The organism is Arthrobacter sp. ISL-28 (assembly GCF_018613875.1).
GTDB lineage: Bacteria > Actinomycetota > Actinomycetes > Actinomycetales > Micrococcaceae > Arthrobacter.
In genome coordinates this window covers 56,943-100,795 of sequence record NZ_JAGGPJ010000024.1, presented here as the reverse complement: position 1 = coordinate 100,795, position 43,853 = coordinate 56,943, and the positions used below count along the sequence as shown (strand labels likewise).

Genomic DNA, 43,853 nt, shown 5'->3' with positions numbered 1-43,853 from the left:
GCTACGACATCGTAGTCGAGAAAGGTGCGGGGGAGTCATCGTCCTTCCCCGACGACGCCTACGCCGCGGCCGGCGCAATGATTGCGGGCGCCGACGAGGCGTGGGGTTGAAGTGGTGCTGAAGATCAACGCTCCCACTGCCGACGAGATCAGTCGCCTCACCCACGGCGCCACGCTGATCGGAACACTCAGCCCGGGGCTGCGCCCAGAGCTTGTTGAAGCGCTGGCGGCGCGGCCGATCACCGCGCTGGCACTGGATGCCGTGCCGCGGATCTGGCCTGACCGCGTTAGCCGGCGTGCTGCTGATAATCGTCGGGATCATGACCCAGCTGATCATCCTCGGTGTCTTCGGCTTCATAATCATGGGCGCAGCAGCTTATTGGTTCCTCAGTAAACGCCTCCCGCGAGGCCGGGCGCGATAGTCCACGACTTCAAAAAACGACGTAGCCTACGGGCGAACCCAACCTGACATTCAGGCGTTAGCGCTCAATTTCACGCCCGGTCCGAGAGCCCATTTCATGTTAGATGCCGGGAGCCAAAGTCGAGTGCCGGCAGGCTCGAAGAACATCAGAAAGTCCCCAGCCTGCTGAGGGCATGACGAGACCTGCGAGGCGATTTCCCTTCGCCGGTATTGTCCGGATCAGGTGATTGGGGTCGCCAGTCAATCTCTCGACCTTCTGACCTCTCAGCCTTTCGGCTCCCTCGCCCGTCTCGCAGGCCTGTAATGAGCATACGCGCCTGGATCATCTCGAAACAAGGGAAAGGGACCCTGATTCGGCTTCCAAAAAGGCTAGACGTTGGTAAGGTCCATGCTCATTCCGCAAAGGCGACTGCTCCCGGCCGTGAGACGTCTCGTATCCCATGCCATACAAGACAGCTCGCGGCCCAGCGGTGCGACATGAAGCGATCACAGAATGCCGCCATTTAGCGGCAAACTCCACAACCGATCCCGGCAAGTCGAAAAGACTAGTCAGAAATGGTCGTTATTGACGGTGCCTCGAGAGCCTCAATGAACCGCCGGGATGAGCTGCGGCTGGCGTGCTGCGGTGTCTCACTTTGCCGCCCAGAGGCCACGTCCGCCGGGAATGCCCTCCGGCGTCCCGTTCGAAACAGGCCGACGGCGGAAGCTCCACTGGCTTCCCCCATCTCAGTGGACACCCAGCCCGCCTGTCTCAAACTCCCTCAACTGGGCTGGCTCTTGCGCCGGCACGCGGGGAACCGTAGTTTTGGGACGAGCGGGAGAGCACTTCCGTGCCGCCGGTGCCGTAAAGCCCGCGGGCGAGATGAAAAGTTCCAAGGGGCAGCGGGCATGGCAACAGGCACAGTGAAATGGTTCAACTCCGAAAAGGGCTTCGGTTTCATAGCCCCTGACGACGGGTCCGCAGATGTCTTTGCCCATTACTCCGCGATCGCTTCCAGCGGTTACCGCTCCCTCGAAGAGAACCAAAAAGTTCAGTTCGAGGTAGCCCAGGGTCCGAAGGGTCCCCAGGCGGAGAACATCCGCCCAATGTAGGGGTGTAATTTCCGTTGGCTTTGGGTACGTACTGTCATGAACGGATCGGGACGTAACCGATGACCAGCGTGCCCAGGTGCGCGGCTGCGCTCACGTCGAGCATGGTGTCGGTGATGACCAGGTTGTCACCGGCAATAATCAGGGCGGAGCCATTTGCTGCCGCCTCCAGCCACCGGGCATCGTCGGGATTTCTCGGGTTGAGCTGTTCGGAGTAGATGGGTTCCCCGCCGATGATCAGGGTGAGGACGGCACCGGTCACTGCCAACCAGCAGCTGCCCTCCACCTCCGCGGCCCGTTGCAGGATGTCGGTGTACTCCGGGCTCATAGCCAGCTCGAAGCCGTGCGAAAGCAGGATCGACACCAACGCCGACGTCAGTTAGCCGCCGGGTTCACGGAAGGAGACGACCGGGGTCAACGTGTACGCCAGCGCGGCAACAACCGTCCAGGGGCTGCCGGGGACGGCTTCCTGGGTCAGGACGATCCGGGCCGCGCGGGGCATCAGCTCGGACGGCTTCCAGGGGGCCTGCCGACGGTGAGGCCGGGTTCGCTGCATTGCCGGTGGAACACATAGTCGGTGAACGTGACGTATTCCGTTCCGTCCGGCGCGGTGCTTTCGACGATGTCCACGCTCAAGGACAGTGGTTCGTCGGGCTGCAGCGGCCGACGGCAGGCAGCGCATGTCGTGGCGATGGCTGCCGCCGTGGTCACGTAGTGCGTTGTGTCCCGGCCCTTAAAGGATTCCAGCCCCTCGTCCCAGGCGACATTGCGTGTGACGGGCATCCAGCGATTCTACCCATCGGCAACCCCCTGAGGCAGCAGCCGAAAGGGCTGAAATTGCCAGGGATAGGCCCTCAAAGGCCTCGTCAGGGACGCCCAGCACCGGGCGCAGCGGGTCGTCAACACGGCGATGATCGAGCTCTACTGGAACATCGGCCGGACAATCCACGACACTCCCACCACGGCAATAGTCCAGATGGTGTCTGGACTATTGCCGTGGTGGGAACCCGGCTGCGGGAAACGGCGACCGAACTCTCAAGATGCCACCCTTGACATAGGCCGCTTTGTCTAGTGGCGGTTATACAGTAAATGCCGTTCGTTCGAATCGCAGGGCCTGCCTGCCTCCGATTCCTCACCCATTGCCCGTGCTCGTTTTTCCTCCCGAGCCGTGACCCGAACCAGCTACCGGCCAAGGCGAAACCGCCTGTCACGATTGGCACAACTATGAGAAGCACTTGGTCCAAAGTCATGCTCACAAGATAGATAGAAGGAGATCTACTGGCTCCTGCGAGCCGCGCAAAACAAGCGGTGTCTACAGGGGCGAAAGTGAATTCTGGACCCGGCACTGGCCGCCGAGTTGGCCAGTCGCGCCGCGGCCGGCACATCGAAATCCCAGCTCGCCCGCGAGAATGGCCCCAGCGGGGAAACGGTGTACCAATACCTTCGACGCAACCCCGTGGTACAGGCTGAACTGCCATTCCCAACGAAGAGCCACATCGGATCGCCGGCTCGTGCGGTACTCGTTCGGCCCAGCTGATGAAATGCGCGGGGCGAAAACATCTCCGGAGGGCAGCTTTTTGGACCACAGCAGCTCATGGTCCAACCGGAGCATCTGACCGTCCTTATCGCCTTCGGGATTAGTCCTCGAAGGCTTATCGGTCTTGTAGCCGAATGAAGTATCGAAGACGCGCGGCTGTTCCTGCTGCGGGTATTCCGGATTGCTCAAAGTTCCCACAAAGACCAGAGTGATCAGACGCTGTTCATCGTACGGGAGACAGGATCTCATCGCTCTGGTTTGTCGTTGGCCGGAGGCTGCGGAACCAGGAGCAGGCGAGATGCTAGGGCAATTGCGCTATGGCGCACAAGCATCTCACGCAGGTAGATCAATTGCCGGTCCCTGCGCGATGGAGTGCTGGCATCGGGCTCATGAGCCCTCTGAGACTACTACTAATGGGTGGGGACATGGCTGGGGTAAATCCGGATTTTGATATCAAGTTGCGAAACGAACTGGTTCCACAGATAGCGGCCGCACTACGCGAAGCCGTTCCCGGCGCCATACATGCCCACATAAACGTCAATGACGCAGAGACCGAGGCCCCGTATCTTTATGCGGGGGTCATCCTGAATGCGGAAGGCAAGCGCATTGAGATGGAAGACCCGGGGCGTTCGAAAATCAGGTCATAAATTCCTTGGTGGATGCGAAGACCAAGAACTCATGGGACGGGTACCCGCTTGAGCTGGACTTGATCCGGGGTGTCGAGCTGGACGACGTTTTCGACCTTATAACCGATTGTCCTGCGAGGATACTGCGGGGTTATCAGGTTCCGTCTACGACGTCGCGAATGCCGTCGGCCCCTACCGGTACAGCGATCCAGGCCTCCGTCCGAAAGCGTGCGGAAGGTCGAGACACCGTGCTGGCTCCTGCTGTCTAGGCACTGAACTTCAACCTGGGCACCAGCGGTGCTGATGTGGTTCCGAGCCTGGAACCGGTCAGAGGCATTCCGCACGGTTCAGCGGGATTGCCCGCAAAGCCGGCGTAGAAGGACATCAGCCCGCACTGTCTGCGGCGCATTGTCTGCGCTTAGTTCCCCTGTTGCGATAAGCCTTTGAGGTGGGCGGCCTCTCGGTGTTTGGGCTTTGCGTGACAGTAGCGTGGTGTTTCTATTGTCAGAGCTCGTGATTATGAGTTTCTTCTCGTCGCAAGGCTGGCAGTCCGGGGATCTCGAGTACAGGCCGGTGATCCCGGAAGGGGGTGCCGGTGCTGGTCGATGACGACTTGCTGTTCGAGGACGGTCCGGCTGCACCGCGGTCCGCGACGGTGGTGAATAGATGGAAGGCCGGGTTGAGCCGGTATGCCGAGCATGGGGCGGCCGGACCGGTGAAGGGCAGGTTCGCGGCGACGACGTGGGGCCAGCACATGAGCATCCTGTCGCTGTTCTACCGGTGCGCGATCGATGAGGAGTATGCGTCCGCCGAGCCGTTCACCTACCGGTCGGCGCGGGCGCTGTTCGCCAGCACCGGACGGAGGTGAAGGTGAACCTGGCGGTGGCGTGTATGCCGCGCTAAAAAGGACGGTGCTGGGACGGACATCTGTACAAGGTTCCTGTTCCACTCCACAACCCGGTGTGGTACGAATGAGACGAGCGCAAGGAACCGGCTTGCAACTTAGGGTTGGTCCGAATATTTGGAAAGGTAAGGACTAAAGTGCTCTCACTCGGTGTTGTTCTACTAATCCTTGGTTATATTTTCAACATTGGAATCCTGATAACTATTGGGTGGATTCTGGCTGTTATCGGCCTCGTGCTTTTCGCGCTCGGTGCAATCGGACGCCCTCTTGCCGGAAGGCGGTACTGGTACTAATCGCGCGCCCCGCGCCGCTACAGGGACCGCGCCAGTCCTCCCCGGTATACATACTGGAATGTAACGGGCTGGGGACGTCCCTGGGGGTTCACCAGCCGCTGTCTAGCGCGACGTGGCGATCTCGCCGCAGTCTGGGCACTCGTAAATAAGCCACGCAACACCGACCGGTTGTGGGTCCATCAGTACGGGATCCACGGTGCGGGTGTGGTGCAGTTCGAGGACCGACTCAAGCGACTTCAGAACACCGGGACCACCCCCGACAAGAAGATCGCGCAGGTCGATCGACTCAAGACTGAGAACGCCAAGCTCAGGGACCGTCTGACACAGGCGGAACAGGCCATCGCAGAACTCGGCGACTTCCGTGGCCAGGCCCTGGCCCGTCTGGCCGCGCAGCACGGGGAGATCATCCGGCTCCGCGCCACCGCCGACACATTGAGCCGCGTCGCCCGTCTCCCGGCACGCGGCGCGCAGACCCCCACCGATCGGACCATGCTGAGCCGCCCAGCCAACCCGGCAGCATCTACGCGACAGCGACTCCGCGCCACACGCGGGTACTCACAACGCGTCCGCAATGTGATCTCTCTCATGGCGTCAGTGGTCGAATGCAACACGCTGGACGATCCACGTCGCCAACACATCGTCTTAACGAACCCGGATCAATGACCACGCAAACCCGACCGCACACGGCGTCTGCGGACACGAGTCACAGACCCGTGAATAACCTTTCGGGCCGTGGGTGATCGTCCGGAGGTCTTAGCAGCCCCATGCTGGTTGTAGGGAGCAGGTCATGGCTCGAATGGCAGGAACAGGACGGTGTAGATTCCGAGGATGACGACGCTGGCCGCGACCGCCGCCGTCGAGGTGAGGTCCGGGGCATGCTTTCCTGGTAGATACCCCTCCCGGCGCGCCGGACGCGGCGCTTGCGCGTGACGTTGATGGCTAGGGCGGTGACCCCTGCAGCGAGAGTTCCGACGAACCAGGCGTGATAGGGCATCCAGCGCAGGAAGATCGCGGCAGCGATAACCATCGCCATGGTCGTGCGTCCCTGGCGAGGTCGGTGCGTCGGCAAGGCCGGGGAGGCGGCGGTGCGAGGATCCACTCCAGGTCGGCCAGATTCAGTGCGACATTGCGGAGCCGGCGACTCCATCGCGGTGCCGGAGATCGCCAACACACTCCTCCGGGAGCCGGGAAGACAATGCTGGCCCAAGAGGTCCCAGTACAGCCCTCCGCGTAGGCACCGGCTAGCAAGGGGCCTTTTGACGTCCCTCGATACGATGAATACTGGAGCAGAACGGAGCTAACTCCCTTCTGTCCAAAAGTCCTCAAGCCCCGACACGCGGCGGTTCAGCAGCAGTCCAATTCTGCCTAGGCAGTCCTCGGGGGTCTGCTTAGTGTGTGGCACCCACCTCTGTTCTAAACATTCACTGGGGCCAACTGCAGCCTTGTCCTCAGTGGGCTGCTGCTGGTGTGCCGGCGGTTCCGTCTGCTTCGGGTTGTGGTAGCCGTATCGAGCCTCGGGCGCGAAGTAGCCCTCTGGCTTCCTGCAGGGTTTCTTGTCACCACTCCGAACCGAAAAGGGTCTGGGGCACGGTCCGGGAGGCAGCAGTGAGATAGATTTAGGACGAATGTAGACAAAAAGTAAGTGTTGACAATGTCAACACTTACTGCTGCGGATTGGGTGGTAAAGCCTGCGGATTGCCTCGGATTCCGCATGTTTTCGCCGCTTCCCGGTGCGTGCAAGGCCTAGAATGCAGTTCGAGTCCCATCTCGGGCACGTGTTTTCCCTGTTCAGGGGCTTTTTTGCCTCTGAGTGTGCACATGTTGTGTTGTGAAGGGCCCCTTCGGGGGCCCTTTTTCATTGGTGGCCAGGTTCCTCCTGCTCGGCTTTTGGTGGTTGTTCTGCTTCTTCATGGTGGGTTCGGGGGAGTGCAACATGATTTTTTGCCCCACACGAAGGAATGCGGCGCTGCTTGACGCCCACGGGCGGTCTTCCTCGGATTACTGTGGCCGGCGGGGACATAACGCAGCCGTGCATGTAGCCCATGACGTTCACCGCCCTTCTTTCCTGGGTCGAGGGTTTTTCCTTCGGTACCGTTCATGATTGTCTGCGGGGTCGACTGCATGACGTTGGGGATTTTTACTGTGATGTCCGGAAGTGCGGTACCTGCTGCCTTGCCGTTCTTTCATATCTATTCATTGCCAGCCTGTTGGGCGACCGCATGACGGAATGGCGAGACGTCGCAGAGCAGCCGCATGCCGATAAGCACCCTTACGTCTCGTTGCCCTGGTTGCCGCTGCTATAGGAGGGACGGACTGCCAATTTGTGCCACAGCTTGTGGTGCATTTGCTGATCGGTCGGGTTGAAGGCGTGACGTCTTCAGGTATCGACCTGCCGGCAGACTACGGGAACCTGCCGTAGGCCCTGAAAACTTGCGTACGGGTGCCGGGATCCAAGCGCAACGAACCGGAAATGCGCTGCTGCGCATCGACCTTTATTGGTCACTCGGGGAGGACATTCTTGCCCGCGGGACCGTCAAGGGGACTTCGATCATGGGGGCACGCCCTCGGTTCCGATAGTGGGTCCTCAGCGCTTCGGCAGAACTGCGATGGGGTACCAGTGCTCATGGTCCGGTTAAAGTGTGGCGTTGTTGAGGGCGTGCGGCGGGCGCAGGAGCCCTGGTGTGAGGCGTTCGGCGGGGCCGTTGCCCAGCTGGGTCACTTTGTTGGCTTGGTCTACGGGGACCACTCGGGGCTCGTAGGCTTTGGCTTCCCCGGTAGTTATTTGGGCATGGGTGATCAGGATGACAATGTCGTTTTCCTGGATCAGGTGGGCGGGCCGTTGATGCCGATTACGCCCTAGCCGCGTTCACCGGCGATGGTGTGCGTCTCGTGACAGGGGTGCCCGCAAAGGTGTGCGGCGAACCCAGACCGCGACGAGGAACGCGCCACCATCCGGGCGCGCGGGGAGTTCTATCGCGCTCAGACCGCGCGTCGCACGGTTGATGCCGCCTCTCATGAGTGAGAGAGCGACCGGATCATAGGCGAAACAGTGGATCCACTGACGCTAGTCCGCGCCTCGTTGCGACAGAACAAGCCCGATCCGCACCGGGGCTGACGTGCTCGCGGGCGGCAATATCGGCGCGAACGGCGACCTGCGGACCTTGGGTGTAAACGACTTCGGCCACAGGATCCTTCCCGGCAGAAGACGACATTAGGCGCTGTCATCGCGGCCGTTCTGTGGGCCCGATCAATGGCGCACGGATGGGCTTACGGAACGGGGGAGTGGGCAAAGAGTGTGAGATATATTTGGTGCTTTGTATGCATCCTTTTCATGGGACTTTATAGTTGTTTGCGGTCTGCGCAGCAAAGCGGCTCACCGTCGCCAGGGCCGGCTCCAGAATCGGTGTACACATGTTAAGTCCAGGCTTCGTCGCCCCCAAGACTGATTATCCGCTCAGCGTTCTGCTGGGCGTCGCTGGGTTGAGGTTTTCACCGGATTACGGACGACAGCAGTGGTGAACGGCGCACGCACCAGGGTCCAGCTCAGCCAATTTCAAGTCGGTGGCAGCGCCTTCCGGGCGGATCTCCACAGTTCTCCGGAGCGGCTGTTCTTTGATCAGGAGCACGGCGATGAGGGCAACGACCGCGATTCCGCCGGCGATCAGGAAGATCTCCGCGGTAGCGTCGCCGTAGGCCGCCCGCATAATCTCCCGAATTGGGGCAGGCATGTCAGCCAGATCGAGGCTGGCAGCAGACGTCCCGGAGCCTGAGTGGATTCCCGCATCGGACAAGCGCTGCGCAGCCAGTTCTTTGACCCGGTTGCTCATGATCGCGCCCAGTACGGACACGCCGATTGCACCGCCTACGGAGCGGAAGAACGCCACGGACGCGCTTGCGCTGCCGATGTCACGGGCGCTGACGGTGTTCTGCACGGCCAGGACGAGGTTCTGCAGGAGCATTCCGAGCCCAAGCCCCAGGATCGCGGTAAACACTCCGGCCTGCCACAGCTCGGTGGTGTGGTCTATCGTTCCAGCGAGGCCCAGCCCGCCGATCAGCAGGACTGAACCTGCGGTCAGGTAACGCTTCCATTTGCCTGTGCGGCTGATTAGCAGACCTGATACCACGGAACCTGTCAGGTTGCCTGCGATCATGGGCAGGGTCAGCAGGCCGGCCTCGGTGGGGCTCGCGCCCCGCGCCACCTGGAAATACTGGCCCAGGAAGGTCGACGATCCGAACATCGCCACGCCCACAGCCACGGAAGCCCAGATGGCCAGGGCGGTGGTCCGCTCCGAGATGATCTTCAGCGGAATGATGGGGTCCGTAACCTTGGCTGCGACCACCAGCAGCAGCGCCAGCAGCACGACGCCGCCGCCCACCATCAGTGCCGAATGCCAGGACCACCAATCGTAGTAGTCGGGGTTGCCAGCGAACGACACCCAGATCAGGAGCAGGCTGACGCCCGAGGTGAGGAGGATAGATCCCAGCCAGTCGATTTTGGCAGGCCGCTTGACGTGCTGGACCTTGAGTGTAATCTGCAGCAGGACCAGTGCGACGACGGCAAGCGGGACGCAGACGAAGAACGTCCAGCGCCAGCCGAGTGGGCTATCAACAATAAAGCCACCCAGCAGCGGTCCGCCAGCTGTGCCCACGGCCATGACTGCACCCATGTAGCCGGAGTACTTTCCGCGGTTCCGGGGTGGGATCATGGAGCCGATGATCGCCTGTGCCAGCGCGGTCAAGCCGCCCATGGCGATGCCCTGGACAACGCGGGCGGTCAGCAGCAGCGGGATTGTCTCGGATAGGCCGGCCATCACCGATCCCGCCACGAAGATCACGATGCTGAGCTGGACCAGCACCTTCTTGTCGAACAGGTCAGCCAGCTTGCCCCAAATGGGCGTCGTGACTGCGTTGGCAAGCAGCGCGGCGGTGATGACCCAGGCGAAGTCCGTCTGGGTGCCCTTGAGTTCGGACATGATGGTGGGAAGCGCGTTGGCCACGATGGTACTGCTGAGGATCGCGGTGAAGAAAGCGGCAAGAAGGCCGGTCAGAGCCTCCATTATCTGCCGGTGGGTCATGGCGGCTTGCGGCGGATGAGCCGAAGGGCCTGACGTGGCCCTCCCGAGTGCGGGGGCGTGGCTGGCCATGAATGTGCTCCTAGCGTTTGGTGGGTGCGCTGGCTCCGGCCAGCGTCTTTGCCCGGGCGGATTCCGTCAGGGAGTCCGCAAGTTTGTGGAGTATTTTCGCCGTCTCCTCGACGTCGCACTGGCTCCACTCCTGCAGGTACCCCTGCAGGGTGGCGACGCGGCGGTCTTCGATTTCGATGAGCTTGGCCCGGCCGGCGTTCGTGAGAGCCACCAGCTGAGCCCGGCCGTCGTCGGGGTCAGGCCGGCGGTGAACCAGCCCGAGTTCCTCGAGTTCTGCAATATGCCGGCTAAGGACGGGCGCGCTAACACCCAGCCGCTCGGCGAGATTCGTGGCACGGGATTCCTTTTCCCCCACAAAACGCAGGACACCCTGTAGGGCAACGCCCGCTTCGATTCCGCGTGTATCTGAAACGGTGAGGCACCGGACTGCGCGCTGCAGGTCGAAAATCCGGCGGACGAGTTCAGCTGCCGTGTTCGGCTCAACTGTCATGGAGCCCTCCTAGTTGCTTGCCGTAAGCAACCATAACAGGGTATGGTTGCTTACAGCAACTAAATACTGAAGACCCGCGCCGGGGGCAGGATCTGGAAAGCCTTAGTGATTTGAAGCCCCATGAGGCCGCGTGGCTGGAAAAACAAGAGCAATCGTTCCGATCTTGTGCGCGTGACAGATATCCGTCCCGTGATGCCCAGCGAAACGCAGCTCTGCCGTACTCAGGTCGAGCTAACGGTCGTGGACGGCGACACGGAGGTTCGCCAGACTATTACCGGTCCGGGCGGGAAGAAGATTCCCCTTTGCCCTACGAAGAGGCAGAACCTCATTGCCGGAGGCAAAAAACATGGTGGGGGAGAGGGAAGCCGGTCAGCCAGGCACAAGCACTGCCCGAGGGAACGGAGCACCAGCTCATGAGCTACACGACTACTACCCGTCGCGCCTGTGAGCAGACGCGTGACCTAAAACCGGTCCCGCAGCGGATGCGCCGCACGCCAGATTACACGCGTGATTCGTGCTGTGTGCGAGCCGCAGAACGAGCTTTGGAGCGACTGGTGATGAGATGAAACTGAGTGGGCAAACTGGACTTGGAGGAATATATTTGCTCCCTGACCATCGAGAGGCGACGGTATGGAAGGCAAAACCGACCTTGGTCCCGGGGTCCTCGCAGCAATTGGCTCTACGCCCCTGGTTGAGCTGCAAAGCATCGTCCCTACGGGATCGGCGCGAATACTGGCCAAGCTGGAATGGGCGAATCCAACCGGAAGCATGAAGGACCGGATGGCGCTGGCAGCCATTAATGGTGCTGCAGAACGTGGCGAGATAAGACCGGGGGACACCGTCGTCGAATACACGGCAGGCACAACCGGCATCTCCCTGGCCCTCGTCTGCGCGGCAAAAGGGTACAAGCTTCACGTCGTCTTCTCTGACGCCTTCAGCAACGAGAAACGACGCACCATGGAGGCGTTCGGGGCAATAGTGGAGGATGTGCCCAGCGACCAGGGACGGATCACCGAGAAGCTGATCAAAGCGATGATTGCCAGGGCGGGCGAAGTGAGCACGCAGCCGGGCCACTGGCCCTGCGACCAACTCAACAACCATGACGCCATCAATGGGTACCTGCCCTTGGGGGAGGAAATCTGGCAGCAGTCAGGCGGGCGGGTAGATGCCCTTGTCCAGTCCGTCGGTACCGCCCACTCCATCCACGGCGCGGCCCGCGCCCTTCGCAGCCATCAGCCACGGCTGCACGTCATTGCTGTGGAGCCAGCCGAGTCGGCGGTACTGTCGGGAGGGCCGACAGGATCGCATCGCATAGAAGGGATCGGCATCGGCTTTATCCCGCCGCTGTGGGAACCGCAGGAGGTCGATGTGGTCGACCAAGTGTCCTCCGAGGAAGCGATTGATATGGCCCGTCGGCTCGCTCGGGAGGAAGGTATTTTCGCCGGTACCTCGTCCGGGGGAAACGTTGTTGCGGCTCTTCGAGCGGCTAAGCGGCTTGGTCCGGAAGCAACCGTGGCCACGGTTATTGTCGACTCCGGCCTCCGCTATTTGAGCACGGGCCTATATGGCTAGCCGGTCTCCAACACCCGCAACACAAAGCTTCACAGCCTCGGGCAGAGATCGTCTCCCGCGTTTCCGGAGATGAAGGAGCGCCCACCTACTTCGAGGACTGAGCGCCTGCATCACGCATGCAGCCTTCCTTCGGGCCAACCCAACAAATTGGACATCCCGGCGGCACCGGACTCGGAGAAACGATGTGACCGCAGGTCTTTTCACGCCTGAAAAGACCTCGCTGCGCTCGGGCAGCACAAGCATTTCTTTCCTTTTGCTGCTGTCCTTCGGATTATCGTGCCCGCTCCGGCCCCTCCTTCGTCGCGGCCTGCAGGCGCGCACAATCAGCCTCCGGCGCTCCTGAAGTTGCCTATTCCCTCCCGCAGATTGCACGTCCCTTGCCCTTCGGGTCTTCACGGCCTCCGTCGGGCACAAGCTTCGCCAGCAGGCAAAAAACAACGGCGTGCCCCTAAGATTTCGATGGGAAGCGTATACTCTGGATTGCTTAATTGGTGCGTCGAAATGGCCTGATGTGAACGCTTCTGCCGATGATTATCGTTTGAGCCGGAAGCGGCCTCTTGGACGTACCGGATGGGTGGCCTTAGTGCCGACAGCCGCCACGGCGCTGGTGTTCATCCCGGCATTGCTGAGCGACCCCTCCACGACGGAAGCTGTCCCGGGCGGATGGCTGGCCACCCTGCTTCTGGCCGGCCCCCTCACTGCTTACTTCGCCAGCCGTCTTTCCGGGAAACCCCTGGACGCTACCGCTTCGCTCTTGGTCGGGCTGCCCCAGTTGCCTCTGATCCTGCTGCTGTCGACGGCCAGAATTTGGATTGATGTGCAGCGTGGTCACTTGCTGGCCGGCTCCGGTGAGGACGCCATGGCGTACGTGATAGGGACACCCCTTGCCTTCGTGGCCGGTACCATCCTGATGACGTTGGTGGCCGCGGCCGCCCGGCTGGGCGCACGATCATCTAAATGACCCATTCCCCCAATGGTTGTGAACCGGGCCGCGGTGAGGATCTGGTCCGATTCCGCACACCGTCCGGGACTTGTGCAGAAGGCGTGCAGTTTCTCCCCTGCGCCGCACACACGGGTTCAGGAGAAGGTGAACTACGAGGGAAGACAGCAACAGCAGAATGAGTGAAGCCGCAATCGAGTTGCTTGCTCAACGAGTACTCAGCCAGGAGGTCAAGGCCATTGCGAAGGCAGCAGCCGTGGCTGGACGCCTGTACACAAAACCGACACCTGGATCGGCGGTATTCGCAGATAGAGACTGGGCGTCCAAGAGACCCAAGGCTCACCGTGTCCAAGGGCTTTTCGACATTACAGTCGGAGGGATCGGCCTGCTTCTTAGGGCGATGGAGGAATACGCCACGTTCATTGATGCGCTACTGGCGTCGGAACGCACTTTGCCACTACCGATCATGAGCTGCGCGCGGACTTAACACGAAGAAGGCCGACGGCGGGCTGAATGGGCTGGGAGGCGCAGAACCGCAGGCCCTCCGCCGCCGGCCTGCTCGCAGCAGGCGGCACGCCATGCGGGAAGCCTATGGCACCACCTAATCCAAGCGCGCTTGAGCCCTCATTCTTGAGGGGCCAGGCGGGCTGTGGTCAATAAACTAGGCCCACCCGGCGTCCTGAAGAATCAGTTCCGACGTCGTGGGCAGCCCTGCGAAAACTGCCGCGGCATCGGGAAGCGCCCCGTCCGCCAGGGCGTCCTCCAGCTGACGCCCTCGCCAGGCCACCGGGTTGGCACCGGAGGACGTACAGGTCATCAGGCACACGCTCAAACCCGATGGGTTGAAAACCCGGGCGGATGCGATCGGGCCCAACCTCCTGCCGTATGTGCGTGAGCAAGGCATCCGCAACAGCAAGCCGCCAGCGGCTCCTCCCCGGATCTGGCTGAACTTCCTCGCAACCACCGGCCGGCGCGCCCGGTTTATCACCGCGCACGAGAACCATGGCGAAGTCCTTGCAGAGCGCACTGATGACCGCCGCTTCTTCGACCTGCGGCCCACCCCGGAGTTCGCTGCCCTGGCGGACCGCCTGGTCATTGAGTGGACAAAGGACACGGTGAACTGAGCAAAGACAGGAGACCAGGCGGTCGGCATGAATGTTGTCGAGATCGCCGACCCCTCCAGCGTGCCGTTCCCCGGATTCGACTCGCTCCTGGTCAGCTACGACGAACTCCAGGCCGCCATCACTGACGACCGCTACGGGCAATGGCGGACGGCCCTCAGCTCCGTCCAAGGCATCTACCTCATCGCCGACACGACAACGGGCAAGCAGTACGTGGGGAAAGCCGACGGCGCCGAACGCTTCGTGGGCCGCTGGAGCGAGTATGCCAAGAATGGTCACGGCGGCAACGTCGCCCTTCGGGAGCTGGCCGCCGCCGCCAGGCACCGGCAGCACTTCCAGTTCAGCATCCTGCAGGTCTTCTCGCCGAGCGCGCCGGCCGCCCAGGTTGACGCTGCCGAAGCCCATTTCAAGAGGGCTCTTCTCACTCGGCAGTTCGGCATGAACCTGAACTAAGACCGCCGCTGTGGCGTTCCAAGCCTGGTGAGACATGCAACAGTCGTTGTGCTCGTGACCCCAAAAGAATCCTCAATGCGATGCGAGTCGGTACACCGACACGTGAGTGCGAGATTCCGCGGAGAATTCGTTCCGGTCCCAGTCTGCCCATCTGGATTCCAGCACGAATCCGGCCAGCCGGGCCATGAGATCGAGCTCGCTGGGCCAGATGTACCGGTGTGGTGTCCGAGCGATCCGGGCATCCCGGCCACCCGACAGTTCCGGGCCGAACCGCACATGGTGGGAGATGACGTGCTGGTGGAGCACGTCGTAGGTATCGACCAGGAGATACCCGGGCTCGCTCACCTCGACGGTTCCGCCATGTCCGGGTGGTAGCGAACGCAATTGTGGCACCCAGAGTTCAACGACGAAGCACCCGACAGGTGCAAGGTGGCGGGCAGCGTTTTGGAAGCAGCGGATCTGTTCTTCCTGGGTAAGAAGGTTGGAGATGGTGTTGAACACAAGGAATGCAAGGGAGAAGTTGTCACCCGCACGGGCCTCGGTCATGTCACCGTGGACCACGGGAATGCGGGCTTCTCCGACCTTCTGGCGGAGACGGGCGATCATCGCGTGAGACAGTTCGATACCGCTGACAGGGACCCCCGCTTCCGAGAGGGGAATGGCGACACGACCCGTTCCAATGGCAAACTCAACGGCCGGACCGTCGCCCGCGAGCTTTGACAGGACCTCTACCGTCGGGCCTAGTACCTCCGCGGAGAACATTCCCTCACCTGGCGTGTCGTACCGTTTCGCGGCGTCATCGTCCCAGAGCTGTTGCTGGTTGATCATCCCGTCACTATTGCACTCCGCTTCGTGCATATCTACCGGCCAACGTCATCCATCTGGCGTCACTGCTCTGGATCAGGGCAGTCCCGGAGGAACATTAGCGACCAACCGGCGGTTAATCCTGATAGACACCGCGGTACCGCCGGGGAGCGCTGCGACCCCGGCCGGATCAGCGGGATTGGCGCGGGCTGCCGGTGAACTTGGGCGGTGAATGGAGACTCTTCAGGAGGTTCCGATGGGCATTCTGGTCATAATCGGGCGGCTGCTTTTTGCGGCGCTGTTTCTGGTGTCAGCCTACGGGCACCTCACCAGGCGGAAGATGATGGCCGGTTACGCCGCGAGCCGCGGGGTGCCAGCAGCGGAGTTTCTCGTGGTCGCTACCGGCGTCCAGATGGCTGTGGGTTCGCTGATGGTAGCGCTTGGGGTTTGGCCGGACCTCGGGGCGTTGATACTGTTCCTGTTTCTCATTGTTACTGCCTTTTGGATGCATCCCTTCTGGAAGGAAAGCGAACCCCAGAACCGCGCCATGGAACGGGTGCATTTCTACAAGGATCTGGCATTGGCCGGCGCCGCACTCGTGATGTTTGCAGCGTTCGCCGCGTTGGGCCCTGACATTAATCCCGGCATCACGGGCCCACTGCTCACCATCCGCTAATTCCGCGAATGCTCCGGTCATATATCCGGATCACTGATCCGGCCCTATGCCTCCCGGGACATTCTTCAGGCTGGGGAGATCTTCTTCCTGGCATACCTGGAAGCCCCGGACCGCTTCGACGCGATGACCTCCGTGGGGCCATCACCCCGACGAAGACCTGTAAGCCCTTCCCGCTACCCGCCGACCGTGTCGGCATGCCGGTGGGCAACCTTCCATGCGCCATCCTCGCGCCGGTATATCTGGGTGGCGCGCAGGATGTAGGTGCGCGGTTCACCGTCCACTGAGGCCGAGGTGCGTTCCAGGCCGGCCGTATAGGCCATGTCTCCGACGACGTCGTAGGAGAGCAGCTCGAAGCGGTAGGACGTGCAGTTGGAGAACTGCCTGGCCAGGCCGGTGAACAGCTCATCCAGCTCCTGCTGCCCGAGCGCGGTGCGCCAGGCACCCAGAACGCTCACCGGCTCCTGCCGGGACCAGAGTGCTCGGCGCGGGCCGGCGTCTCCGTTGTGGAGTGCCAGTTCAGCCTGGTAGAGAGAGGACTTTACCCACGCGAGGAAATCATCGGTGTCAGCCATGCGCCCAGTATGCTCCCGGCACAGCAGCTGCGGGCGAGAGAGCCAAGCGGTGCACCGGATTTCAGCACGGCAGGCTTCTGGGTGACTCCGCCATCATCAGACCGCGCTCGTGTTCTTTCGGCCGGATCGAGGGATATTCGTGAAGGGTAGGGTCATGGACCAAGCCATCCCCAGGACTCCAGCCGCCAAAACAGGACAGCGCCGAGTACCGAAGTTCGACGAAGACTCCGGCCGGCCGATGATGAACCGTCTGCAGAAGTCGTTCTACCGCCGCCTATTCCTGCCGTCTTTGGAGGCCGGCGATCCGGTGGACGTGCAGGCCGGATACGCTGCGACGCTCGTGCACGAGCTGCTGGATGAGCGCCGCATGAACCCGATCGAAGCCAGGATCAAGCTCGAGACCTTGGTGAAGGCATACGGTGCCCGCGACCTGCCATACAACGCGACGGACGCGCTGGCTGACTTCTATTTCCTAGAGGGTGACTTCGCCGCAGGCTACGCCGCGCTCGACGCGCAGGCAGCATTCCCGGAAGAGCGGGTCGTTCATCAGTTCAGCCCGGTTTGGCTCGGGCCAGAGAGCCTGGACATCTATCTCCCCGACTTCAACATCGGCATAGAGTACCAGGGGGCACAGCATTCCAAGCCGGTGGAGTACTTCGGAGGAGCCAAAGCGTTTGCGCTCCAGCAGGAACGGGACGCCCGGAAGCAGGCCCTCTGCGAACAGCACGGCTGCGTGCCTATCGAGGTTCACCCGGGCTATCACCGTCAATTGCTACTTGCCCGGGTTATGGAAGCCATTCAGAAGGCCCGCGGTAAACCGGCCAGAGCTGTAACAGGATGGATTGTGGACGCCTTAGCATTCGCGAGCCAGCCAGTAGAGCGCCACGTCGACCTCCCTGACATACCAGCTATGCCCGTTCTGCTCAGCGGCCCTTTTTCAGCGCTTGATGGTCTTCATTGTGAAACGCGAACTGACTTTCTGGATGCCGGGTATTACGAGAACCTGATTGGAAAGAAAATCCTCGTAGGCTTCGAGGTTGGCCACGGCGATTCGGACGAAGTAATCGGGAGACCCGAAGAGCCGGTGCATCTCGACCACTTCGTCGTAGGCCGCCAGAGCTTCCTCGAATCCGTGGACGCTGTCCCGATCGAACTGGATCAGGTCAACGTCGAGAATAACCTCGAAGCCACGCCCTATAGCCGCCGGAGTTACCCTGGCGCCGTAGCCCTGGATGACGCCGGCAGCTTCAAGTCGCTGGACCCGGCGCATGCACGGACCCGGTGTGAGGTTGACCCGCTCGGCCAGGTCAACGTTCGAAATCCGCCCATCCTGCTGGAGCACGTCGATTATTGCTTGATCAGTCGAATCCATGCAGATATATTGCCCTTTGGTCAGGCGCAAGTGCAATATTTGCAATCGAGCATCACGCCTTCGATGAAAAAATCGAGGGGTGATCGAAAAAACTGTTCTTAGCCCAAAGCGCGAGCTGCGCACCGGCCGCCATGAGGTCGTGCTCGGCATCAAGGATTCGTTGGCTGCAGGACTGGGGATGTTCCCGTTGGGTATCGCCTTCGGCCTGATGGTTGTCCAGTCGGGATTGCCGTGGTGGGTCGCGCCGGCCCTCTCCGTCGCCGCTTTCGCGGGCTCCCTGGAACTGCTGCTCATCGGCATGATGCTGGCAGCAACACCTCTGGCTGCGATCGCCCTGACGACGTTCCTGGTGAACTTCCGCCACGTTTTCTACGCCTTCTCCTTTCCTCTGCACATCGTCCGGAATCCCCTCGCCAGGTTCTATTCGGTCTACGCCCTGATCGATGAAGCCTACGCCGTCACCGCCGCGTCGCATGACACGTGGACGTCACGGCGGCTCCTCAGCATGCAGCTGGCCTTCCAGAGCTTTTGGGTGGGCGGCGGGCTCGCCGGCATCCTCGTAGCTTCACTGATTCCCGGCCACATCGAGGGACTGGAGTTTGCTCTTTGTGCGCTGTTCGTCACGTTGACACTGGACGCGGCGAGGTCGCGAAAGCATATTCCGTCCGTACTTTTGGCCGGGCTCAGTTTCGCCCTGGCTGTGCTGGCCGTTCCCGGTCAGTCGCTCTTCGCCGCGCTGTTGTTGTTCCTCACGTCCCTGCTGGTTCGCTACGCAATTGGGCGCCACCGCACGAGCCTTGGAGCCGGACATGCCTGAAACTAGTTACATCATCGCGGTTCTGGCGACCGTCTTCATCATCACCTTTGGCCTTCGGGCGCTTCCCTTCGCCGCGCTCAAGACGCTGCGCGAGTCGAAGATCGTCAAGGTCTTGTCCTGGTGGATGCCAGTCGGCATCCTCGGCATCCTCGCGGCTTCGACCCTCGGATCCACCATCGCCGCAGACCCTGCGCATGCGGGCCTGGCTTTGGTCGCCGTAACTACGACGGCGGTCACGCACCTTCTCTTCGGACGCCGCACCCTGGTGAGTGTCGGCGTCGGGACGGTGACCTACGTCGTGATGGTGAATCTCCTGTGACAGCAGAACCGCTGCTGGTTAATGCCGCGCAGTTCCAATGCCAGGCTTGACGCTCCGGTCGGGTCCAAGGTGACGGGGATACCCCAGTCCTGCTGGTAGAGGTGGCACGCTGCATGGTCCGGAATCTCCTTACCCAGCCCCCATCACAGGCGGCGGCACGCGCGGAAACGTGCAGAACACCGTCGGGTGTATGGGGTTTCAGTTCCAGAGCCCGGGTGAGTCCCTGATACGTTCCGGCGCCACTGATCAGGAAATTCTCCGGTGTGGAAGAGACCTTGAGCTGGGTGGGATCGCCCAACGGTCGTCCAGTTTCTGCCAGGCGGGCGCCGTGAACCGCACGCTCACCTCGTGCCGGCCAGCCGCGATCGCAGTGGCCACGCGGCGGCTCTGTCCGGCGCCTTCGTCCACCTTCAGCGCTGCTGCCGGCACGGAAAGCCTGACCAGGCGGTGGCTGTTGGTTTCGGCAACGACCAGGACCGGCGTCCCATCCGCCGATGGATCCAGAATCACAGCTGATGGCTCGGCCAGGCCCCGCCAGGGTGGATACCGTGCTGAGGGTCGGGTCGAAACGCCGCCCGGCGCCGTTGTAGGTATCGGCGATAGCGATTGATCCGTCCGGCAACGCTGCAACCCGAGCGGATGCTGGAGCTGCGCTACTTTGGTGATGTGTAGGTCACCGTAGGATTTCCGGTAAGACTAGGTCCATCCATATCTTGCCGAGGGAGACATCAAGGGTCATAACGCATCAGAGTCGAGACATCAAGAAGAACAACGAGCTGGGAGTTCACCGGACCTCAGGAACGTCGGCCGGGGTCGACGCTGAGGACACCAATCCCGGGGAGAACCCTGCGCCTATCTAGGCACACTTTGGAACGCCGATAGTGGAGATTCCGTCAACTGTGGCGTGGACGATTTGGCCCCGCCAGGACGCACGGTCACGATGTACAACTCCGGCTTCAATGGAACTGCCGCTCGTTCTGGTCAGGCCCCGGTTGGCCCGGTCCGGTGGGTCGGGAGGCCATGGGTCAGGATGATGTTGTGATGTCGATGAGCACCTTCCCGATGGTGCCCTGCTCCACGGCGTCGTGTGCCGCGGCGGTATCTTCGAGCGGGAAGCGGGTCAGCGGCAGGCCGTGTTCGTCGCCAACGCGCATCGCACCGGCTTTCAGCGCCTCAGAGACAGCGGCCACGGCGTGCTGTTTCCGCTCCTCAGCGACCGTGTAGGTGAGGATGAACTGGTACCGGATGTTCTTCGTCATGCTTTCACGGATGGGAACCGTCACTGATTCTCCGGGATTCGCCGCGTAGATGGCTATGGTTCCGCTTGGCTTGAGCACCTGCACGTCTGAGTCGATGTTGGCTGGAGCGTTTACGTCAACGATGGTGTCGACTCCCCCGGGGGCTGCCTCGCGGACGGCAGTCACGACGTCGTCGGTGCGGTAGTTGATGACTATATCGGCTCCGGCGAGGCGTGCGAGTTCAGCTTTCCGGTCTCCACTGACGGTCGTGATGACGGTTGCTCCGGCCCAGTCTGCTAGCTGAATGGCAGCGTGTCCCACTGCGCCTGCGCCGCCGGTGATCAGTACCGTTCGTCCCGCCAGGGCTCCGGGGGAGAGCCTGGCAGGTCCGTCCTCGTTCGAGGTCAGTGCTCGGTGCGCTGTCAAAGCGGGGATGCCCATGGACGCGCCTGTGTCGAAGGATTCAGCATCCGGAAGCGGGACTGCTTTGGCCGCCGGTACAACCGCATACTCCTGTGCCGTGCCCTCATTGCTGCCCCAGGCGACGTCCCAGAGCCAGACGCGGTCTCCGACGCTGAGTCCTGTCACTCCGGAACCGACCTCATCGATCAGGCCGGCGCCGTCCTGGTTAGGAACCTTTGGTGCTGCCAGCAGGGTGCTTCCTCCTCCGCCTGCCCGGGACTTCCAGTCGGTGGGGTTCACGCCGGAGACGACCACGCGGACCCGGACCTCACCAGGGCCGGGATCAGCCAGCTGCTTGTCCTGAAGCTTCAGCACCGAGGACGAACCTGTCTCTTCGTACACAATTGCTTTCACGTCTTCTCCAAATGAGTCGGTTTACCCGTGGCCGGCCTTACCGAACCAACTTATCGAAGGACTGCGGCCAGCTTCCTGTGCCGATGGGCTGTTCAAGAGCTCGTCGAGATTGCGGTCCGCACTGCGATGTCCCTCGGGAAGCTGCTCACCTGTGACGTTCCCTGGAAACGGGAGCGCCGACGGAACGTGCCCATGATCCTCTCGCCGTCTGGCACACGGTTGAGGAGGGAATCGGGCGGGAACGTGTTGACCGGACAGTGCTCAGCCTTCAATCCGGACGGCCTGTACGACATCGTCGGAATGCAGTGCATGTACGGTTGCCTGCCAGGATTCGTAGCGTCCGTAGTTCGTCGGATCCAGTATGAAGGCCCAGCTGTCCTCGAGTTCTGTCCGCACGTCCGCGGGCCAATGCCGGTATTCTGCATTCAGCGCCACCCCGGCTGCACGGACGCGGCTGTCGACGTCCTCAAAGATACGGTCCAGCCGGGCACCGTATGCTTCGTCGCTCTCGTCGGGGTGCTCAATAATCAGTGGATGCCGGTTCAGGACGGCATGCCAGTCACCAAAATGGGACAGCAGTACCCGCTCCCGTGGCACCCTGCAGGTCAGCAGAACCTGCCCGGGAGCGAGCCCGCACAGTTCCACGAGCGTTTGGCGCCGTATCCGGGCCCAGAGCCAGATCGCTCCGTCACCGGTCGTGGGCAGCCGTGCAGCCATCTGCCGGTACATCCAGTCGTAGCCGTCCGCGTGCAGCGGCGGTTCAGCCATGGCCGGGTTGGGCTTGAGCACTTCGTTGGTAAGGAGCGCGCCGAACGCCTCCGCCGTCTGGATCGTGTGCAGGAGGATCCGGTCCTCCGAGATGTCGTGGCGCATGCGCCCCGGCGGGATGGCCACTGCGGGGCGGGCGCTTCGAATGGGAAATGCAGGCACCGGACAATCATCGCCGAGAGCACCGACATAAGAGCGCATGGGGTGAAGCTTTCTGGCGTTTACCACGAGTCTCACGTCGGCCCCCTCGTACCGTGACCGGGCCGCTATCGGTGCCGTATTTTCCCGCCTCCCGAACGCATGGTGGGGAAGCGGCTGGCCACACCCCACGGCCTCCCGCGGGGAAGTGCCCATGCCAGACGACGCCATGCTCGACATGTTCGCATGCTGGGTCCCGAACCAGCGGGACCCAAACGTATTCTGGCGGATAACGCAGAGAAACTTTCTAGAGCGCTGAAGCAGACTCGGCGTAAAAACACCGGCATAGCTATCGCGCCCTCCAGTAGTTTCGAGAACGCGACGGACCAGCTGGGGCCGTCAGCACCTTACGTCCCGGCCTTCATTCGCTGACGTTCGGAACTGCCCTTTTTTAGGCCTTCAGAAGCGCCGATAATGGCGGAGTTTCCATCAACTCGGGGATGGGCGCGCAGTGTCGGGGGAGTGCCTTTTTCTCCCCCGAAAGGCGCCCAGGATTGACGTGCTGTCGTGGTGGAGTTCTTCAGAGCGGTGTGGCGAAGCCTTGTGCTGAGATGCCCGCCTCCTGAGCGTTCGAGGATGGCCAGCGCCGTCGATTGCTTCATGGCCGTGTTTCTCGGCGTCGATCGTGAATTCGACAGAACTTGAAGTTGGCGGGGCTGACTACTCGATGTGGACGGGTTCGCTCTTAGCCGTGACGCTCTTCGCGCGGAAGAACCAGGCCAACATGATCGTGGCCAGTACGACGATGGCGGTGGACACCATCGCGAGCGACGGTGCCAGCGGAAGGATTACGAATACGACGACGGCTGACACCACCAGCGCAATGACAGTCGTGCGGGGCTGCTTCATGGACACGACGGCTTGCACCAAAACGGCAGCGAGGACTGTGGGCAGCACGTACAGTCGGGTGACAAGCAGTACCGACGGCGGAATGACGCTGATAAGCCAGCTCCCGAGGAGCCCCACGAAGATCGCCAGGGATACAAGGTGGACCGCCGCGGCTCCGCAGATAGCGACGACGGCGGCCAGCTCCGCGCGTTTGCTGCCCGGCTTGGCACCGATGTTGGTTTGTGCGATGAGCGCTGCAGGTAGGAGCTTATTGGAGATGTTGCCGATCATGAATGCCTGGTACATGGCTGCCGGTCCCAGGGCAGGGAAGTAGGTCAGCGGCTCAACGATCCAGATGATGCCGAAGGTGGCAGCGACGGCTGCGAACGCGATCCAGAGCTGTTCGGGAGCAATGTCCAGGCCGCTGGCAAAGACCAGGTCCAACGGGCCGGCCAGTGAGATTAGCAAGCCGATGATCATCGTGATCTGTCCCCAGCGGGAGGTGGTGCGGCTGAAGTCAGTCATGGCGGTGTTGCTGGTGGCGGGGACAATGGTGGTGGAAGTCACGGGGTGTTCCTTTCCGACGGTGGTCAGGCTTGGCTCTCAGGGCTAGGGTCGGTGCTCAGGCGCCGATGGCCGGGCTGGCTGCAAGGTATGCGGCAATGAGGCCGATGACGATGGAGAAGCCGAGGCCCCACTCGCGCAGCCAGCTCTTGCTGAATTTCCTGGCCAGCAGCAGGCAAAGGCCCATCACCGCGGCGGAGACGAGGAAGGCCAGGACATGGATGCCTGACTTTGGCAGTTCGCTGAGCCCCAGGCAGGAGAAGGCGCCGATCAGGGCGGCCGCAGGCACGATGGCCATGGCGGCGGGATTCACGGAGCGAACCTTGGCATCACCTTTTCGGAGCAGCGGCGTCAGGATCAGCGTTGCCAGCATCCACATGGCGCCACCCATGCTCATGACGAAGAACGCCACCGCGAACACGCTTTGGGTGTAGCTGGCATCGTCGAGCTTGGCGCCCATGGAACCTGCGGCGATGCTGGCCGCGGAGACTTCGTAGGCGGCCGAACCGATCAAGCCGATCCTGGTCAGCACAGCCGGAGCGCCGAACAGGCCCAACAGCGCGATAGCCACGAGGGAAACGGCCAATGAGGGCCCTATGGCAGAGACCGCACCGGAACGGAATGACGTCTTGATGTCCTGTGTGCTCATGTCCACCGACGGCGCTGCACGGCGCGCTGCCTTCATGAAGATCACAGACTGAATGATGATGACGCCGAAGACACCTGCGACGCAGACCCACAAGATGGGGCTGTTGGCAATGGCCAGGACGTCCGTCGAGTTGCTTGTTACTTGGGGTTGTACTGCCAGGGGTTGGTGCATGAGAAACCTCCGGTTGAATGCCCGGGTGCGGGCGGCGCGCGACGACGTTGTGCGGTACGTGCTGCATCAGGGCGAATCCTTGCCCCTCGACCGGATTGGCCAAGGCGTATGCAACAGAATCCACTCTTCGCCGGAGGAGGAACAAGACCTGACTGAATCAGCCAGATTGTTGGCGCATTCAGTCAAAGCATGCCCAGCTGGATGAAAGGCTTCCTGGGTGCCGGAGTGACGCGGCACACTTTCAGGCAGTGAACACCGAGTAAAGGAGCAATCATGCCTGGCACCATTGGCGAGCTATCCGCCGTCGAACTCACCGCAGCCATCCGCACGAAGACGATCTCGGCGCGCGAAGCCCTTGCCGACCATCTGGACCGGATCGCCGAGGTGAATCCCGTGATCAACGCCGTGGTCACGCTCGACGTCGAAGGGGCGCAGGCACTCGCCGCGAGGGCGGATCAGGTGACCGCTTCGGGCACGGAGTTGCCGCCGCTCCACGGCCTGCCCATGACGCACAAGGACACCAACAACACTGCCGGGATGCTCACTACCCAGGGCTCGCTCGCCCTGCGGGACTTCGTTCCCGAGGCCGATGACCTGATCGTCGCGCGGTTGAAGGCAGCCGGGGTCATCACCACTGGCAAGTCCAATGTTCCCGAATTCGGGGCCGGATCACACACGTTTAACGAACTCTTCGGAACCACAACCAACCCCTACGCACCCACCTTGAGCGCTGGTGGCAGCAGCGGCGGCGTGGCCGCCGTCGTCGCTTCACGGATCCAAAGCATCGGTGACGGCAGTGACATGGGCGGCTCGCTCCGCATCCCGGCCTCGTTCTGCAACGTGGCCGGCTTCCGGCCCTCGACGGGGGTCATCCCCATGCCCTCGGCCGTGAACGCGTACGCGTGGCTGGGAAGGACCGGGCCGATGGCCCGCAGCGTGGAGGACCTCGCGCTGTTCATGTCGGTCACTGCCGGCAGAGATCCCCGCGTACCGTACCCTCAGGGCCTTGAGCCGGAGGCTTTCAGGGCCAGCCTGGACACGGATATGAGGGGAGTGCGGATCGGCTGGTCCCGGGACTTTGGCATCGGTGTGCCGGTGGAACCTGGGATCCTCGACCACCTTGAACGGCAGCTTGCCGTGTTCGAGGGACTGGGCGCGGTCGTGGAGGAAGCCACGCCGGACTTCAGCGAAGCCGATCTGGTCTTCGGCAACACGCGCGCCATGGACTTCGCTGCCGGCATTGGACCGATTGTTGAACGTTTCGGAGACCTCATTAAGCCGGAAGTCCGCTGGAATGTGGCCATGGGGCAGGCGCTGACGGCCCAGGACCTCATTGAGACCACTGCTGCCCGCACGCGCCTTGAGCTCAGCGTGCAGGAATTCTTCGGCCGCTATGACCTCTTCGCCAGCCCCTGCGCCCAGGTCCTGCCGTTCGATGCGACGCTGCGGTACCCCTCGGAGGTTGCCGGTGTGGCGTCGGAGACGTATTTGGACTGGATGCGTTCAGCGTGCGTGCTGTCCGCCACCGGGCTGCCCGTGCTCAGCGTGCCGGCGGGCTTCAACTCTGCCGGACTGCCCATCGGCCTCCAGCTCGCCGGTAACCACTACACGGATATGCAGCTGCTGCGTTGGGGCCATGCCTTCGAGAAGCAGACGGGGTACGCCGCCGTCGCGCCTGTCCTTGCCGGGGCGGGAGCGGGGCTTACGACGATGACCGCATGAGGCGGCCGCCGCGCTTGCGGGCGTCCAACAGCACGGAGACATCCACGCCGGAAGCGTATTGGGCCCAGTCCGACCCCGTGATGAAGCGGTACAGGGAGGACATGTCCTCCACAGTGACATCGGCGACGATCTGGAAATCGCCGGCAAGGGCCGCGGCGTATCGCACCGTCGGAAGTTCGGACAGGCTCTTGCCCAACTGTTCGACATGCCGCGGCGCAGCCCGGACCCAGAGCAACGCTTCAACAGCAAGCCCGAACGCCGCAGGTTCGACGACGGCCCTCAGCTGAACCTGGTTGTTGGCCAACAGCCATTCGGTGCGGCGCCTAGCCGTGGCTTCCGACACGCCAACCCTCCGCGCCAGCGCCTCGAAGCTCATCCGGCCGTCGGCACACAGCGCTTCAACCAGTTCGGTGTCCTGACGGTTCAGTTCGTGCCGGGCTTCCAGGATTCCGGAGTCCGTCGACAGGCCGGAGCGAAAGGCTTCGGCGCGGTCGGCGCTCAGGATTTCCGGCCGCCAGCCACGAATGGTCCTGAAGTAACGGAGTACCGGGTAGCTGGTGGAGTCCCTCAGGCCGATTGTTGAAGGCAGTTCATCGGACAACACATCGCCCATACGCCCCGGCTCGGTCAGTATTTCCGCGACGCAGTCGCCGGTGCCGGTAGTGGTGTAAACGAACGTCGTGTCGCTTCGCTGGGCGAGGGCCTGCGCCGCTGCGCGAACAGTCCCGGGGGTGCAGCGCATTTCGACCAGTACCGCCGCCGGCCGGGGCCGCACACCTACAACGGCCACCGCCCCGGATTCCAGCAGCTGGGAGCCCCGGCGTGCCACAGTGCGCTCGGCTTCTCCCAGCACAGCCGCCATCTTGCGCCAGGGACAGCGCGGGTCCAGCTGAAGGGCGGCCACGATCTGCCGCTCCAATGCGTCCAAAACCACCATGAAAACTCCGTCCGTTTCGTCGGTCAATTTCACTATGGATTGTGCGCCGACCGCTCGCTGACCGTGCAAAGCACGCTCTTAATTTGCTCATGAACCGGTCTGAGACAGTTCAAGAACGACTAGACACGATTACCAGTAAGTTGCCTTTAGGCAACCGTAGGCCGTGAATCCGCCATCGGGCGTACTCGGACCGAAGTAATGCTTCGGTTTTGGCCGGTGTCTACGCAGAACTAACGGACGGCCAGATGCTAGACAATGTGGATGCGCGTCGGCTGTATTAGCAAGCCTGGACGGCTGCCACAAAGGGCACTCTCCAACCTGTTGCTCCCGCCGCCGATAACCGGCCTTTCGTCATTCTGGCGGATTTCCGGCCGCACATGGTTCGTGGGGAAATCAATATCGATACTGGGCCGGCAGTGGTGCTGGACGAACGCCGAAGTGGTTCGAGCACTGGCAATACAGTGCCCTACGGTGCCACTCTTCTGCAGGATAGGCGCCGCGTGTCCGGCCATGGGGGTACCCGTTGCGGTCTGCTTTTGAGTCTTCGGCTACACCTTCATTGCACGTGCGCACCCGGGCTACACGACCTCTCGGCTAGTTAGAGTGGCGCGTGCTGCTGTCGCCTTCGCACTGATGTATGTTGAGGGCCATCAGTTGCATGGGGTGGTGGGGGAAGGTGCCTACATGCTAGTGAGCTGCTGCGCTTCGGTCTGAGAAGACACCACCCCCGACAAGTGCATTCCGCGCAGCCAAGCTGAGGATCGCATCGTCGATGCTGCTGCTCGCTGTTCCAGCGGTTCCTTGCGAAGAGCCCGTTCATGACATGAAGGGCAACAAGATTTATGCCGTCTGTGCCTCCAATATCGTTCGGTTGTCGTCCCGGTGTGGCCGGCGAGGTGCAGCAAGCCCTTGACTTGGCTAATGAGCTCCGAGGAAAGGCTCTCCGAGGGACACAGGACGGCGCGGATCTGGGCACCTAAAAGCACATTCAAAATAAGCTCGGCAAGGACCTCGTCAGCAGAAGAGGAATGAGACCCACTTTTTCCTGCGTGCATCGCCTAGATATTTGAGGACCATATCTGTCCACTTCCGGATCGAATCTTCGTGCATCCCGGCACGGTCAGGATCGCTAGCTATCCGCATATTGGTAGCGTCATAAACGTGAGCGAATGCGAAGGTGAGTGTCTCTTCTTTGGTTGCAAAGTAAGGTTTCACCGCACCATTTGCGAAACCGGCTTCAGCTGCGATCCCACGCATGGTGGCACTTTCGATACCGTCACGGGCGATGATTCTCCAGGTCCCCTCGACGAGCTCCGCCCGCCGCTGGTCGTGGTCGACAATTTTCGGCACTCTTGCCCTCCTTGGACTGCATTTGCAGCCCATCCTAGCGACGCTTGCGGGGCTGAAATTTCAAGGGCGTGAGCCCCTGCACAATCTGACAGTGTACGCAGTCAAAAAGCGGCCGTTCTGATTGCTAGCAGGTGAACGGCCGCATTCTGTGGTGATTAGGGTTTGGAAGCTGAGGGCTGCGCTGTACGAGTCGAACCTGTTTGCTCCTCGTCGTCTGCCCCGTGGCCAATCCCCTTGTAAACTTCGGGGGCTGACCGCTTCAGGTACCGGCCAAAGACGATGCCGACGACGCCGGGGACCAGGGCGATGGCTGGGAGGAGCCAAGGGAGCACGGAGTAACCTGCTGTTCCGATGAGCACATCAAAGTTGAGCAGGACAAGCACGAAGATCGTTCCCAAGGCAAAGGCGCTTAATCCAGGTGCGATGCGCCTGGTCCACAGAGTGTGCCCGTGGTGGTTCTGTCTGAAGTATCCGATTACGGAGAGGGAGACCAAGGCCATCAAAAGCACCAAGCCCAGCGCCGCGACGTTGGAGAGCCATGTGAAAAGGGTAAGCACTGGGAACAGCTGACCCATGTCGGACGTGAGACCGCCGATAGCAAAGGCGGTCACAACCGTCAGGGCAACGGCGGACTGAACCACAGAACCGGCGACTGGCGCGTGGGTGCGGGGATTTACGTACGCGAGGCGTCCCGGGAGGACGTTTTCCCGCGCGAGCGCGAAGATGTAGCGGGCGACGGCATTGTGAAAGGAAAGAAGGGCCGCGAAGAGACTGGTGATGAACAAGAGCTGTGCAATGTCTGCCATCAGAACGCCTACGTTCCGTGCCAGGAAGCTGAAGAGGACGCCGGGGCCGAGTTCCTGGGACTGGTTGACGATTTGGCTTGGTCCTACGCCCATCACCATGGCCCAGGCGGAAATGGCATAGAAGATGGTGATCACGGCGACCGAAATGTACGTTGCGCGCGCGATGGATCGTTTCGGGTCTTTCGCCTCTTCGCTGTAAATCGCGGCGGACTCGAAACCCATGAAGCTGGCGATGCTGAATGCCAAGACGATTCCTACGCCACCGGTGAAGAGGTCCCCAGGGAGGAGTCCCGCGGCGGTGATGCCCTCGGGCTGGACGGAGAATGAGGCGATGTCGAAGATGAGGACCGCCAGGAATTCCAAGGCCACCATGACTGCGACAACCCGAACCGAGAAATCGACCTTGTTGACGCCCAGCCAGGCAACGACCACGAACGCCCCCGCCGCGGTGACCCACCATGGTACGTCCGCGCCAGTCTTTTCGTTGATGAATGAGGCAGATGCAAAACCGAACAGGCCGTAGATTGCGACCTGGACAGCGTTGTAGGCGGTCAGTGCCAGGAACGATGCCCCGACACCGGCTGTCCTTCCGAGGCCTTGGGCTATGTAGGCGTAGAAAGCGCCGGCGTTCCGAATCCGGGCACTCATCGCAGCGTAACCAACCGTGAACAGGAGAAGGCACGCACCAAGAACGACGAATGACAGGGGCACGCCGAGCAGCCCGGTTACAGCGAAGTTGCTGGGGTATCCGCCGGCGACGACTGTAAGCGGGGCGGATGCGGCGATCGTCATGAAGACCAGGGCGGGGACGCCGAGGGTCCGGCGATTCAGTGAGGGATGGGTTGGGGATGGGTGGGACATGGAGGGTCCTCCGGAGGGTTTGTTTCGAAGTAACGTTTTGGATCCCATCCGGCTCCTGTCCCGGAACTGGCGGGGTCGCGAAGGGGAATAGACCGGGGGCCGGGGCACGAAGGTGCCCCCGGCCCCCAAGCGTGGTCTGTTAGCCGTTTATTATCTGGGGTACGCCGAGTGCTTTGAGTCCCTCGACACCAAATTCCAGGCCATATCCGGACTGCTTAGAGCCACCAAAGGGAATGAGCGGGTTGACCATGCCGTGGGAGTTGATCCAAACGGTTCCTGCTTCAAGGCGTGCGGCGACTTCGCGTGCTGCGGCAGGATTGGAGGACCAAACAGATGCGCCGAGCCCGACGTCCAGTCCGTTAGCTTTTGCGATGGCCTCATCGAGGGCGCTGTAGCGGATGATCGGCAGTGCGGGACCGAACTGTTCTTCGGCAACGAGGGGGTTGTCGTTGTCGATGTCGGCTACGAGCGTTGTTGGGTAGAAGTTGCCCGGCTGGTTGGTGTCGGGGTTGCCGCCGAGCAGGACACGGGCACCGGATTCTTTTGCGGCGTCGACGAGGCGGGACACGATGTCGAACTGCTGTCGGTTTTGCAATGGACCGAGCACGTTGTTCTCATCCAGACCATCGCCCATGGGCATGGCGGATGCGACGGCGGTGAGAGCCTCACAGACGGCGTCGTAAATGTCGTCGTGGACGTAAAGGCGCTTCAGGGCGGCGCAGGTCTGTCCGGTGTTGATGAACGCACCCCAGAACAAGCCTTCCGCTATGGCCTGCGGATCGGCGTCGGGCAGCACAATGCCTGCGTCGTTGCCTCCCAACTCCAGTGTGAGCCGCTTAACCGTGCCCGCGGAAGATCTGATGATTGCCTTGCCGGTCGCCGTGGAGCCGGTGAACATGACCTTGCCGATCGCAGGGTGCTCGGCCAGGCGCGCTCCTACGTCCCGGCCCCCGGAGACTACCGTAAGTAGGCCTTCGGGGAGTTCCTGGTTGATGACATCTATCAGAGCAAGAACGCTGAGAGGCGTGTATTCGGAGGGCTTCACAACGACTGCATTGCCCATGCGGAGCGCCGGTGCGATCTGCCAGACCGTGATCATCATGGGCCAGTTCCAAGGGCCGATGGCACCAACGACGCCGATGGGTCGGTAGTGCAGTTCCGCTTTTGTTTCACCATCGTCGACGATGGTTTCTGGGTTTAGGGGAGTGGCGGCAGTCGCGCGAAGCCACCCTGCGCACCCACCGACCTCAAACCTCGCGTTAGGGCCGTTCAGTGGTTTGCCCTGTTCACGGGAGAGCAGCTTTGCCAAGTCCTCAGCGGAACGCTCTACGGCATCAGCGGCCCGGTTCAATGCAGACGAGCGCTCCTCATGGCTCAATGCGGCCCATGCCGGCTGTGCCGCGGTTGCTGCCGCAACGGCCTTTTCCAAGTCGTCAACGGTATGGACCGGAGCTTCTCCGACCGGCTCTCCCGTGGAGGGGCTGTAGATGGTGCGCGTCGTTGCCGAGGAGGGGGCAGTGACTGTGCCGCTGTGGTTCATGGTTTTCCTTAGAAATGAGGACGTCGAAGATATGGCGGACCTGCTTCCCGGCTATCTTGTGGAGGGTGATGGGCGGTCCAAGTTCGCAGCGCTTGGAGCAGGGCCGTGATGTAACACACAGAGTAAGCTTCGAGGCCGCCGGATGTCACTCTTTTTTCGACACTTGGCGAATAAAGGTTTCCTTACGCCCCTGAAGGCTTGTGGGGCGCAGCACAAAGCCGTAATCTCTACAGCCATAGAATAAAACCCAGTGACCGGAGACGGTCAGGACAAAGGTTTCCCATGACTCTTGCACCAACCGATACTGCTTCTGCGTTCCGACTGGCGACGGCGCCGGAAATTCTGGAAGTGCGTTCCATCCTTCAAGCCGCAGGGCACCTCGAGCCGCATCACCGCATCGCATATCTGGGCCTTCTCGAACCTCCGCGGGGAAAAGCGGCGCGCGAAGCCGGGCGGCGCTTCCGCGTTTTCGTCCACGACATCTCCGGCGGCACGGCGCAGGACGTCATCGTCTCCGTAACCAAGCAGCAGGTGGAATCGGCCGTCGTCCTGGACACGACGCACACGGGTGAGCTGCCCGTGCTGGAGGAGGAGTTCGGCTTGGTGGAGACCTTGTTGGCCACCGACGAACGCTGGCTGAACTCCCTCGCCGCGCGGAACCTGGACGTTGAAAAGGTCCGGGTCGCCCCGCTGTCAGCCGGCGTCTTCGAGTACGCGGAGGAGAAGGGCCGCCGGATCCTGCGCGGGCTCGCCTTCGTACAGGACTTCCCGGAGGACAGTGCGTGGGCGCACCCCGTGGACGGGCTCGTGGCCTACGTGGACGTGGTCAGCAAGGAAGTCACCCAGGTCATCGATCTGGGCCCCATGCCCATCCCGGCAGAGCACGGCAACTACACCGACCCTGAGCTGACCGGCCCGCTGCGGACCACCCAGAAGCCGATCAGCATCACCCAGCCCGAAGGCCCCAGCTTCACGGTGACCGGCGGCAACCACATCGAGTGGGAGAAATGGAGCCTTGATGTCGGCTTCGACGCACGAGAAGGCGTGGTGCTGCACAACCTCGGCTTCCGCGACGGGGACCGGCTCCGGCCCATCATCAATCGGGCTTCGATCGCCGAGATGGTGGTCCCGTACGGTGACCCGTCACCTGTCCGGTCCTGGCAGAACTACTTCGACACGGGGGAGTACCTGGTGGGGCAGTACGCCAACTCCCTTGAGCTGGGCTGCGACTGCCTGGGCGACATCACCTACCTCAGCCCGATCGTTTCCGACGCCTTCGGCAACCCCCGCGAAATCCGCAACGGCATCTGCATGCATGAGGAGGACTGGGGCATCCTGTCCAAGCACAGCGACATGTACACAGGCATCAACTACACCCGTCGGAACCGCCGCCTCGTGATCTCCTTCTTCACCACGATCGGCAACTACGACTACGGCTTCTACTGGTACCTCTACCTCGACGGCACCATCGAATTCGAGGCGAAGGCCACCGGCGTCGTGTTCACCAGCGCCTTCCCCGAAGGCGGTTCGGACAACATTTCCCAGCTGGCACCCGGCCTCGGAGCGCTCTACCACCAGCATCTGTTCAGCGCCCGCCTGGACATGGCCATCGACGGCTTCACCAACAGGGTTGAGGAAGAGGACGTCGTCCGGCAGCCAATGGGTGAGGGCAACGAGCGGGGCAATGCCTTTTCCCGGAAGAGGACACTGCTGGCCCGCGAGTCGGAGGCGGTCCGTGAGGCTGACGCCCGCACGGGCCGGACCTGGATCATCTCCAACCCCGAATCCCGCAACCGCCTGGGCGAGCCGGTGGGCTACAAGCTCCACGCCGAAAACCAGCCCACCCTGCTCGCCGACCCTGAATCCTCCATCGCCCGGCGCGCGGCCTTTGCCACCAAGGACCTGTGGGTCACCCGGTTCGCGGAAGACGAGCGGTACCCCACCGGGGACTTCGTCAACCAGCACTCCGGCGGCGCAGGCCTGCCTGCCTACATCGCCCAGGACCGCGACATCGACGGCCAGGACATCGTGGTGTGGCATACCTTCGGGCTGACCCACTTCCCTCGGCCGGAAGACTGGCCGATCATGCCCGTGGACACCGTGGGGTTCAAGCTGCGGCCCGAGGGGTTCTTCGACCGCAGCCCGGTGCTGGATGTCCCGGCCAACAACAGCCAGGCAGGGGCCTGCCACGGCGAGGCAAGCTCCGGCGGCTGCCACAGCTAGGCAAAACAGAATGAACCACACACGGCGGGCCCGCATCGACAGGCCCGCCGTGCATCCTCGGCTCTGTGCTGCAATTACCGCCTTCTCCTGCCTGGTGCACCTGTGGCTTGCTGCTTCCGGACACCACGATGCTTGGATCAGTGCCCTCATGGTCGCTTTGGCTGGCGTCTGCGTGCCGTGCGCCGTGCATATTTGGCGCCAGAGCAGCCTAAGTGCGCTGCACAGGGTAACGGGATCCGCACTCGCAATGGTTGGCCTGCATGCCGTGCTGCTTCTTGGTGCCGGAAGAGTCAGACACACCCACGGTGTAGGACCAGACCTCAGGGCGGTAGACGACGTTCCCCAAGCTGGCTTGCTGTTACTTGTCATCGGACTGGAACTGATAACCGCTATGTTCGCTGCCACCCTCGTCGCCAGGCTCAGGAAACTTTCCCGCTTCTCGTTGGCGACGTCAATGCGGCCGGTCAGCCCGTTTTTGGCCCCACAAGCTTCACACTGCTGGGAGTGATACTTCTTGCTCCTATTGGAGGGCTCGTCCCGGACGCTATCCTCAAGCGCACAAATCCCATTGCGTACGCGGCATCACGGAAGCCATCACGAGCTAACCAGTTTCTGGGCACAACGCTGTAGCGCGGCCGGTACTTGTGGGGAGGCGCCGGCCCCGTCCAGGATTCCGGCTCCATGGTGCAGGAGACCTGGACGGGGCCGGCGACGTCTTTACGCTTAAATCCAAAGCGACACCGACGTCGACGGCGAGCTCTGGGCGTTGGCAGCGGGTGCAAACGGCGTTTTACAGCTGGTCCGGGATCTCCGTCAGGGGCAGCTCGAAGGTAAATGAGGCACCGCGGGATTCGTTTTCCTCTGCATAGATGTGGCCGTGCTGCCGGGTGATGATGCGGTGGCTGAGAGCCAGCCCGATTCCGCTTCCTGTCGATTTCGAGGTGAACGCGCCATCGAAGATGCGGCCGTCCGGGATGTGGGAGAGACCTTTGCCGCGGTCTGCGACACGGAAAACGCCGGTCTCGGCGGTTGCGTACGTCGTGATGGTGACGTGCCGTTCCCGTTGGGGCCAACCGGCCATTTCGTCGATTGCGTTATGGCAAAGATTGAGGATTACCTGTCCGGTCAGCACCTTTTCACAACGGATCCATATGGGATCTTCGCTCATAACGAGCTGGATTTCGGTGTCGTTCTGGTCTGCACGAAGCTGCACAAAGTACATGCAGTCCCTCACGATTTCATTGAGGTCCACCACCTGTTCCGAGTGCTCGAGCTGAACCACGAAGCTCCGCAGGCTCTTGACGATTTGATTTGCGCGGTCTATCTGCATCTTGGCGTTGTCCAGGCCGTAAATGAGGTCTTCCGTGCGCGTTCCGGGATCGTGCACCCGCCGTGCCACCCCATCCACAAAGTTCGTTGCTGCTGCCAAGGGCTGGCCAAGCTCGTGGGCGATGGCCATGGCCATATCTCCCATCGCGTTGTACCGCCCCAGATAATTCAGGTGTTCAAGGTCCCGCCGGTGCTGTTCCTCTGCCGCCACTTGGTCGCTGATGTCCTGCAGGAGGAGCATCGTCCCTGTCAGGTCCTTCTCCAGGGAAATATATTGGCAGCTGACCCCGAACCATTTGTTCGTGCCATCGGGTTGCGTCACCTGGAGCCGAAGGACCGACGATGAGCTGTCGGTGGGATCCTTGGCCAGAGCCTTTTGGAGGGTGGGCCTGGAAGACGTGCTGCACAGTTCGAGGAAGCTTTCGCCGTACAGATCCTCCGCCTCCCGGCCAAGCTGAGTCGAGGCAGCTCCGCTGGCAAAAGTGATTTTGCCTTCGGCGTCCAGCACGAGAATTCCCTCTGCCATGCGCAGCAGGAATGCCTGCAACCGGCCCTCAATGCGCTGCAGGTCGGATTTGAGAGATTCTTCCTTTTCGATGTCCCTGAACTGCACCATGATGGCCTTGCCCGAGCTTAATTCCACCCGCGTAGCTATGGCCTCGGTAAGGATGTCCCGGCCGGACTTTGAGCGGTACATCCACTCGGTCCTGCTGGTTCCCCGGTCCACAGCGTCCTGCAGCCACTGCACACCAACAGACCGCCGGTACCTAAAGTCAGGACTGCTCATGTCCGGCGCTTTGAGCGGCTTCAGCTCCTCTACGGTGAAGCCCAGCATCTGGCAGGCGGCCTTGTTTGCCCAGAGGATATTCTTCGTCTCAGCGTCATGGAGGAGGATGCAGTAACTCAACGCCTGCACAAGCCGTTCGTAGTCCTCTGCGGCAGGGGCAGGCGGAGCCGGTGCACTTGGGCCCGAGAGGCGGGCTGGCTCGCCCGCGACGGGCAGGGGGTCATTGCTTGAGGAAGTAACCACAAGAGATGTTAGCCCGTCCACGCTCCTTCACCCATAGGTAATTCCCTTACGACAAGCCGGAATTTCTTTGGGCGGCAGCTACGAATCACCGATTGAACGCAACCTGAACGACAAATACTTTGGAGTGCAGAAGAAATACATTCAGCCGCTGATTGAGATTGGAAACTCATATGACCGAGGTTCTGGCTACTGCGCCCCTGGCAACACTGGACCATGTGCTCGAAGTGATCGCAGAGCGACGGCAGGAATTCGGCGAGCAAAAATTCGTCCCAAGGGAGATAATTTCCGAATTCAAGAAAGCAGGCATTTACCGGTCGGCCACACCTAAACGATTCGGAGGCGACGGTCTCCCGCCGAGCGAATTCCTGCGTATCATCGAACAAATCTCGGTCGTCGACGCATCCGCCGGATGGGTCGCAAGCTTCGGATCGGCCAACGTCTACCTCGCTGCTCTACCGCTGGATTCCCAGAGCGAGCTTTACGCTGCCGGACCAGACATTGCTTTTGCAGGAGGCCTTTTCCCCGTCCAGAAGGCTGAACGCGTCTCGGGCGGCTGGAATGTCGCCGGCGAATGGAAGTTCTCAAGCGGCTGCAAGGGTGCGGACGTACTCGGGGTCGGGCTCGTTGGCAATGAAGAAAGCCAAGGCAAGCCCCTGACGGCCGTGCTGAGGCCAGAAGACGTAGAAATTGCCGAGAACTGGGACGTTATCGGCCTCAAGGGCACTGGCAGCCACGACCTTCGCGTGCACGGAAAGTTTGTCAAAGACGAGTGGACTTTCGTACGGGGCGGTCAGCCGACCGTAGATGAACCGCTGTACCGCTACCCCACAGTGGCGTATGCCGCCCAAGTCCTGGCTGTGGTGAACCTGGGTGCGGGACGGGCGGCACTGGACTATGCCATCCAGACCGGCAGCGGCAGTACCGGCATCACGGGCGCCCCCAAGCTGGCAGACCGCCCCTACTACCGCGTGGACGTCGCCAAGGCTGAAGCGGAACTTCGTTCAGCGCGCGCCTTCTTTTACGAGATTTCTGACGAAGTGTACGCAACGGTCGAAGCGGGAGACGCAGCAACGGACAAGCAGAAAGCCCTGCTGCGTCTGGCTTCCACTCATGTCGCCAAGGTCGGCGCAAAAGCAGTGCAAACCGCCTACACCCTCTCGGGTACGGCGGCGATATACGACACGAACCCGATGCAGCGCTACCTGCGCGACGCTTCAGTCGTCACTCAGCATGCCTTCCTCGGCGATGCCATTTACGACGGAGCCGGCGCGGTGCTGATGGACGTTCCGCCCGCCATTCCCGCATTTCTCTGACTAGGACCTAAGGAACTTCCATGAGTGAAAATCCTGAGACGCAGCCACTGCGAGTACTCTTCTGCATTGGCATAAATCAGAACTTTTTCGACCTGCCCAAAAGCGGGATCGGGGCTGTATGGACCGCATTCTCCGGAATGATGGCCGACCTGGCCCGGATGCCCGGCGTCAACGTTATCGGCAACATGGACGACGACTCCCACATGGTCGGCCCTTCTGACGGGTGGCCTTGGACCTGCTACATCCTCGCCGACGTGGACAGCCAGGAAACCGTCAAAGCCGCCTGCAACCTCTTCCGCACCACGATGGTAGGCGAACATGCCCTGTGGCGCTATGCGAAGATCGAGGCGCGGATCGGCCGTGCCTTGGTTATCCGCGACGATGTGGAAACAACGCAGTAGCTATGGGACGTGAAACGGTCGCCGGGGTTGCCAAGCGCCTCAATCAGTTCGAAGTCCGTGAAGCAGCACAGAGCACCCTCAGCCGTTACATGGACCTGTGCGACGTGCCGCGCAGCGAATTCCTCTGGGAGGAGATGGCAGCCCTGTTCACGGCCGACGCCGTCTGGGAAGGCATCGGACCCGAATACACCGGCAAATTCGGCCAGCTGAAAGGCCGGGAGACCATACTTTCGATGCTCGCTGAATACCTGCCGCCATCCCCCCACTTCAGGCGCAACATCCATCTGCTCGGACACGGGCAGATCGCTGCCGCCGACTCCACGGCAACCGGCCAGTGGATCATGCAACAGCTCTCCGAATACGAAGCAGGCGGGACCGAACTCATCTCCGCGCGGCTAACCGTCGACTTTGAATATGCCGACGGCAGAGCGCGAATATCCCACTTCCGCACGGAGAAGCTGTTCACCGCAGATCTTGCCGCCACAGCCATCAACGCCTAAGAACACCAATCACCAAGGAGTACGTCATGACGTCACAAACATCAGAAGGGACCGGCGGGTTCCCCGGCCTGGCCGCCGACGACCGCGTCGCGGCCCAGCTTTACACCGATCCGGAGATCTTCGACTGGGAGATGGAAAAAATCTTCTACAGCACCTGGGTCTGGGTTGCACACGAAAGTGAAATCCCCGAAGCCGGCAGCTTCAAGATGAGTCACATCGGTCTGCAGCCGGTCATCGTGAACCGGGACCGCAAGGGGAACTTCAACGTACTTCTCAACCGCTGCCGGCACCGCGGCGCCAGCGTTTGCGAGGTCCCCAAGGGCAAGGCAAACGGGTTCACCTGCCCCTACCACTCCTGGTCGTATTCACTCGAAGGCAACCTGCGCGGCATCCCCTACCCGGACGGGTATGAAGGCGTCGCGGAGAAGAAGGACCTGCCCCTGCAGAGGCTGCGCGTGGAGAGCTACAACGGGCTGATCTTCGCGACCTTCAAGTCGGACATCGAGCCGCTGAGCGACTTCCTCGGCGACGCTAAGATCTGGATCGACCGCTTCATGAAGCAGGGCGCCGGATACCCCGTCAAGGTCCAGGGTGAGCACAAGTTCCGCTTCGACGGGAACTGGAAAATCCAGCTCGAAAACACCACGGACGGCTACCACTTCCCCATCGTCCACCGTTCCTGGATGGCATCCGTGGACGCCGAGACGGCAGACATGCTGTCCTTCATGACCGATGAGAAGGCTGTCACCCACGCCCTCGGCAACGGACACAGCGTGGCCATCATGGTCCCCGAACACGTTGATCTGGAAGAAGATGATGGCACCGAGGAACTGCAGGAACGCTTCCGCCACATCATCGACGAGCTCTCGGAAACCATGCCCCAGGACCAGGTCCGGCGGATCGTCCGGTCCATGCACGGCGCAGGCTACAACCTGAACCTGTTCCCGAACCTGTCGCTGTCCATGTCCTTCTTCCGCGTCCTGCGCCCCATCTCGGTCAACGAGACGGAGATCCAGCACATGGCCCTGGGCCTGGACGGCGGACCTGAGAGCGTCAACCGCGAGCGGCTCCGCATCCACGAACACTTCCAGGGCCCCTTCGGCTTCGGCACCTCCGATGACTCCGAGGCCTGGGACCGCGTGCAGCGCGGCGCAGTGGCCAACCCGGAAATGCCGATCCTCGTCAACCGCGGCCTGGGCCGCGAAGAGACGGTGGACGAAGGATGGAAGACCTCGCACGTGACCGACGAAACCGGCATGCGCGAATCGTACGCAATGTGGAAAAGGATGATGGGCAATGACAACTGAGACCGCCGCAGAAGTGACCGCTATCGACAACCGGCCGGCTCCCGCCACCTACGAGCCCGGACTCGGCAAACTGTCCCAGCCGCTGGTCGGCCGCGCCATCGAACTCATCTGGCGTGAAGGCCAGCTCCTCGATGACAAGAAATACGAAGAATGGCAGACCCTATATACAGAAGACGCCAAGTACATCATCCCGGTTGACCCGGACACCGATGACTTCGAGTCGTCCCTGAACATGGTGTACGACGACGCGCGGATGCGCCACATGCGCGTCACCCGCCTGGTGCAGGGCTACTCCATGTCCGCGGTCGCTGCCGCCCGAACGTCCCGCACCATTTCGCGCTTCACGGTTGAGGAACTGACGGACGACACGGTAACGCTGCGCTCCGCGCAGGTCCTGGTCGGATTCAAGCGTGACAAGTTCCAGATGCTCGGAGCCGACCTGACACACCGCATCAGGTTCACCGGCGACGATGCCCGGATCGAACTCAAGCTCATCCGCCTGGTCAACTCCGACTCCGCCGTCAACGCCTCCGGCTTCCTTCTCTAGGACCATCATGAACAACGTCGCACTCGTCACCGGAGCCGCCCGCGGTCTCGGTGAAGCCATCGCCCGCAAGCTGCACAAGGAAGGCTATAAGGTCGCCATCACCGGCACCAGCGCAGCCTCCGTACAGCCCGTGGCCGACAGCCTGGACGCCTCAGGTGAAAGCGTCTGGGCAGGGGCCCTGGACATCCGCAAGAAGTCCGACTGGGAATCCGTTCGGGACATCCTCACCGAAAAGTGGGGCGGCACGGACATCCTCGTCAACAACGCCGGACGCTCACAGGTTGCCCCATTGCTGGAAATCACGCCTGAACAGTTCACCGCGAATGTTGAAATCAACCTCAACGGCACGTTCCTGGGCTGCCAGGTTTTCGGTCCCCACTTCCGGGACCGGGGCTACGGCCGCATCATCAACATCCACTCCCTTGCCGGCCACAACGGGGGCACTGCCACCGGTGCCCACTACGCCGCCTCCAAGGGTGGAGTATCCACCCTCACGAAGGTCTTCGCACGCGAATTCGCCGCAGCCGGTGTAACCGTCAACGCTGTTTCTCCCGGCCCCCTGGACCTCCCCGTCGTCTACGAAACCGTGGACCCGGACAAGCTGGAGACCATCAAGGCCAACATCCCTGTCGGCCGTCTGGGCGATGCCGAATTCATCGCCGACACGGTTGCCCTGCTGGCCTCGCCCGGAGCCGCATCGGTGACCGGCGCCTGCTGGGACATCAACGGTGGGCTGTACATGCGCTGACCGGGAGGCCGGTGCACTGATCAGCTGAAAGACCACTGCCAGAACAAGAAAGGAGCGTTCCCCATGGGTATGTTCAAAGTACGCGTTGCCGAAGTGCTGGAGGAGACCAGCAACATCAAATCCTTCCGCCTCAGGCGCGCGGACGGGGCATCATTCGACCCCTATCCCGCGGGAGCGCACATCGACGTCGTCGGACCTACAGCCGTTGTCAGACAATACTCGCTGTGCAGCCCGCCGTATGAACTCGACGACTACATTGTCGCGGTCAAGCTCGAGCCGGAGTCACGTGGCGGCTCCGAGGCCCTGCACGACGTCGAAGTAGGCCAGGAACTTGAGATCAGTGCACCACGGAACCTCATGGCCGTAGCCGAGAACGCGGACCATCATGTCCTGGTCGCGGCCGGGATCGGCGTCACGCCCATGATCAGCATGGCCTACCACCTTCACCGCGCACGGGAAGAGTTCGAGTTTCACTACTTTGCCCGCTCCCGTGAGGAGGCGGCCTTTGTTGACCTTCTGGAAAACAAGAGCGGATTCAGCGAACGGGTGACGTTCCACTTTGGCCTTCAGCGGACCGAGCAGCCAGAGGTGCTGGCCGCTGTCTTCACCGGCCTGACCCCCGACTCCCACGTCTACACGTGCGGGCCCGAAGGCTTCATGGACCGCGTCAGGGAGACAGCCACCCGGATCATCCCTGAAGACAACGTCCACATTGAGCACTTCCAGGCCGGCGAACCGACCGACACCAGCGCTGATGCACCCTTCGAAATCGAGCTTGACGACGAAGTGTACGAAGTGCCGGTGGGTAGGTCCATCGTCCAGGTACTAGAGGAGAACGGTGTCGAGGTGGATACGACCTGTCAGGAAGGCATCTGCGGCACATGCATCATGGGCGTTCTCAAGGGCGAACCTGACCATCGGGACCAGTGCATGTCCAGCAGCGAAAAGAAAGCGAACGACCAAATCGCCGCATGCGTCTCGCGGTCGAAATCCCCCCGGCTGGTGCTCGAACTGTTCTGACACCGGCGGCGCTTAGACCGAACTGTGTCAGACCGAACTGTAAACGGGCGGTTATGCTCCCTCAGAAACTGGGAGAGCATAACTGCCCGTTCCGTCTATTAACCACGCTTCAGTGTGGCCCGCCTCTTCTGAAGGCCGGCCCATGCCTTTGGACATCAACTCCAGGGACGCCGGGCCGGAGCTAGCTGACGCTCACATTGTGCTGGAGAATGTCCCGGACCAGAGTCGCGATACTGTCAGCCCCTGTTTTGGCCTTAATTCTGGTCCGATGGACGTCGACCGTTTTCACGCTGGTGCCAAGCTTCCGCGCTATATTTTGGCTGGGCAAACCGTCGATCACCAGCGACAGGATCTCCCGTTCCCGGGACGTCAGCGAAGCGATCCGCTGCTCGATCTCCCGGCGTCCCCGGCTCGACTCGAAACGCTCCTGGGCCAGGTCCAGCGTCTCCTGTACGACATCGAGCATGTGCTGCGGATCGTATGGTTTCTCGAGAAAATTCACGGCGCCCTGCCGCAACGCTTTCACGGACATCCTGATGTCACCGTGAGCCGAGACGAAAATAATCGGTATGGGGGAAGCCAGCTGATTCAGCGCTTCCTGAAGCTGGAATCCCCCTGCCCGGGGCATCCTGACATCCAGGACCAGGCATGAAGGAACATCGGGGTCGTAGTCGGCCAGAAACGACGCGACGTCGTAGTAGCTGCGCGACTTGATGCTGACGGATTCCAGAAGCCACGCCAGCGACTTACACAATTCTTGGTCGTCATCGACGATGTAAACGAGTGCTTCGGGTGAATTCATGGGGGAGCAACCTTGTACTGCCTAAGGCCTAGGAGGGGGTACTCGACGTTATCCAAGTCAGGGTATAGAAGTCAATCAAACTGTCCTAAGGAAACTACCTATATGACTAAGGCCAATTCTGAAATGAGGTGGGACTACTCGCAATACCTATTAGGTCGGACCGGGAATAGATTCTTCCCATAAGCATTCTTGAGCTGACCAGCTGCATCGGTCGCGATAATGGGAGAAATTGAAATGACTGAGCTTACGCAAATTCAAAAGGACTTCCGGTCCGCCATGGCGCATTTGCCGGCAGCCGTTAATATCGTGACGACAGACGGTCCTCACGGACGTGTGGGCATCACCGTCAGTGCTGTCTGCTCCGTGACGGATGCTCCGCCCACCGTACTCGTGTGCGTGAACCAGAACAGCGCAACCCACGATATTTTCAACAACAACGGCCAGATCTGCATCAACGTCCTCAGCGGCGAGCACGAAGAGCTCGCTCGACACTTTTCCGGTGCCACCCGTGTTCCGATGGAAGAACGCTTCGGCTGGGACATCTGGGAGAAAGGCGAGGATGAGGTTCCCGTGCTCCGGGATGCTTTGGTGAAGATCGTCGGCAGGATCAGCGGCCGAAGCACCCAGGGCTCACACTCGGTCATCTTCGTTCAGGTAGACCGCGTTGAAGTTCAGGGGGAGCGTGACAGCCTCGTTTACTTCAAGAGGCAGTTTCATCGCCTTTCCGTAACGCCGGAGCTTGTCGCCTGATGTCCCTTCGCGAACTCTCAGCATCGCTGGCTGAGGGCCTCATCACACCCAGCAGGGCTGTCGAAATCGCCCTGGACCGCATCAACGAAACCGAAGCCGATCTCAAAGCCTGGGTCCGCCTCGACGCCGAGGGCGCCAGAGCGGCTGCAAATCAGCTTGAGCAGTCGGCACGGCCCCGCGGCCCCCTGTGGGGAATCCCGGTAGGAATCAAGGACCTGATCGATGTTGCCGGGCTGCCCACCCGTTGCGGAAGCAGCCTGCGCGATGACCAACCAGCACGACGTGA

The 43,853-nt window shown here is 61.6% G+C and carries 44 protein-coding genes, 3 pseudogenes and 1 riboswitch (1 of these 48 only partly in view); of the genes and pseudogenes, 24 read left to right on the top strand and 23 right to left on the bottom strand.

Annotation, left to right across the window (positions count from 1 at the left end; all coding sequences use genetic code 11):
• The first annotated feature begins 8 nt into the window (after positions 1–8).
• From J7E80_RS24440 to J7E80_RS16780, 4 genes and pseudogenes are all read left to right on the top strand, one after another.
• Positions 9–110 (top strand): hypothetical protein, encoded by a 102-nt coding sequence (locus tag J7E80_RS24440; RefSeq protein ID WP_311380864.1) that lies wholly within the window; start codon positions 9–11, stop codon positions 108–110.
• 1 nt (position 111) lies between these two features.
• Positions 112–213, top strand: a pseudogene (locus tag J7E80_RS24435) (hypothetical protein); the annotation flags it as partial.
• Positions 214–256: 43 nt separating this feature from the next.
• Entirely contained in the window at positions 257–421 is a 165-nt protein-coding gene (locus tag J7E80_RS16785; RefSeq protein WP_215053373.1) for a DUF3040 domain-containing protein, read from the top strand.
• A 178-nt stretch (positions 422–599) separates the two neighbouring features.
• A riboswitch (TPP riboswitch) is annotated at positions 600–713 on the bottom strand.
• A gap of 595 nt (positions 714–1,308) precedes the next feature.
• Positions 1,309–1,512, top strand: a complete 204-nt coding sequence (locus tag J7E80_RS16780; RefSeq protein ID WP_214838723.1) for a cold-shock protein — start codon at positions 1,309–1,311, stop codon at positions 1,510–1,512.
• Between the two features lie 34 nt (positions 1,513–1,546).
• Here the strand turns inward: J7E80_RS16780 and J7E80_RS16775 are convergent, their stop codons facing one another.
• The 4 genes from J7E80_RS16775 to J7E80_RS24690 all read right to left on the bottom strand — a co-directional run bounded on the left by J7E80_RS16775 (position 1,547) and on the right by J7E80_RS24690 (position 3,235).
• A complete protein-coding gene (locus J7E80_RS16775; RefSeq protein ID WP_215053372.1) occupies positions 1,547–1,873 on the bottom strand; it encodes a hypothetical protein in 327 nt (108 codons plus the stop codon).
• Positions 1,874–1,888: 15 nt separating this feature from the next.
• Positions 1,889–2,011, bottom strand: coding sequence for a hypothetical protein (locus J7E80_RS24340; RefSeq protein WP_285291866.1), 123 nt, complete (start codon positions 2,009–2,011; stop codon positions 1,889–1,891).
• Positions 2,011–2,292: a hypothetical protein gene (locus J7E80_RS16770; protein ID WP_215053371.1), complete on the bottom strand. Its 282-nt coding sequence runs from the start codon at positions 2,290–2,292 to the stop codon at positions 2,011–2,013. Before J7E80_RS16770 ends, J7E80_RS24340 begins: the two co-directional genes overlap by 1 nt.
• 529 nt (positions 2,293–2,821) lie before the next feature.
• Positions 2,822–3,235 (bottom strand): DUF6994 family protein, encoded by a 414-nt coding sequence (locus J7E80_RS24690; protein WP_215053370.1) that lies wholly within the window; start codon positions 3,233–3,235, stop codon positions 2,822–2,824.
• Positions 3,236–4,267: 1,032 nt separating this feature from the next.
• Between J7E80_RS24690 and J7E80_RS16755 the strand changes: the two genes are divergently transcribed.
• Positions 4,268–4,540, top strand: a complete 273-nt coding sequence (locus tag J7E80_RS16755; RefSeq protein ID WP_215053369.1) for a hypothetical protein — start codon at positions 4,268–4,270, stop codon at positions 4,538–4,540.
• Between the two features lie 497 nt (positions 4,541–5,037).
• Entirely contained in the window at positions 5,038–5,532 is a 495-nt protein-coding gene (locus J7E80_RS16750; protein ID WP_215053368.1) for a hypothetical protein, read from the top strand.
• A gap of 1,969 nt (positions 5,533–7,501) precedes the next feature.
• Here the strand turns inward: J7E80_RS16750 and J7E80_RS16745 are convergent.
• The 3 genes and pseudogenes from J7E80_RS16745 to J7E80_RS16735 form a co-directional block, all read right to left on the bottom strand.
• A pseudogene (locus J7E80_RS16745) lies at positions 7,502–7,758 on the bottom strand (aspartate 1-decarboxylase); the annotation flags it as partial.
• Positions 7,759–8,366: 608 nt separating this feature from the next.
• Positions 8,367–10,013 (bottom strand): MFS transporter, encoded by a 1,647-nt coding sequence (locus J7E80_RS16740; RefSeq protein ID WP_396020798.1) that lies wholly within the window; start codon positions 10,011–10,013, stop codon positions 8,367–8,369.
• A gap of 10 nt (positions 10,014–10,023) precedes the next feature.
• The gene (locus tag J7E80_RS16735; RefSeq protein ID WP_215053367.1) at positions 10,024–10,503 is read right to left on the bottom strand and encodes a MarR family winged helix-turn-helix transcriptional regulator; all 480 of its coding nucleotides are present in this window, start codon (positions 10,501–10,503) and stop codon (positions 10,024–10,026) included.
• Positions 10,504–11,133: 630 nt separating this feature from the next.
• Between J7E80_RS16735 and J7E80_RS16730 the strand changes: the two genes are divergently transcribed.
• Together J7E80_RS16730 and J7E80_RS16725 are read left to right on the top strand one after the other, a co-directional pair.
• Positions 11,134–12,075 carry a PLP-dependent cysteine synthase family protein gene (locus J7E80_RS16730; RefSeq protein ID WP_215053366.1) on the top strand — a complete coding sequence of 314 codons (942 nt, stop codon included), beginning with the start codon at positions 11,134–11,136 and terminating at the stop codon, positions 12,073–12,075.
• 583 nt (positions 12,076–12,658) lie between these two features.
• Entirely contained in the window at positions 12,659–13,036 is a 378-nt protein-coding gene (locus tag J7E80_RS16725; protein ID WP_215053365.1) for a hypothetical protein, read from the top strand.
• A 640-nt stretch (positions 13,037–13,676) separates the two neighbouring features.
• Here J7E80_RS16725 and J7E80_RS16720 read toward each other — a convergent pair.
• Positions 13,677–13,832, bottom strand: a complete 156-nt coding sequence (locus tag J7E80_RS16720; protein WP_215053364.1) for a hypothetical protein — start codon at positions 13,830–13,832, stop codon at positions 13,677–13,679.
• A 25-nt stretch (positions 13,833–13,857) separates the two neighbouring features.
• Here J7E80_RS16720 and J7E80_RS23940 point away from each other — a divergent pair, with 25 nt between their 5' ends.
• Positions 13,858–14,139 (top strand): hypothetical protein, encoded by a 282-nt coding sequence (locus J7E80_RS23940; protein ID WP_251036993.1) that lies wholly within the window; start codon positions 13,858–13,860, stop codon positions 14,137–14,139.
• A 27-nt stretch (positions 14,140–14,166) separates the two neighbouring features.
• A complete protein-coding gene (locus tag J7E80_RS23935; protein ID WP_251036992.1) occupies positions 14,167–14,589 on the top strand; it encodes a GIY-YIG nuclease family protein in 423 nt (140 codons plus the stop codon).
• 72 nt (positions 14,590–14,661) lie between these two features.
• On the opposite strand, the gene J7E80_RS16710 is transcribed toward J7E80_RS23935, so the two are convergent.
• Positions 14,662–15,417, bottom strand: coding sequence for a class I SAM-dependent methyltransferase (locus J7E80_RS16710; protein WP_215053363.1), 756 nt, complete (start codon positions 15,415–15,417; stop codon positions 14,662–14,664).
• 232 nt (positions 15,418–15,649) lie between these two features.
• Here J7E80_RS16710 and J7E80_RS16705 point away from each other — a divergent pair, with 232 nt between their 5' ends.
• Positions 15,650–16,069 carry a DoxX family protein gene (locus J7E80_RS16705; RefSeq protein WP_215053362.1) on the top strand — a complete coding sequence of 140 codons (420 nt, stop codon included), beginning with the start codon at positions 15,650–15,652 and terminating at the stop codon, positions 16,067–16,069.
• A gap of 173 nt (positions 16,070–16,242) precedes the next feature.
• Here J7E80_RS16705 and J7E80_RS16700 read toward each other — a convergent pair whose 3' ends face one another.
• From J7E80_RS16700 to J7E80_RS16690, 3 genes are all read right to left on the bottom strand, one after another.
• Positions 16,243–16,641: a nuclear transport factor 2 family protein gene (locus tag J7E80_RS16700; protein WP_215053361.1), complete on the bottom strand. Its 399-nt coding sequence runs from the start codon at positions 16,639–16,641 to the stop codon at positions 16,243–16,245.
• 472 nt (positions 16,642–17,113) lie between these two features.
• Positions 17,114–17,410, bottom strand: a complete 297-nt coding sequence (locus tag J7E80_RS16695; protein WP_215053360.1) for a hypothetical protein — start codon at positions 17,408–17,410, stop codon at positions 17,114–17,116.
• 168 nt (positions 17,411–17,578) lie between these two features.
• Positions 17,579–18,013: an Lrp/AsnC family transcriptional regulator gene (locus J7E80_RS16690; protein ID WP_215053359.1), complete on the bottom strand. Its 435-nt coding sequence runs from the start codon at positions 18,011–18,013 to the stop codon at positions 17,579–17,581.
• Between the two features lie 79 nt (positions 18,014–18,092).
• Here J7E80_RS16690 and J7E80_RS16685 point away from each other — a divergent pair, with 79 nt between their 5' ends.
• A complete protein-coding gene (locus J7E80_RS16685) occupies positions 18,093–18,830 on the top strand; it encodes an AzlC family ABC transporter permease (protein WP_311380862.1) in 738 nt (245 codons plus the stop codon).
• Positions 18,823–19,149: an AzlD domain-containing protein gene (locus tag J7E80_RS16680; RefSeq protein WP_215053358.1), complete on the top strand. Its 327-nt coding sequence runs from the start codon at positions 18,823–18,825 to the stop codon at positions 19,147–19,149. The genes J7E80_RS16685 and J7E80_RS16680 overlap by 8 nt, the downstream gene beginning before the upstream one ends.
• On the opposite strand, the pseudogene J7E80_RS23930 reads toward J7E80_RS16680, so the two are convergent.
• From J7E80_RS23930 to J7E80_RS16655, 5 genes and pseudogenes are all read right to left on the bottom strand, one after another.
• Positions 19,122–19,803 (bottom strand): annotated as a pseudogene (locus J7E80_RS23930) (hypothetical protein); the annotation flags it as partial. The gene J7E80_RS16680 and the pseudogene J7E80_RS23930 overlap by 28 nt on opposite strands.
• A gap of 371 nt (positions 19,804–20,174) precedes the next feature.
• Positions 20,175–21,203, bottom strand: a complete 1,029-nt coding sequence (locus tag J7E80_RS16670) for an NADPH:quinone reductase (protein ID WP_215053356.1) — start codon at positions 21,201–21,203, stop codon at positions 20,175–20,177.
• Between the two features lie 261 nt (positions 21,204–21,464).
• Positions 21,465–22,133 (bottom strand): DUF3841 domain-containing protein, encoded by a 669-nt coding sequence (locus tag J7E80_RS16665; protein WP_215053355.1) that lies wholly within the window; start codon positions 22,131–22,133, stop codon positions 21,465–21,467.
• A gap of 696 nt (positions 22,134–22,829) precedes the next feature.
• Positions 22,830–23,564 carry a hypothetical protein gene (locus J7E80_RS16660; protein ID WP_215053354.1) on the bottom strand — a complete coding sequence of 245 codons (735 nt, stop codon included), beginning with the start codon at positions 23,562–23,564 and terminating at the stop codon, positions 22,830–22,832.
• Between the two features lie 55 nt (positions 23,565–23,619).
• A complete protein-coding gene (locus J7E80_RS16655) occupies positions 23,620–24,381 on the bottom strand; it encodes a DUF5058 family protein (RefSeq protein ID WP_215053353.1) in 762 nt (253 codons plus the stop codon).
• Positions 24,382–24,654: 273 nt separating this feature from the next.
• Here J7E80_RS16655 and J7E80_RS16650 point away from each other — a divergent pair, with 273 nt between their 5' ends.
• Positions 24,655–26,103 (top strand): amidase, encoded by a 1,449-nt coding sequence (locus tag J7E80_RS16650; protein WP_215053352.1) that lies wholly within the window; start codon positions 24,655–24,657, stop codon positions 26,101–26,103.
• Here J7E80_RS16650 and J7E80_RS16645 read toward each other — a convergent pair.
• From J7E80_RS16645 to J7E80_RS16630, 4 genes are all read right to left on the bottom strand, one after another.
• On the bottom strand, positions 26,084–27,040 hold the full coding sequence (locus J7E80_RS16645; protein ID WP_215053351.1) for an AsnC family transcriptional regulator: 957 nt from the start codon (positions 27,038–27,040) through the stop codon (positions 26,084–26,086). The two genes, J7E80_RS16650 and J7E80_RS16645, sit on opposite strands and share 20 nt — an antisense overlap.
• Positions 27,041–28,054: 1,014 nt before the next feature.
• Positions 28,055–28,390 carry a TetR family transcriptional regulator gene (locus tag J7E80_RS16640; RefSeq protein ID WP_215053350.1) on the bottom strand — a complete coding sequence of 112 codons (336 nt, stop codon included), beginning with the start codon at positions 28,388–28,390 and terminating at the stop codon, positions 28,055–28,057.
• 155 nt (positions 28,391–28,545) lie between these two features.
• Entirely contained in the window at positions 28,546–30,057 is a 1,512-nt protein-coding gene (locus J7E80_RS16635) for an APC family permease (protein ID WP_215053349.1), read from the bottom strand.
• A 139-nt stretch (positions 30,058–30,196) separates the two neighbouring features.
• Entirely contained in the window at positions 30,197–31,597 is a 1,401-nt protein-coding gene (locus J7E80_RS16630; protein WP_215053348.1) for an aldehyde dehydrogenase family protein, read from the bottom strand.
• A 282-nt stretch (positions 31,598–31,879) separates the two neighbouring features.
• Here J7E80_RS16630 and J7E80_RS16625 point away from each other — a divergent pair, with 282 nt between their 5' ends.
• Entirely contained in the window at positions 31,880–33,820 is a 1,941-nt protein-coding gene (locus J7E80_RS16625) for a primary-amine oxidase (protein ID WP_215053347.1), read from the top strand.
• A 790-nt stretch (positions 33,821–34,610) separates the two neighbouring features.
• On the opposite strand, the gene J7E80_RS16620 is transcribed toward J7E80_RS16625, so the two are convergent.
• The gene (locus J7E80_RS16620; protein WP_215053346.1) at positions 34,611–36,200 is read right to left on the bottom strand and encodes a PAS domain S-box protein; all 1,590 of its coding nucleotides are present in this window, start codon (positions 36,198–36,200) and stop codon (positions 34,611–34,613) included.
• 149 nt (positions 36,201–36,349) lie between these two features.
• On the opposite strand from J7E80_RS16620, the gene J7E80_RS16615 reads away from it, so the two are divergent.
• The 7 genes from J7E80_RS16615 to J7E80_RS16585 all read left to right on the top strand — a co-directional run bounded on the left by J7E80_RS16615 (position 36,350) and on the right by J7E80_RS16585 (position 42,015).
• On the top strand, positions 36,350–37,492 hold the full coding sequence (locus J7E80_RS16615) for an acyl-CoA dehydrogenase family protein (protein WP_215053345.1): 1,143 nt from the start codon (positions 36,350–36,352) through the stop codon (positions 37,490–37,492).
• Positions 37,493–37,512: 20 nt separating this feature from the next.
• Complete coding sequence (locus J7E80_RS16610; protein ID WP_215053344.1) at positions 37,513–37,893, top strand: hypothetical protein; 381 nt, start codon at positions 37,513–37,515, stop codon at positions 37,891–37,893.
• Positions 37,894–37,895: 2 nt separating this feature from the next.
• The gene (locus tag J7E80_RS16605; RefSeq protein ID WP_215053343.1) at positions 37,896–38,393 is read left to right on the top strand and encodes a nuclear transport factor 2 family protein; all 498 of its coding nucleotides are present in this window, start codon (positions 37,896–37,898) and stop codon (positions 38,391–38,393) included.
• Between the two features lie 26 nt (positions 38,394–38,419).
• Positions 38,420–39,700, top strand: a complete 1,281-nt coding sequence (locus J7E80_RS16600) for a Rieske 2Fe-2S domain-containing protein (RefSeq protein ID WP_215053342.1) — start codon at positions 38,420–38,422, stop codon at positions 39,698–39,700.
• Positions 39,690–40,247 carry an aromatic-ring-hydroxylating dioxygenase subunit beta gene (locus J7E80_RS16595; RefSeq protein WP_215053341.1) on the top strand — a complete coding sequence of 186 codons (558 nt, stop codon included), beginning with the start codon at positions 39,690–39,692 and terminating at the stop codon, positions 40,245–40,247. Before J7E80_RS16600 ends, J7E80_RS16595 begins: the two co-directional genes overlap by 11 nt.
• 7 nt (positions 40,248–40,254) lie before the next feature.
• Positions 40,255–40,995 carry an SDR family NAD(P)-dependent oxidoreductase gene (locus J7E80_RS16590; protein ID WP_215053340.1) on the top strand — a complete coding sequence of 247 codons (741 nt, stop codon included), beginning with the start codon at positions 40,255–40,257 and terminating at the stop codon, positions 40,993–40,995.
• 63 nt (positions 40,996–41,058) lie between these two features.
• Positions 41,059–42,015, top strand: a complete 957-nt coding sequence (locus tag J7E80_RS16585) for a PDR/VanB family oxidoreductase (protein ID WP_215053339.1) — start codon at positions 41,059–41,061, stop codon at positions 42,013–42,015.
• Between the two features lie 181 nt (positions 42,016–42,196).
• Here J7E80_RS16585 and J7E80_RS16580 read toward each other — a convergent pair whose 3' ends face one another.
• The gene (locus J7E80_RS16580) at positions 42,197–42,817 is read right to left on the bottom strand and encodes a response regulator transcription factor (protein ID WP_215053338.1); all 621 of its coding nucleotides are present in this window, start codon (positions 42,815–42,817) and stop codon (positions 42,197–42,199) included.
• A 234-nt stretch (positions 42,818–43,051) separates the two neighbouring features.
• Here J7E80_RS16580 and hpaC point away from each other — a divergent pair, with 234 nt between their 5' ends.
• On the top strand, positions 43,052–43,567 hold the full coding sequence (gene hpaC, locus J7E80_RS16575; protein WP_215053337.1) for a 4-hydroxyphenylacetate 3-monooxygenase, reductase component: 516 nt from the start codon (positions 43,052–43,054) through the stop codon (positions 43,565–43,567).
• Positions 43,567–43,853, top strand: partial view of an amidase gene (locus J7E80_RS16570; RefSeq protein ID WP_215053336.1) — the 5' portion only. The gene runs 1,006 nt beyond the window's last position; 287 of the gene's 1,293 nt are visible here — the first part of the coding sequence; its start codon is at positions 43,567–43,569; its stop codon lies off the right edge, out of view. The genes hpaC and J7E80_RS16570 overlap by 1 nt, the downstream gene beginning before the upstream one ends.

Excerpts from the sequence above, each read along its gene's own strand:
- J7E80_RS16785 (WP_215053373.1), top strand. The coding sequence starts at position 257 with ATGCCGTGCCGCGGATCTGGCCTGACCGCGTTAGCCGGCGTGCTGCTG.
- J7E80_RS16780 (WP_214838723.1), top strand. The coding sequence starts at position 1,309 with ATGGCAACAGGCACAGTGAAATGGTTCAACTCCGAAAAGGGCTTCGGT.
- J7E80_RS24340 (WP_285291866.1), bottom strand. The coding sequence starts at position 2,011 with ATGCCCCGCGCGGCCCGGATCGTCCTGACCCAGGAAGCCGTCCCCGGC.
- J7E80_RS16770 (WP_215053371.1), bottom strand. The coding sequence starts at position 2,292 with ATGCCCGTCACACGCAATGTCGCCTGGGACGAGGGGCTGGAATCCTTT.
- J7E80_RS16740 (WP_396020798.1), bottom strand. The coding sequence starts at position 10,013 with ATGGCCAGCCACGCCCCCGCACTCGGGAGGGCCACGTCAGGCCCTTCG.
- J7E80_RS16735 (WP_215053367.1), bottom strand. The coding sequence starts at position 10,503 with ATGACAGTTGAGCCGAACACGGCAGCTGAACTCGTCCGCCGGATTTTC.
- J7E80_RS16730 (WP_215053366.1), top strand. The coding sequence starts at position 11,134 with ATGGAAGGCAAAACCGACCTTGGTCCCGGGGTCCTCGCAGCAATTGGC.
- J7E80_RS16720 (WP_215053364.1), bottom strand. The coding sequence starts at position 13,832 with ATGACCTGTACGTCCTCCGGTGCCAACCCGGTGGCCTGGCGAGGGCGT.
- J7E80_RS23935 (WP_251036992.1), top strand. The coding sequence starts at position 14,167 with ATGAATGTTGTCGAGATCGCCGACCCCTCCAGCGTGCCGTTCCCCGGA.
- J7E80_RS16710 (WP_215053363.1), bottom strand. The coding sequence starts at position 15,417 with ATGATCAACCAGCAACAGCTCTGGGACGATGACGCCGCGAAACGGTAC.
- J7E80_RS16705 (WP_215053362.1), top strand. The coding sequence starts at position 15,650 with ATGGGCATTCTGGTCATAATCGGGCGGCTGCTTTTTGCGGCGCTGTTT.
- J7E80_RS16700 (WP_215053361.1), bottom strand. The coding sequence starts at position 16,641 with ATGGCTGACACCGATGATTTCCTCGCGTGGGTAAAGTCCTCTCTCTAC.
- J7E80_RS16690 (WP_215053359.1), bottom strand. The coding sequence starts at position 18,013 with ATGGATTCGACTGATCAAGCAATAATCGACGTGCTCCAGCAGGATGGG.
- J7E80_RS16680 (WP_215053358.1), top strand. The coding sequence starts at position 18,823 with ATGCCTGAAACTAGTTACATCATCGCGGTTCTGGCGACCGTCTTCATC.
- J7E80_RS16655 (WP_215053353.1), bottom strand. The coding sequence starts at position 24,381 with ATGCACCAACCCCTGGCAGTACAACCCCAAGTAACAAGCAACTCGACG.
- J7E80_RS16650 (WP_215053352.1), top strand. The coding sequence starts at position 24,655 with ATGCCTGGCACCATTGGCGAGCTATCCGCCGTCGAACTCACCGCAGCC.
- J7E80_RS16645 (WP_215053351.1), bottom strand. The coding sequence starts at position 27,040 with ATGGTGGTTTTGGACGCATTGGAGCGGCAGATCGTGGCCGCCCTTCAG.
- J7E80_RS16635 (WP_215053349.1), bottom strand. The coding sequence starts at position 30,057 with ATGTCCCACCCATCCCCAACCCATCCCTCACTGAATCGCCGGACCCTC.
- J7E80_RS16630 (WP_215053348.1), bottom strand. The coding sequence starts at position 31,597 with ATGAACCACAGCGGCACAGTCACTGCCCCCTCCTCGGCAACGACGCGC.
- J7E80_RS16625 (WP_215053347.1), top strand. The coding sequence starts at position 31,880 with ATGACTCTTGCACCAACCGATACTGCTTCTGCGTTCCGACTGGCGACG.
- J7E80_RS16615 (WP_215053345.1), top strand. The coding sequence starts at position 36,350 with ATGACCGAGGTTCTGGCTACTGCGCCCCTGGCAACACTGGACCATGTG.
- J7E80_RS16610 (WP_215053344.1), top strand. The coding sequence starts at position 37,513 with ATGAGTGAAAATCCTGAGACGCAGCCACTGCGAGTACTCTTCTGCATT.
- J7E80_RS16605 (WP_215053343.1), top strand. The coding sequence starts at position 37,896 with ATGGGACGTGAAACGGTCGCCGGGGTTGCCAAGCGCCTCAATCAGTTC.
- J7E80_RS16600 (WP_215053342.1), top strand. The coding sequence starts at position 38,420 with ATGACGTCACAAACATCAGAAGGGACCGGCGGGTTCCCCGGCCTGGCC.
- J7E80_RS16595 (WP_215053341.1), top strand. The coding sequence starts at position 39,690 with ATGACAACTGAGACCGCCGCAGAAGTGACCGCTATCGACAACCGGCCG.
- J7E80_RS16590 (WP_215053340.1), top strand. The coding sequence starts at position 40,255 with ATGAACAACGTCGCACTCGTCACCGGAGCCGCCCGCGGTCTCGGTGAA.
- J7E80_RS16585 (WP_215053339.1), top strand. The coding sequence starts at position 41,059 with ATGGGTATGTTCAAAGTACGCGTTGCCGAAGTGCTGGAGGAGACCAGC.
- J7E80_RS16580 (WP_215053338.1), bottom strand. The coding sequence starts at position 42,817 with ATGAATTCACCCGAAGCACTCGTTTACATCGTCGATGACGACCAAGAA.
- hpaC (WP_215053337.1), top strand. The coding sequence starts at position 43,052 with ATGACTGAGCTTACGCAAATTCAAAAGGACTTCCGGTCCGCCATGGCG.